Source organism: Verrucomicrobiota bacterium, assembly GCA_037139415.1.
Lineage (GTDB): Bacteria > Verrucomicrobiota > Verrucomicrobiia > Limisphaerales > Fontisphaeraceae > JBAXGN01.
The window spans coordinates 1-52,651 of sequence record JBAXGN010000024.1 but is presented as its reverse complement, the minus strand read 5'-3'; the positions used below and the strand labels follow the sequence as shown (position 1 = coordinate 52,651).

Genomic DNA, 52,651 nt, shown 5'->3' with positions numbered 1-52,651 from the left:
GCCAGCCGCCCAAAATCCTGCGCGCCTTAGTCTCAGCTTGAAAGCTCATTGGAATCAACGGAAGAGTTTCTTTGATCCTGCCCTGCGATAAGGGTGTAAAAATGCAGGGGCAGGGTACAAGAAATTGAGCGACCTGAATGATTCGGATTTCAACCCAAACCCTTTGAAAACCAATTCGCCTCACTGGAAACGCGCTTGACCAGAATTTGCGCAGGCGTATGTTTTTAGGCATGAATAACGCGCGACAAGCACTGATCCCTTACCGTAACACGATAAACGCGAGGATGACGCGTGCCAGAAAATCGTTGCTTATCAATCAGACCACGATTCACTTCTTCACACTCTGTCTCGGATTCGTCCTGTGCCTTCCACCGACAAGCCATGCCGCCGACACGATTGTGACGGCCGTCCCTCGCATCGCAGCGCCGCCTGCCGGCAAAGCGCTTATCAACATTCACCAGCACTACCGTACCGGCTTCTTCATGAGAACTCCGATCTTTGATACCAATGGGACGCTCTTGATTGATTTGCCCTCCGGCGGTGAGTTCCAGCTCGTTTGTGAGCCGGGCATGAGAACCTTTCTTACCGAGGTGCCGGGCGGCGGTGCGGTCCAAGTTATGACCGTGGATGCGGCAGCGGACAAAATCTACGACCTGGTCCTCTACAAGCCTAACGCGAGCGGCTTTCTCCCGGCATCTCAGATTCCCCCCGCGATCAAAGCGATGGAAAAAATTGACAAGAGCGAGAAGAACCAGGAGCTGATTCCAGCCCGGAAGGCCGAAGCCATGCGAAAGGTGCTGGATGATCTCGAAGAGCATGGCAAACGCAAGGTGTTCGCCCTGGAGCGAAACGATGCGGTCATTCACTTTGAAGCGGCCAAACAAAAGCACCTTGCCGAGGTTAAACTTGATTTTCTTGGCGGTAAGAAATCCGAGCGGGTGCATCATGTCAGCAAGGAAGATTGCCGCCCGCCTGCCTCCAAATAGCGCGGCCTGAAAACTCAGATGCAACCAGGAAAAACGAGTACGAGTTTGTAAATTTAGCCTCATACTATATGAAGACCAATATTTATGTGAAATGGGTTGGACTCGCGGGTTGTCTGTTGGCGACCGCAGTCATCGGCGAGGATTGGCCCCAGTTCATGGGGCCCCGGCGTGACAGCGTCTGGCACGAATCCGGCGTGGTGACTCAATTCCCCGCTACCGGGTTGCCCATTAAATGGCGCACGCCCATAGCCGGTGGCTATAGCGGTCCGGCGGTAGCCGGCGGCAAGGTTTATGTGATGGATTATGCGAAGCAATCCGGCGAGGCGAAAAATAATTCGTTCAATGTGGATGAGATGGCCGGTGTCGAGCGGGTCCTGTGTTTCGATGCGGCTACCGGCAAGCGGTTGTGGCTGCATGAATATCCGCGGCCGTACAAGATCGCCTATGGCAGCGGGCCGCGCTGTACTCCCACGGTGGAGGGTAATCGGGTGTATGCACTGGGTGCGGAAGGCAACTTTTGGTGTCTGGACGCAGGTTCCGGCCAGGTGGTATGGAGCAAAGATTTCACGAAGGATTACGACGCCAGGACCGCGGTGTGGGGTTACGCCTCGCATCCGCTGATGGTCGGGGACACGGTGATCTGCGCGGTGGGACAGAGCAACGGGGTGTTGGTGGCATTTGACAAAGCAACGGGGCGCGAGCGCTGGCGCGCGTTGCCGGCCTCGACGCCGGGCTATGGCGCGCCCACCTTGATTGAGCATCAGGGCAAGCCGCAGTTATTATTCTGGCATGGCGATTCATTGAACAGCCTGAATCCTGAGCGCGGCACGCTGAACTGGTCCTATCCCTTGAAACCCAGCTACGGCATGGCCATTGCCGCCCCGCGCCAGGACGGGGATTTGCTGTATGTCTCCAGCTACAGCCTCGTGGGCGCGCTGCTCAAGCTCAAGCCGGGCGCGGCCGGCGTGGAACTCGTATGGAAAGGCCAGGCGAAGAATGCCCTCTACAGCGGCACGGCCACGCCGTTCCTGGAAGGGGAGCATATCTACGGCTGCGACGTGGAAACCGGCACCCTGATGTGCATCCGCCGCGAAGATGGCGAACGCGTTTGGCAAACCACAGCCCCGACCACCGGCGAGGGGAAAAAGGGGCGTTACGGCACGGCGTTTTTGGTCAAGCATGAGGATCGCTTTTTCCTCTTCAATGAGTTGGGCGACCTGATGCTCGCCCGGCTTTCACCGAAAGGGTACGAGGAAATCAGCCGGTTCCATGTGCTGGACGCGAGCAACAAGGCCTTTGGCCGCGCGGTGGTGTGGAGTCACCCGGCCTTTGCGAAAAAATGCCTGTTTGCGCGCAACGACCGGGAGCTCGTCTGCGTGGATTTGGCGGCCACCGGGAAATGAGGCGCATGAAGCGCGTTGACAGTGAAATAACTGAAGTGAAATTGTGGAGCAAAGCTAAGGCTATGAAAATTTGTTCACGTGTGGTAATGAGTTTCATTGCCGTCGCTGCGGCCGGTACCCGTTGGGCGCAAAACCCTCAGAGCCTGAAAGGTATTTCCGCAAAGGGGTTCAAGATGAGCATCAGCGCTAACTAAGCTTACGAAAGAGAGAACTATGTCACAAGATACTTTTACTGAATTCAGCGAAGAATCATGGTTTAGCCGGATCAAGAACAGCCTGGTGGGCATTCTTTTCGGCCTCGTGTTAATCCCAATCTGCACCATCGCGCTTTTCTGGAATGAAGGTCGCGCGGTGCGGACGGCTTCCGCTTTGGGCGAGGCGCAGAAACTTGCCGTATCGGTCGCCGCCGACCCGGTGAACCCCGCCAATGAGGGCAAGGTGGTTCACCTAACCGGCCAGGTCGTGACCGACCAGACTTTGGCCGACCCGGAATTCGGTGTGATGGCCAAGGCGCTCAAATTAAAGCGCAATACGGAGATGTATCAATGGGTCGAATCGTCCTCGGAAACCTCATCAAAAAACCTGGGCGGTAGCACCACCAAGGAAAAGACCTACACTTACAAAAAAGAGTGGCGAAGCGAACTGGTGGATTCATCCAAATTTCGCCAGCAGCAAGATCATGTCAACCCCACCAGTATGCGTTATCCCGGACGTGAAACGGTTGCCAGTCCTGTTAACTTGGGCGCGTTTGCACTTTCCAGTTCGCTCTTGGGAAAGGTTCAAAGCTATGCGCCGTTGCCCCTTCCCGCAGCAGATTCCCTGCCGGGCGCGATCAAGGGCCAGGCCAAGCCAGCCGGAGGGTTCCTGTATTTTGGCGCCCGCCCTGATTCCCCCATCGTGGGCGACCAGCGCGTCGCGTTCCAAGTGGTCACGCCCTGTACCGTCAGCCTGGTGTCCAAGCAAGTGGGCAAATCCTTTGAGCCGTTCGTGAGCAAGAATGGCAATAAAGTCGAGATGCTGGTGCCTGGCGAACATGGAGCCGTGGAAATGTTTCAACAAGCCAAGAAAGATAATTCACTGCTCACTTGGATCCTGCGCGGCATCTGCATCGTATTCATGTGGATTGGATTCCTGCTGATTTTCAAGCCCATTCAGGTGCTGGCGGATATCATCCCGTTTCTGGGCAATCTCGTGGGCTTTGGCACCGCGCTGCTGGCCTTGGCATTCGCTTTGCCGTTGTCGTTCATTACCATCGCGGTGGCCTGGATTTGGTACCGGCCCTTGCTGGGCATTGCCTTGCTGGCCGTTGCCGGCGGCGTGGTGTATTGGGTTATAAAAAACCGCAAAGGTAACCTGGCGACCACTCCGCTTGCCTCCCCCTAGCCAGCATCTGCACCGGACAAAGCTCCTCCGCAGATTACGCCACCATAGTCCAAAATGAAAACGACCATCTCCCTCCTTGTCCTCCTGCTGGTGGCCGGGAGACCGCACGCTGCCGAGTATTATGTTGATGCCAAGAATGGTCTGGACAGTAATCAGGGAACTCTGGCGCTCCCGTTTCGGACCATTGCCCGGGCTTCGTCCCAATTGAAGCCCGGCGATACCTGCATCCTGCGGGCAGGAACCTACCGGGAAACCTTGGTGCCGACGGCTTCCGGAGAAGCGGGACGCCCCATCAGCTACAAACCCTACCAACAGGAAAAAGTGATTCTCTCCGCCTTGGACCCGGTAACTGGCTGGCAGCCTGACAAGGATGGCGTTTACAAGGCCACGGCTCCGAAGGGCACACGCGATAGCCTGCTTCTGGTGGATGGGCAACGGGCCATCGAGGCTCGCTGGCCGAAAGCGCAGGGTAGTTTTTTGGAGGCGCTACGAGCCGAGGTCGAAGCGGTGAGCAACAGCGGGGCGGTGGAGAAAGGCATGGATACTATCGCCGATTCTCGCCTGCCCGATCACAAGCCTGCAAACTGGTTGCAGGAAGGCAAGATCTGGTATCTCCAGTGGTACAACGGTTGGTGGGCGGAGAAGGGCAAGATTCGTTCCTTTGATCCGGTTAAGAAAACCATCACGCTCGAAAAAATGATTCTGAGTTCGGACCGCAAACCGAACCCGCACTATAAATTCACCTACGTTGTCTCCGGCACCCGCGCATTGCTGGATGCGGATAACGAGTGGGTCTATGAAGCCAAGACCAAACAGATCTTTTATCGCGCCTCCGGCGGCGTGAATCCGTCCAGCCTCCAGATCGAAGTTTCCTCCCGTCAGTCGGTGGTGGACTTGAGTGGCAAAAAATTCATCGTCATTCAAAATATCGAGGGGCAAGGCGGCAACGTGATGATGAATGAGACAACGACCGACTGCCGGCTCCAGGGGATGAAGTTGCTCTACCAGGAGGGCTCAAAAATGAACGGTAAGCGCAACGAAATTCGCGACAGCGAGCTGGCCTTTTCCAAGAGCAGAGCCATGTTGGTGATCGGGGGAGAACGAAACCGCGTGGTGAACAATTATTTCCACCACCTCTCGGAAGAGGGTTGTGCCATCGCCGTGCTGATGAGTGGTAATGAACAGCTCTTTGCTTATAACACAATGGAGAAGTCTGGCGATCGAATGCTCGGTATTAATACGGTGCATAGCCAGATCGTCCATAACTTCTTCCGGGATGCCTCATTTCTGGCTCGCGACTCCAACTGTCTCGGCGCGGGAATGTCGGACGGGGAAGGCACCGAGATCGCCTACAACCAATGCATGACCGATTACCGCCGGTTGCTTTATATCAATGGCATCTATCTGGATAATGCGGCCGCCGGTTTCATCGTCCATCACAATGTTATCCCTGTCCTCGCCATGAACGAGCCGAAGGTCAATGTGCTGGTGTACAACAACACCATCTACCGCTTCAGCGATTACAACCCCAACCCCGAGGCGGACTTCGACAGTGTCAATGAGAAGTACAAGCGTTCCATGCCCGTCGGGCACGGCGGTGATTATGCCGGGTGCCAGTGGGTGAATAACATCTTCGGTTTTAACGTGACTCCTTTCGCGGGGCAGACCTACGTCGCCAATCTTTCCTCCATTAATCCGGCAGAGGTCTTCAATGACAAGAGTGGCAAACCGATCGACAAGTTGGAAGAGCCATGGAATTACGACTTTACCCTCAAGCCCGGGTCCCCGGCGATTGGGGCCGGAGTGCCGCTGGAAGGAATCACCGAGGGGGCCAAGCCCGATATCGGTGCGTATCCATTCGGAAAACCCGCTTGGCAAGCCGGTTGCGACCTCAAATCGCCTCGGGATATCGCCTTTGTTCGCCCACAGGCTACCTTCTTGAACCTGCTGGTGAACCATGGCTTTGAAGAAAAAGACACTCTGGCCCCGTGGGTCAGTACGGGGACCAAATCGGCGCAGCCTTTCCGCACCAAGGGTGCATGTTGGCACAATCCGGCCAGCGATCCGGCCTTCCGCCTCTTCGGGGCCGCGCAGCTTGGCGCGGGTGCCAATGGGCTAGAACAGACCGTGGCCAACCTGAAGCCCGGATCCGATTATCAATACTGGGCGTGGGTAAAGCCCACCATCAATGCGCAGAAGGTCCAGATCGGCGTGCGCGACGCCGCTGGAAAGGAAACGACCGCCACTTTGGCCAAGGTCACCGGGTGGACCCGGCTTTACCTTCACTTCAAGAACCCCGCAGGCGGTCAAACCGCAACCGTCTTTGTCAAAAAGTTGAGTGATGATCCGGAACATCTCTTTTTCGATGAGGCCTTTTTTAGCCGCGAGTGGATCGTCGAATCAAAAAGCGATCTCCCTCCTGGCGTGATTCGTTTTCCCGCCGTAGAAGATACCTATGTGGATGCCGGCCGGCCGGAACAAGTTTTCGGTTACTCCAAGTATGCCCCCGTGCAGGAATTCGATAAGGACGTCGGGAAACGCGGGCGCCGACCCTTCTTAAAATTCGACCTGTCGTCCCTCAAGGGAAAGACGATCCAGAAAGCCACCTTGCGCTTCAATACAACGGCTGGATCAACCATGCAGTTCGACAAAGTCACTTTCGCGGTGTTGGAAGTGCCGGATGAAACCTGGAGCGCCCGGGGAGAGAAGCCCATCACTTGGAATACGCAGCCCAAGCTGGGCAATCTCATCACCAAGGCACCCTTCCCCAAAGCCGGTTGGGTCGAAATTGATCTGACCGATTACGTCAGGAAACGGCTGGCCGCCAGCGGCATCATCAGCCTTGCGCTTTCGGATGCCCAACGCTCCGGACAATATGTGGGCATCGGCACCAGCCAAATGATGATGAATCCACCGGTTCCGACCGATCCGCCAGTCATTGAGGTGGTCAAATGAAATGACTTGCACGATTGACCCTCACGACTGCTGCTCGTGTCACTGGCCGCGTTGCACGCGCCGAACGTCCCGACAACGATCCCGTTCCGCACGAGAAAACTCCAAGCCACTGCTTTCGGTTGGGAAGTCAGGTTCTTGCCTGCTCGTTGCTGTTCATGGAGGCACGCAAATGGCCTTCCCGCTCGAATATGAGCTCAATTCAAAAAGCAATGCTCCTTTACCGCAACGCGATAAGTGAAAGCATGAAGCGTGCCCAAAAGCAAATTCCGAAAGGGGGTTCGACCATAACAACGCCTCAAAAGAAACCCAATTGCAGCGTAAGCACGAGGCGAAAATGGAACTGTTTCCCAGTGGTTTGGCCATCCACTGCAAAAGGTCCAAACATTGGCAATGACGGAAGCATGAAAACACCCGGAATAATCATGAAACACACCTTTGCAATCTTCGCCACCCTGTTGCTGGTGGCGAATACGGAGAACATTCGGGCCGGGGACTCCCTGCCACCGTTGAAGGATGGCAGGGTGCCAACCAACGTTGCGGAACTGTGGTCGGGTTATGATCCGCGCCATGAACCGCTGGCGGCGGAGGTGCTCAAGGAGTGGGAACAGGACGGCGTCAGCTGTCGGTTGGTCCGCTATCAGGTGGGTGTGTTCAAGGGCGCGCCGGCAAAAGTGGCCGCGTTCTACGCGTTCCCGAAAGGCGGCACCAAGCTGCCCGCCGTCCTCGAGATGCATGGCGGCGGACAGTCGGCGAATCTCGACAGCATGATCGGTTTCGCGAAGCGCGGTTATGCCGGCATGTCGCTCAACTGGGGCGGCAATAAGTTGAACTTTGGACGGTCGAAGGAAACGTATAATGGCCCGCAAACCGACTGGGGCAAACTCGACGCCACGCATCCGCCGCAGCGGAACAAGGCGAATCATTTCGCCGGAGCGCTGACGCCCGATGAGTTCACGCTCGACGGCGTTGAGTCACCGCGGAACAGCAACTGGTACCTTGTGCTGATCGCGGCGCGGCGTGCGCTTACCTTTCTGGAGCAGCAGCCGGAAGTTGATCCCGCGCGGATTGGAGCGTGCGGTCATTCGATGGGCGGCAAACTCACGACTGATCTGGCCGGCATAGACCAACGCGTGAAAGCGGCGGTGCCGTCCTGCGGCGGTTCGGGCAATATTCTGGAAAGCCAGACCGATCTGCCCGGATGCCAAAAATCCAAGCCGCCGCCGCTTGAGTTCGCCTGCATTTCCGATAACGCGTACATTCCGCGCATCACATGTCCGGTGCTTTGGCTTTCCCCCGCGAACGATTTCCACGCGCACATTGATAACATGGCGTGGAACTGGCGCAACGTGACCGACGACATCCTGCGCTTCAGCATCGCGCCGCACCTGAACCATCGCCACACCGAAGCGCACGCGATCACGCAGCCGCTCTGGTTCGAGCAGCATTTGAAGGGCGCGTTCACGATGCCGCAGACACCGAAGATTGAATTGAACCTCAAGACCGCGGACGGCGTGCCGATCGTCACCGTTGCCCCGGACGAAACGATGCCGGTCAAACGCGTGGACATTTATTACTCAATTGATCCGCACGAATTGACACGCTTCTGGCGCGACGCAATGGCGAAGAAAGACGGCAGCCAATGGAAAGCCGCCTGCCCCATTCTAAGCGTTGCCCAACCGATCTTCACCTATGCGAATGTGATCTATGACACGCCCGCGCAGTACCGGAATATCGCCCAGTCGCCCGGCCACGAAAATAGCGACGCGTTCGCCATCAGCTCCCGCGTGCTCTCCTCATCGCCGGCGCAGTTGCAGGCTGCCGGCGTGAAGGCGACGGACAGGCCGGAGCGGATGATTGACGATGGTTCCCGCGGTTGGCACGACTGGTATCGTTTAAACTGGGGACATCCTCCGCTCTGGTCCGCTTATACGCGAAAGGTGAAGGATCCGAAATGGCGTGGGCCGGATGGCGCGAAACTGCTGTTCGAAATCAAAACCCAAACCGACAACGCGCTCGTCGTGAAATTCATCAGCAACGAGTGGGGCGTCTTTGCACCCGGCAAACCGGCCCTCGATTACACGGTGGTCAAGGAACTGAAAGGCTCGCCCGATTGGCAGACTGTTGCCGTCAGTCTGAACGAGCTGATGGCCACCGATCCGAAAATCACCGCGCCGCTGGCCAACTGGCAGACCGTTGCCGAATTCAACCTCAGCCCCAACGGCGAAACCGTCAAAGACGGAAAGAAAGTGAACGTGAACGCCAGACCATGGCAGGGACCGCGTGACATCCGCAATCTCCGCTGGGAAGGCGGCGAATATCCGGCCCAACTCGTCGCGCCCTCCGCACTGAGCGCCGATGAACATCAGAAGCACTTCAACGACGCGATCAAGAAATCCCTCGAACAGGAAAAGCAAGACGCCAAAGGCAGATGAGCGCGGCGCCAGCAAATAACGTTTCGGCGACAGCGCGAGCCTCTTCGCCAACGGCGGCGGCACGCGTTGTTTGCTTACAAATTTGCCAAACGGTAAGGGCTGCCAGTTTCCAAGTTAAACTGGTACGCTATCATGGTTCAGAAAATAATTGTCCAATTCCACAGAGTAAGCGACATTACCATTCATACAACAGTGAAATTGAAACTGGCCATACGAATCAATGAGTGAGGCAAACCACCAGGTTGATGGCGAGGAATTTACCCGCCTCCTGCTGCAAAACCAGAAACGCATCTGGGGGCTCATCCTGGCATTGTTCCTCGCGTGTCTCCCAGCCACCCCAGCGTCTAAGCGCCCGGTTAACCTGCTCTTCATCATGACGGACCAGCAACGCTGGGATGCCATGAGTTGCGCCGGGAACCCGATCATTAAAACCCCAAACATGGATCGGTTGGCTCGCGAGGGTGCACGGTTCACCAGCTTCTATTCGTCGTGTCCGGTTTGCACCCCGGCGCGGACGGTTATCCTCACCGGGCACAGCATTGAATCCAATCACGTCCTCAACAACACGGATGCGGGCCGTACGGATGCACCGCCGTTTCCGTCCTTTGACCAAGTCCTGTTGCGCAACGGCTACCGGGGCGAGTATCACGGCAAGTATCACAGCCCCTACCAACTCACGCTCGACTACACCCAGCCCGTTCGGTGGCTGAATGGCAAACAGCGACCGGCCAGCAGCAAGGCCGAGACTTCCGAAAGTGATGCGTTCTTCAAGTTTGTCGAACAGAACGCGCCGCGCCGCGCCGTGCAAGCCGGGCAGTTGGCCAGCCGACACGGCACCTATACGCCGATCCCGCTCGACGAGAATTTTGGAAAAACACCCGTTGGCAAACCCTCGCAAGCAGGAATGTATGGCCGGCTTGATGTGCCCGCCGCTGTCAGTCACACCGCGTTTACGGCTCAGGAAGGTCTGGCTGCTCTGGACCGGCTTAAGGACGGACCGTTCACGCTCACCGTATCGCTCGATCCGCCCCACCCGCCCATGCTGGTCTCCGAGCCCTACTACAGCATGTATCCACCCGCCAGCATCCCGGTGCCCGGCAGCCTTAACGATCCCCGCGACAACTCGCCCTACTTCGCGCAGAAGCAAGGCGAGTCGGATTCCTATCGCAATCCGGCCAACATCCGCCAAATGACCTCCATCTACTACGGGATGGTCACCGAGGTGGATGATTGGGTGGGTAAGCTTCTGAATCGGCTGGACGAACTGGGACTTGCCAAAGACACCCTGGTCATCTTTACCAGCGACCACGGTGAAATGCTCGGTGATCATGGCTTGCACAGCAAAATGGTTTTCTACGAAGGCTCAGCGCACGTGCCGTTGTTGCTGCGGTTGCCCGGCGTTATCCCCGCCAGCACCGTGGTCCCAGCCCCCGCCTCACAGCTCGATCTCTTCGCGACGATCCTCGATTACTGCGGCCAGCCGGGGCATGCGTCCGAAGGCCGCAGCTTGCGCCCGCTGGTGGAAGGCAAGGAAAGCGGCCAGGGACGGGTGGCGGTCTCGGAATGGCCCAGCCAGGCCGTTCCCGGCTTCATGCTTTTCGATGGCCGTTGGAAACTGATGTTCGGCCGTTCGACCGCCGCACCGTCTTTGGACGCCCTCTACGACCTGAAGACCGACCCGCACGAGTTGAACAACCTCATCGGCCGCAATCCTGACAAGGAGCAATACCGCGCCGAAGCAGGGCGGATGAAGGGGTTGCTCATCGAATGGCTGACCCGTGTGAAGTCCCCCCACCTCGACGCTGTGCGCAACCGCCCACTTCTCGCCGCTAGCCAGCTTCCGAAGAAGGTTCTTAAACAAAAGTAGCCTCGGCCCGATCATCAATGAAAAGCGACAACCCAATCCAAGAGAACCTGACCCGCCGGCAATTCCTTGCGCAAGCAGCCATCGTCAGCGGCGCGCTCGCGACGCCTGTAAACTTGTCCAGCCAGACGGAACCAGCGGCTTCCAATGAAGTGGTTGCAGCGACCGAACTGTTGCAGGGTTGGAGCCTCAAAGGCTTCGAGCCGCGCGCCGAGGCGACCGCCGCGCTCTTGAACGAGGCAGAACGGGCGGCGGTTGCCGATGGCTGGCTGCCGGTTGCGGCCCTGCCGGCCATGGTGCCGGACGTTCTCCTGGCCCACGCGAAAATCGAACCACCCTGGCTGCCGGGCGGAACGGAGAAATGTTTCTGGATGGGGCAAAGGGACTGGGTGTATGCGCTGAAGTTTTCGGCGCGACCGGGGCGCGCGAGCCGGCTTCGGTTTCTGGGACTCGATGGTCGGGCGGAGGTTTATCTCAACGGCAACCGCCTCGCGTCGCACTCGGAGGAGCACGCGCCGCTCACCGTCGAAGTCAGCCAGGCGCTGCGTCCGGAAAACTCGCTGGTGCTCCGTTTTCGTTCCAACGCGGGCAGGTCTGAAGAAGGTGTGCCTGAGATAGGTCGCCAGCGCCCCGGCGGCAGTTATCTGGGCCCGAATCCGCCGCTGGCTTCGGTCGGAATCTTCGACCATGTGTGGCTGGAAACTTCCGATGGCAATACGCTGGACGAGGCGGTGGCCGGTGTATCGCTGGACGAGTCGTTGAGCACGGGAACTTTGACCGTTGATGCGTCGGGCAACGCACGGTTGCCGTCGGTCAGCGTGCGCGTGCGGCTGTTCGATCCCGAAGGCAAACCGGTGGCGGAATCAATCACTTCGGCGGAGACAACCGCAGGGAGCTTTAACTGCCGCTGCGTCGTAAAGCTGGATCGCCCGCAGTTGTGGTGGCCGCGTGGCTATGGCCGTCAGCCGCTGTATCGGGCGCAGGTTACGCTGCTGGCTGGAGACCGCCCGCAGCAGACGCGGCATCGGACCATTGGCTTTCGCCGGTTGACCATGCCGGAGCCCTTGCACTTTGTGGTCAATGGTGTGCCGGTGCTGCTTCGCGGCGGCGACTGGGTGACGCCCAACCTGATGAGCCGTGTGTGGGATCAAGCCCGCACAGAGAAGCTCTTTGCCCTTGCGGAGAATGCCAACTTCAACGCGTTCCGCATCTGGGGCCAGGTCATGGCGCCGCACGACAACTTTTACGAAATGGCGGATGCCCGGGGATTTCTGCTGTGGCAGGACTTCGCCCAGTTGCCCTTGAAGCCGGATGAAGCGAGTCGGGCTCGTTCCCGCGAGAAGGCGACGCGTCAGCTCAAACGTCTCAAGCATCATGCTTCCATCCTCTGCTGGTGCGGGTGCAACGAAGCCGCGATGTGGGCGCACGAGGATTACAACAAGGACTTTACGGATCACGGTCCCTGGCCCGGTTTGGCGGCGGCGGAAGAGGTCGGGGCGATTTGCCGGCAGTTCGATCCCGAGCGTTACTACCAGCCCAGTTCGCCCTATGGCGGAGTGAACGCCAACGATCCGCGCGAGGGAAATACGCATGGTTACACCAACATGTGGTTTGTGCCCGGCTACGATTACCTGAATTTCGCCAGCGAAGACACCCGGATTGCCGCGCCCGTGCTGCACAGCTTAAAGCGGTTCATGAAGCCCGAGCATCTCTGGCCGGAGGGTTATTCCACGCTCTATCTTCACGGCAACCGCCATCCCTTCCCCAAGACCTGGCTGCCCTACACGTGTGCGGAAAGCTGGAAGAAGACCGGGCCGGTCGAGCAATTCTACGACGCCACCGATCTCGCCGGGTTGGTTTACCGGCTCGGCATGGCGGAGGGACTGTATTACCAGGACACCGTCGAGCGCCAGCGGCGAGGCCGTCCGGCGGAGGAAGCATCCGACCGCCGTTGTTGTGGCGGTTACATTGTATGGAAATACAACGACTCCTGGCCTCAGGTTTACAGTGCGAAGGTGGACTTCTTTCTCGAGCCCTACCACGCCTATTACGCGCTGCGTCGCGCCTACGCCGCAGTGCTGTTGTCTTTCGACATCGGCACGTTCATTCACTTGTGGGCGGTCAACGACAGCACCGAAACGGTCAGCGGCACAGTCAGAATTCAGCTTTACCATCTCGAGCAAAACAAATTTCGCAAAGAGATCGTGCGCGAAGTGACCGTGGCCCCGGGCAAGTCCGCCGTCGTCGTGCGGTTGGACCAGGCCGGCATCCGTGCCTTTCGCAAGGAGCACATCCTGTTCGCCACGCTATCGGACCAGTCAGGGAAGGTGCTGGCGCGTGCCAACGCCTTTGCCGACATCGAGCGCCGCCTGGTGTTTCCCGAGGCGAAGCTGAACGTGCAAGTGCAGAACGGAGTACTGGTGATCACCACCGACAAATTCGCCCGCGCGGTACACTTGGAAGGCGACGCGGGCGGCAATCCCTTCGGTTGGTTCTTTGAGGACAACTATTTCGACTTGCTACCTGGCGAAACCAAGACCGTGCGCATCCTGGGCCGGCATCCGCAGGGGCGGATTATTGCCCGGGCCTGGTATTCGCCGCAGGCGACGGCAGTTGACTGGAAAAAGACCTAATGCTTGACACGAGCAAGTGAACCGAACTCAATATTAATCACAGGAAAAAATTATGAATCGCCGAGAGTTTTCAAAACGAATTACCCTGCTGGGTGCGGGACTTCCAGCCGGGTTGGCTGCGGGCCAGCCGGCAGAACGGAAAAAACCACTGGAAGGCTGGTACGAGGAACCTGCCAGGCAACTGCCCATCCGCAAGTTCGATGTCGTCGTCGCGGGCGGCGGCACGGCCGGCGTGGTAACGGCCATCGCGGCGGCGCGGCAAGGCGCGAAAACGATGCTGATCGAGCGCAAAGGCTATCCGGGCGGAACCGTCGTGGAAGGCGGCACCGCGCTGCACAGCTATTTCAATTTATGGAAAGCCTTTCCCGGCGTGGCCAGGAAGCAGGTGGTCCAGGGTATTCCCCAGGAAATCGTGGATCGCCTGGCCAAAGTCGGCGGCACCTCGGGCCATGCCGAAATGGTTTCCGGCTACAATTACGATTCAGTCTGCACCGCCATTGATACGGAACTCTACAAACTGGTCACGTTTGAGATGCTGGTGGAAGCCGGCGTCTCCGTGGCCGTCAACACGCTGCTCGCAGGCGCCATCACGGAGGGTTCGCGGCTTAAGGGTGTGATCGCAGAAAGCCGGGCCGGTCGGGAGGCGATCATGGCGAAGTCCTTCGTGGATTGCACCGGCTACGGTGACCTCGCGGCCTTTGCCGGTGCCAAATACACCGAGCCGAACGACTATCCCGTGGTGAACAGCATGGGGGTGGGCGGCGTGAACGTTGCCCGGTTCCACGACTATCTTGAATCCCAGGGCGCGGTGACGCAGTTGGCCCGCGGATGGCGTGGCGGCAAGGAAGGCCAGATTGTCCGTGTGCAAAGCAATTCGAAGGGACTGCCCAAGGAGTTCCACGAGGAGGCGCGCAAGATCATGCTTGCCATGGTTACCACCACCGTCCACGACGACTATTTCATGTTCATCAAGATGGGGTTCAAAATGCCCGTCAGTCCAACGAACCGGGACGCCGTCTCGCAAGCCGAGTTGGAGTTGCGAAAACGCCAGGCCAAGGCGATTGAGCTGTTCAGAAAGTATGTCCCCGGCTGTGAGAAGGCCTTCATTGCACGCACCAGCCCGTCGCTGAACATCCGGCGGGCGCGGGTCATTGCCTGCGACTACGACCTCACGCGCGCCGACGTGCTGGAAGGGAAACACTTCGACGACGACATCATGGCCTACGGATTTCACGACAACGCGCCGCGTTTGCAGATCAAGAACGGCGGCACTTATGGCATCCCCTACAAAGCGTTGCGGGTGGCCGGCCTGGAAAACCTCCTGGCGGCGGGCATGTTAATCACGTCCAACCATGATGCCCACATGTCCACGCGCAACACGGTTTGTTGCATGGGCCAGGGCCAGGCCGCCGGCACCGCCGCCGCCCTGTGCGCGGCCAAATCCTGCGGCACGCGTGACCTGGCTTATCCCATCCTGCGGGATGCCCTGTTAAAGGCCGGTGTCCATTTGGAAAGCTAATTAACCTATGAACTCTATTCGCTCCCTGCCGGCTTTCTTCTCGCTGCTGTGCGTTGCTTCGGCCCACGCGGCGATCACCATCATGCCGACCGATTCGGCTCCGCTCCAGTTCGCCGCCGCCGAGGTTCAGCGCGCTGTGCAAGCCAGCGGTTCATCCGTGCCCAACGTGACCCTCCGGGTCGAGCCCGGGGTGCCGCAAGCGTATCGCATCGAGCGCGAAGGCGCGGCGGTGCGCGTCGTCGGTGGGGATGCGATTGGCGCGATGTATGGCGGACTGGACGTGGCCGAGGCGATCCGCACCGGTTCGTTGGATTTGTTGAAGGACTCTATCCACACGCCGCACATCGCCCAGCGCGGCATCAAGCTAAACATCCCGCTCGACCTGCGCACGCCGAGCTACACCGACCCCTCCGATGCCGCGCAGGCGAACATCCCCGAGATGTGGAGCATGGATTTTTGGCGCGAGCTGTTCGACGACATGGCGCGGCATCGCTACAACGTCATCTCGCTGTGGTCGCTCAATCCCTTCCCCAGCATCGTGAAGGTGCCGGAGTTTCCGCACGTCGCGCTGGATGATGTCTGGCGCACCACGGTGAAGCTGGACGAGAACTTCAGCGGCAATGGCAACAACTTCGTGCGCCCGGAGATGCTCGCCAACCATGAGGTCGTCAAGCAGATCACCATCGACGAGAAGATTCAGTTTTGGCGCGACGTCATGCAACTGGCGCAGGACCGCGGCGTGGACGTGTATTGGTTCACGTGGAACGTCTTTCTCAACGGTGCGGAAGGCCAAGACGGGATCACCAGCGCTAAAGCCGCGCCCCGCACGATCGAATATTTTCGCGCCAGCGTCCGGGAAACCATCAAGACCTATCCGCTGCTCGCCGGCTTCGGCATCACGGCCGGCGAAGGCATGCCGCTCAATGAATTCAAAGGCCTCTCCAAGGAGCAGTGGCTCTGGCAAACCTACGGCGAAGGCATTCGCGATGGACTGAAAGAAACCCCCAACCGGAAATTCCGGCTCATCCATCGCTTCCACATGACGGCCTTGGGCGAGATTCAGAAGGAGTTCGCCGCACTGCCCTGCAAGCTGGACCTCAGCTTCAAATACGCCATCGCCCACATGTATTCCGTGCCCAATCCGAGCATGATCCAACCGGTACTGCCGCTACTCAGTCCCGAACTTCGTTGCTGGCTCACGGTGCGCAACGACGACATCTACAGCTTCCGGTGGGCGGATGTGCATTACGCCCGCGCCTTCATCAAGGCGATCCCCGGCGAAGACAAGATCGCCGGCTTCTACATGGGCCCCGACGGCTACCTTTGGGGCCGGGACTTCCTCTCCAAGGACGCCGGCACGCCGCGCCAGACCGTCATGCAAAAACAGTGGCTCTCGTTCGCGCTCTGGGGGCGCCTCGCCTACGAACCCGACCTGCTGGCCGCCACCTTCGACCGCCTCACCGCCGCCCGTTTCCCCGGAGCCGACATTCTCCAACTCACCGCCGCGTGGGCCGCGGCCTCCAAGACGTTTCCCTACATCACGCGGTTCTTTTGGGGCGACATTGATTTGAAGTGGTTTCCCGAAGCCTGCCGGCGCAAGAGCGGTTTCTACACCGTGCGCGATTTTGTCGAAGGCGGTACGATGCCCGGCGCCGGTGTACTCAACATCATCGAGTGGCGCTCCGGCCTGCTCGCGAAGCAGAAGCCGGAGGGCGTGACCCCGCTCGAAATCGCCGCGACCCTGGACGCCAACGCCGCCCAGGCGCTCCACGCCCTGCCATCACTCCAGCGCGCCGCCGTCACTCCCGCCGACAGCGCCAAGGAATACGCCGCCACGCTCGGCGACATCGAAGCCATGGCGCATCTCGGACTATACTACGCCGCGAAGATTCGCGGCGCGTGCGACCTCGCGCTGTTCGATAAATCTGGCGACGCCCAGCAACAAGCTTCCGCCATCGAGCATCTCGAAGCCGCGCTGAACCATTGGAAAAACTACGCCGCCGCCTACACGCGCCAATATGTTCAACCCGTGCTCTACAACCGCGCCGGCGTGGTGGACATCCCCGGGCAAACCGCGGATGTCGCGGCCGATGTACAACTGGCGCGCACCTGGAAGCCCGGCACGATCGCCGAACACAAGATCAAGCGCTCCCGCACCGAGTCAGGATTCAAAAAATAGGGAATGATCCAGCAACCCCATCATTCAGACACCATGAAAACCCAACTCCTCCGCACGGTTCTCTTCGCCGGCACCACGTGCCTGCTGACGCCGCTGGCTCCGCTGCACGCCGTGGAACACGTTGCCGTTCCGCGTTGGCAGCCGCACGACTTCGCCTTCAAAGCCAACACCAAAACACCAAACCCGTTCCTGGTTGCGTTCAGTGCCGAGGCGAAAGGCCTGGATGGGAATTCATACACCCTCCCTGGTTTCTTTGATGGCGACGGTACGTGGAAAATCCGCGTGACGCCGACCGTCGAAGGCGCCTGGTCGCTCGTGACCAAATCCGACCTGAAGGAACTGGATGGTCAGACCACCGCGTTCACCTGCCTGGTGAATCCGAGTCCGCAAGCTCACGGCCGGCTGCGCGTGGACAAAGAGCACCCGCATCACTTCGTCTTCGAGGACGGCGCGCGCTTTTTCATGCAGGGTTACGAATACGACTGGCTCTGGGCACTGGACCTGGACAAACCCGGCGTGCCCACGGTGGAAAAGTCGCTCGATATCCTCGTTCGTCACGGGTTCAACTACGTGATCCTCAATTCCTATGCGCACGACACTAGGTGGCGCGCGGGAAAGACCGGCCCCGATGATTACGGCCCGGCGCTCCTTTATCCTTGGGAAGGCACGAACGAGCAGCCCGACCAAAACCGGATGAATCTGGCCTACTGGCAGCATTACGACCGCGTGATCGCGGCGATGAACGAGCGCGGCATCCAGGCGCACATGCTGATCAAGGTGTACAACAAGCAGGTGAAATGGCCGGCGCGCGGCAGCGCCGAGGAGAAGCTGTTCTTCCGTTGGCTCGTCGCACGTTATGGCGCGTATCCGAATATCATCTGGGATTTCTCCAAGGAGGCTCACAACGAGAAAGACCTCGCCTATAAGCAGGGCGTGTTGAAATTCTTCCGTGAAACCGATCCGTATCACCACCTCACAACCGTCCACGACGACGACCAGGCCAACGACAACGGCGCGTACGACGAACTGACGGATTTTCGCGCTGATCAGCAGCATGGAAAATTCCATGAAACCATTCTGCGCCAGCGGGAGCGTCGCGCCTGGCCGATTGCGAATGTGGAATCCGATTACGAATGTGGCCCGGGCGGTTTGAACGACAAAACCTACGGCAAGGTGATGACTCCGGAACAAACCGTGAGTACGCTGTGGGGAATCCAGATGGCCGGCGGCTACACCGCCTACTATTACACCTATACCGCGTGGGATGTGATCCGCCCGCTCGACGTGCCGCCGGGCTACGCCTTCATGAAACACTTTGGCGCCTTCTGGCGCGCGACCGAGTATTGGAAACTCGCGCCGTTGGACAACCTGGTAAATAGCGGTTATTGCCTGGCGCAACCGGGTCGCGAATACGTCGTGTTCCAAAAAACGGCGCAGCCGTTCACGCTGGTAATCACCAGCGTGAAATTGCCGCTCCAAGCCACGTGGTTCCATCCGCACACCGGCAACCGCACCACTGCCGGCTCCTTCACCAACGGCACCGCGACCTTTACGCCGCCCGCCGACTGGGGCAGCGCGCCGCTCGTGCTACATCTCCGAGCGCCATGAAACACCCATTCATCCTCACCCTCTCCGCCCTGCTGCTCGCGCCACTGGCCGCGCTGTCCGCCGACGACGAGTTGGTTGTCTATCCGCCCGTGCCAGGGCTCGCAGCCTCGGAGCATTACAAAGTGCGTGTGCGCTCTGCCAGCGATGGCAGCGAGTGGCGGAGCGCCTTCGCTTGGGAGACCGTCTGCAAGACCATCGAAAAGAAGACGGACGCCTACTTCGACACGTTGGCGGGCTGGACACACGCCTACGTGAACTTTGAAACCGCCGGTGCGGTGGAGATCGAAATTGCCCGCGTCAACGGCCAGCCGATTCACTCCGCAGCAGTGCATCCGCAACGCAAAGCGTCCGTGTGTTCCGTGAAAGACGGCAAGGTTCTCGTCAGACTTGATAAACCCTGCCTCGTCGCCGTGGATATTGATGGCCAGATGGACGGGCAGGACACGGGCAAGGGCTACAAAGGACCGCCTATCCATACCATCTCCCTCTTTGCCAACCCGCCTTTGGTCGGCAAACCCAAGCCGAATGATCCTGGCGTGTTGACCGTGAAACCCGGCGATACTCCGCCATCCGACGGGCCCTGGACCACGCTCTATTTCCTCCCCGGCGTTCACGATGTTGGGCTGGCTTTCCCGCTTCATGCCAATCGCCAATATTACATCCCCGGAGACGCGATAGTTTACGGCACACTCTCCAACCGAAAATGGGGCGACGGTCATCACATCCGCATCTTCGGCCTCGGCACCTTGTCGGGATCTCGGCTGAAGCATCCCAAGTATGTTGCGCCAGCCGTTTCAGACAAGGACCACGGGCGCTACCGTCCGATTGAGGTAATTGGCACCACCGACACCCGTGTGGAAGGCATCACTATCGCCGACTCGGCTACTCACTCGCTCATGCTGGTGAGCCCCTACCAAGCGGATCATCCCAACGCGGTCCAGTGGACCAAGATCTTCACCTGGCGCGCCAATGGCGACGGGATCAATCCCTTCGGGAATACGCTGATCGAGGACTGCTTCCTCCGCACCCAGGATGATTCGCTCTATGTAAACGGCCTGGGCATTCGCCGCACCGTGCTGTGGAATGACGCCAACGGTTCGTCGTTCGTCCTGAGCGCCCTGCCGCAGCTAGCTGACCGCCAGTTGGTGGTGGAAGATTGCGATGTGATCTATGCGCGGGCCAAATGGGAGAAATGGAGCGGCGGTCGGGTTTTTAACATGCGCGGGGAAGGCGGCCGCGCCGCTGGTGCCGGGGTGGTCTTTCGCAACATCAACATCGAGGATCCCAGACCGACGCTGCAGCAGTTCTTTATCTGCATGACCATGCCCGAACCCTATTCGAAACACGCGGCAAAGCGCGCCGCCGGAGACTTGTCGGGCATCCTCTTCCAGAACCTATCCATCGCCGCGCCCAGCGTTCTGGGTGAACCCCAAATCCTCTGGGGCCAGGCCGACGCGCGCATCCGCAACCTCACCTTCGAGAACCTCACGCTCGCTGGGAAACCAGTGCGCGACTCACAGTTTTTCAAAACGAACGAGTTCGTTGACGGGCTCATCTTTGCACCAAACACCGGTTCCAAGCCGTGAATGCGGCAATAAATTTAATCAGACAAAACAAACCATGAAACACATCCTCATCCTCGCCACCCTGCTGCTGGCACCGCTGGCCGCGCTGCCAGCCGCCGATTCAGCCAAGCCGGCAGCCAAGCCCAACATCGTTTACATGCTGGCCGATGACCTCGGCTGGAGCGACATCAGTGCGCATCCCGGCGGCAACATCCCAACGCCGCAAATTGACAAGCTTTTCAAACAGGGCGTCGAACTGCCCAACTTCATGGCTTGGTGTGTTTGCTCTCCGACACGTGCGATGTTGCTCACTGGCCGGCACCCGTTCCGCGTTGGCACCGGACCGGAAGTGGGCGGTGAACTTGCGAAAGAGGAAACCACCATCGCCGAGGGTTTCAAGGCGAACGGCTACCGAACCGGCATCTTTGGCAAATGGCACAACGGCGAAGACCCCGACACGCCCGAATATCGTCGGGCGTTTGAGGACGCTTGGAAGTCCATGCCGAACAAGAAACTCAAAGGCGGTCTCGGTGTCAACGCCCACGGCTTTGACGAAGCCTGGGTCTATTATGGCGGCGGCGCGGATTATTTCACGCGGCGCACCGTGCAAGGACGCGGCCCGGTGAGTTGGTGGCATAATTTGGAATACCGGCCCCAAGACGTCGGCTACACCGAGGACCTGATCACGGGGCACGTCTTGGAATTCATTCGCGAGAACAAGGCCCGCCCGTTCTTCTGCTACGTCCCGTTTCATATTGTCCACGCACCACTGCAAGCGAAAGACTCGGACTTGGCAGGCGTGGATGCGAAAGTGACGGACGAAACCAAACGAACCTATGCTGCAATGGTACAGGCGATGGACAAAAATCTCGCGAGCATTCTCGCCGAACTCGACAAGCTCGGCCTGCGTGACAACACCATCGTCGTCTTCACCAGCGACAATGGCGCGACCAAGGATGGCAGCAACCTTCCGTTCCGCGGCGGCAAGCACAGCGTCTTTGAGGGCGGGACACACCTGCCAACGGTTATCCACTGGCCGAACGGCAAGCTCGCCGGACGGAAGTGGGACGGCCTCTGCGGTGCGCTCGACATGTTTCCCACGTTGATGGCCATGGCGGGTTTGGAAATGCCCGCGACGCGTCCACTCGACGGCAAAAACATCTGGCCGGCGTTACGCGATAACACCACCAGCCCGGTGGCGAGCTATTACTGGGCGTGGCACAACGAAGACGCGATCCGCACCGCCGACTGGCGGTTACATCGGTTCTTCGATCATACCGACTTGTACGACATCCGCGCTGACATCGCAGAAACAAAGAACGTCGCCGACGCGCATCCCGACGTGGTGAAGTCGCTTACCGCCCAGATGAACGCGTGGGTCGAATCCCTCGGCGCGGCGCTCACGCATCAGCCCGTTCCCGCGAAGTTCGACGCGAAACCCGCGCCCGAGGGCGAGGTGCTAGAAATCAGTGTTACCGTTACGGGAAAGGCCAAACCGAAAGATACCCTCGTTGTTCCTTTCGCCGGGTTCGAGGGCCATCAATTCGCCACGGATTACGTGGAATATGACATCGCCATTGCCGCCGACAGCTTGCGGCAAGGATATTATTACTCGCCGTTCAAGGGTAACGACAACAAGTCCATCTCGCTCAATTTCAAGCGCGGTGAGGGGTTCGACCAATTTGGCCGTGAGCAGGCGGCCGGTCCTGAACCCAGAGGCGGTCCCGGCATATGGGAACATCGCGTCATCGGCCTTTGCAGCAGCGCACCGGGAATACTTCCGCGCCACGGCCTCGTCTTCAAAGGCGGCAAGCCCGGCACCTTCAAAGTCTATCTCGACAATCTGCGGATTCGTCACGCCGACGGCACCACCACGCCGATCTGGACAACCGGCAAGGACACTCGCTACCGTCCCATCGCCGACTCCGAGTTCTTTACCGGCATTCGCGTCCGTAGCGTGCCGACAGACCAAGTTAAATGAAAACAACAAACGCCTTCACCCTGCTCCTCACCACCAGCCTGCTCGCCGCCGAGCCGCTCTACACGCAAGAGGGCACCGACCCGTCCTTCGCGGCCGTTCAGGAGAGCAGTGGCGGCAAACCCGGCGAGAGATTCAACAAGGGCGGCGCCCTCGGCTCCAGCATCCATGTGAACCACGAGCTGCTGGAAAAACAGGCTGGCAAGGCCGGTCCCATTCCCAAGGACATTGGCCTCCACACCGAGTTCAGCGGCGGCATCCACCGCAAGGACTTCGGCCAATGGACGCGCTGGTATCAGGAAGACGGCAATGTTCAGGTGTTCCGCCTGTTCAAAGGCGAACAAAACATCCGCGGCGGCGACGCCGAGAAGGGTTCGCCGGGACGCGTCGAAATCTTCACGCACAACCTCACCGCCGCTCCCGACACTTGGCGCGAATGGGAAGGAACTTACACGATCATGAAGCCGGTCGGTGCGTGCATCTTCCAATTGTTTCACGAGGGCAAAGACGCTGCGGGCAATGCTTTCCTTTGGCCCTTCCACATTGATATGACCGCTGCAGGCGAGCTCCATTTCCTCCGCCGCCGGCCTGTGCCCGGCCTGGAGCGGGAAATCAGCATGGCTCAAAACCTGACGGGCAAATCCCTCAGCGTCAAAGTCCGGGCGAACGGAGCGGATTATGAGGTATATCAGAAAGCGCCGCTCGATGCCGGTCCCTGGAAGCTGGTGACCCAAGGGACCGGTCCCAAGGCCAAAGACAACAAGATCAGCTTCCGCTGGGGGATGTATTGTGGCTCGAAAAAAGGCCAAACCGTCCCCAATGATGCCATGATTTTTGTCACCGGGGTCACGATCCGGACAGGTGTCAAATGACGGCCGCCATGAAATGCACATGAACCCCCAATTCATCTCCGCCATGACAAGACTGCCATCACCAAAACTCACCCTGTTCCTGACCCTGGTCTGCCTTCTGGGCCTCGCGTCCCTCCGTGCCGAAAACAAGCCCGACGGCCAGAACGAGACGAGATACGAAACCAAAGTCCTCTGGGATTTTAGCGGTTGCATCGAAGACCGCTTTATGGTGCGCGTCACCACGCATGTTTATAACGGGCACGTTTACCTATGGGTCCTTTTGCCGGGGTATAAGACGATGATCGTCAAAGTGCCGCTCCAAGGCGGCGAGGCGCAGATGTTTCCGCTCATGCCCGGCCACGTCACGGGGGATGATCCGCACCGCTTCTACACCATCGCCACCGATGCGCTGGGCTACATCCATGTCGTGGGCGACATGCACTCATCGGCGTATGTGAAACATTGGGTTTCCAAAAATCCGGAGGACATCTCCGAATTCATTTACACCTCGAAAATGGGCACCAATAAGCGGCCCCAGGGATTTAACGTCACCTACCCGCACCTTTTCCGCAGTCCGGACGGCGTGCTTTACCATTCCATTCGCTGCGCGGAACCGGTCTGGGGAATCGGCATCAGCGTGCTGGATGCCAAAACTCAGACCTGGTCCATGCTCGGGGACGAGGTGCCCGCTGCCCAAATATCGAGCAATAAACGAGCTAGGCAGGCTCCCGGCAAACCCATGACCGCCTGGGAGGACAATGGCGAAGGCGGCAACTTCTCCTATACGCAACCGCATGCAGTCATCCGCTGGGACAAAAACAAACGCCTGCACCTGGCCTTTGGCCTCCTTAACGAGAACACACCCTCAGCCAAAGGCAGGCACACCGGCAGCGACGTGCTTTACGCCTATTCCGACGATGACGGCAAAACCTTCCACCGCGGCGATGGATCGCTGATTCAATTGCCCATGCGCGCCGAGCCCGGCCCGCACCAGGCCGACGTCGTTTACTCCAGGCACGACGGGCGGCCACCTTGGGTGGGACTCTTGCCAGGGCTGAGCATTGACGCGAAAAATCACCCGGTCGTCAAAGCCTTCGATCACAAGACTGGCGCTCATACTCTGGTTTTGGAAAACGGAAAATGGACTGAGCAGGCAAAGAGCCTCGGTTCCCCAGTCGGTAATCAGACCGCGAAGGTAAAAGACGAAGACGAAGAAGACGATTCCGAAAAGGTGGATGTATCAAAGCTCCATTTGCCCTACCAGCCGCATCATCCGAATCCGGACTATTTTCGCGAGACGGGAAACCTCGTCTATACCGTTTTCCCGGAGAAGGATCGCGCCCATGGCGACAAACCTAAACACCATAAAATCCTGCTCGTGCTCAGCACGCCGGTAAAGGCAAAGGCTGAGTGACTCTCCATGAAAATCATAGCAACTACCCTATTCTCAGCGTTCCTCACTGTCAGCTTGCCGTCCGCCGAGCCGCTCTACACGCAAGGGGGCACCGACCCGTCCTTCGCTGCCGTTCAGGAGAGCAGTGGCGGCAAGGCCGGCCCCATTCCCAAGGACATCGGTCTCCACACCGAGTTCAGCGGCGGCATCAGCCACAAGGATTTCGGCCCATGGACCCGCTGGTATCAGAAGCAGTCAACCAACATTGGCTGGTCGGGCAGAAGGCCCGCTTGTTTGACGAGCAGTTCCAGCCGCGCCCAACCTACCAGGCAGTTCTCAAGGCCCTTTATGATACACAAAAATGAAATTAGTTAAGAAACAGCTCATCGGACTATTCGCAGGGGGCTTATGCCTTGGTGTTTTGCACGTTATGGCGCAGGAAAACCCTGGGGGGAAATATCCCTGGGACTTGGGATATGCGGACCTCGATCAGCTCGTTGCAGCAACCCACAAGGCTTCGCTCAAGCTGCGTGAAGAGATCCTGCGCAAAACCATCGCCAAGGACTCGGCCTGGCCCCCGGGCATCTGGGGTGACAATCTCTGGACCCTCTCGGCCCTCTACCTGAATGAGAAGGTGGACGTGGCCAATGCGCGGCTGGTCAAACAGGCGAACGATTATATCGACCTGATCCGGAAACATGGGAACCAACCCATCGCCACCCCGGAGCAGCCTGGAAATGCGCCCTGGACCTTCTTTTCCGTCACCGACTACGTGCGGACCCTCTGCCTCTTCCACGCGAAAAGCCTGCATTTTCCCGGACGGTTGAAGCCGGAAACGGAAGCCGCCATGAAGGAGGCGCTTTGGCTCTGGGTCAGCGGAGAAAGCCGGATCACCGACACTGGGCTGGATAACCTGTTCCTGCTGCTCGGCACGGAGAACCACGACCTGAACCGGCGGCCGAACTACTACCTGGTCACCGTCCTGCTGAAGGAAGACCCGGCTTACTGCGACCGGAAGCTGGCGGATGGGCACACGGTTGCGGAACATGCCGATGCCCACGCGGCATTTCTCCGTGAATGGCCGCGCCGACGCGCCCAGAGCGGGCTTTGGGTCGAAGTCGGCTCGAACACTTACCAGAAGTATTCCTGGCCGGCCCTTTTCAATCTGCACGAACTCGCCCCCGATCCCGTTATCCGCAGGCGATTCGGCTTGTTGCTCGATCTGGCCTTTGTCGAAGAGGAACAGATTTCGGTGCGCGGACGTCGCGGAGGGGGAAGAAGCCGGGCTGAATACGCCCCTAATGCGTTCGAATCTTACAAGAACCTGCTCTACGCCTCGGAAGGCCAGTCAGCGGGATCGAGTCATTCCCGCGTGATCGAGACCAGTCGCTACCAACTGCCTCCCGAGGCGATTCTCCTGCGCAAGCGGGCCTATCCGGCAACAGCGCCTTTCGTCATCCGCAATCGTGTCCTCGGGGAACTTGAAACGGCCAAATCTGGAGAAGAGGTGGGCCAACGACTCGCCGCCGACTCGGCTTTGGTCAACTACGCTTACCGCACACCGCATTATCTGCTGGGCAGTACCCTTCAGAATCCGGCCCTCACCATGCCCGATCCGAAAACCGGCACTCCGTCTCTGAAGTATTCCGGCATCTCCAGGCAGAAACGTGCGTGCGGGATGTTCTTCGACGACCCTTCAAGCAACGATGTTTGCGCCGTGTATCCGGAGATCGGGCATGGGGGCGGTGGACGTCCCCAACACTCCTTCTGGAGCGTGCAGCACGAAAACGTCCTTATTCTTCAGCGCATCGCGCCGCTGGGCCGCAGTACCCTCGGATCCTACAACACGGATGCGGTCGGCATCGGCTTCGAGGGCAAGGCGCTGAAGAAGGTGGAGGAGGCTGGCTGGATTTTCGCCAGCAACGGGAAGGCTTTCGTCGGGGTGAAGTTTCTTGATGGCGGATACCAGTGGGTTAGGAAGCAGGCGCTGGCCACACCTGCGAACTTCAACAAGCCCACCGACAGGTCACGTCTTCTCCTCCACGCCGGCGACCTTGTGAGCCACGAATCATTCGACAAATTCAAGGCCACTGTGCTCGCCAACCGCCTGAACGTCACTCCGGACAAGGTGGATTACCAGTTCGGCCCGGTGGCCAACCACCTCGAAGTCACGCTCTACGATGCCAAAGCCCCCGACCACTTCTCCTTGCCCCGCATCAACGGCAAGCCGGTGGATCTGCGCCCGGCAAAGACCTATCAAAGCCCCTATCTCAACGGGGACTTTGGGAGCGACAAGATTTCGGTGAGCGTCGGCCCCCTGCATCGGCAGTTGGATTTTTCAAAATGAACCATTGGAACAGACAAACACCAGCAAACCCTAAAACTACAATGAAATTCACCATCTTTCTGAGCGCCCTGCTAGCGTCGCTGCTGGCCGGGCTGGCTACGGTCGCCGCAGAAAAAACGCCCATGCCGAAGGAGGATGTGGTCAGCGTCCCCGCCATCGGGCAGGGCCTGTGCGTCGCCAATGTTTTTCAGTCCAACATGGTTCTCCAGCGCAATAAATCGCTGAACGTCTGGGGCTGGGCTGAACCGGGCGAAGCGGTCGTCGTGACGTTCGCCGGCCAGGAGGTCCAGGCCCGGGCGGCGGCGGATCGGGCCTGGCAGGTGACGCTCAAGCCGAGTCCCGCGAACCGAGTCCCGCAGACCATGACGGTCAAGGGAAAGAGCACAACGCTGACGCTGGAGAACATCCTGGTCGGCGACGTCTGGATACTGGGCGGCCAAAGTAACATGGAATTTCCCATCAGCAACGTTGACGACGGGGAGTTGGAAATCGTCTCGGCCAACTTTCCGAAGATCCGGCTCCTGACCATGCCGGTGGGCAAGGGCTTTACATCGGTCCACAGCTTCGAACGCCTCCACGAATGGAGCGATTGGTCCAAGCGGCACTTTCGCAAGGGCGACTGGGACATCTGTTCGCCGGAAACCGTCACGGAGTTCTCGGCGATCGGGTACATCTTCGGGCGTCGGGTCCACATGGCCAGTGGCGTGCCGATCGGGCTGATTGATGCCTCGATTGGCGGGACCACCGTTGAGACGTGGACGCCCGCGGACGTGCTGCGGAAAATCGACGGCAAGGAAACGCGGGAAATGCTCAAGGAATGGGAGGAGAAGATCGCCGCGTTTGATCCGCAGGCCGACCTCAAGGCGCGAAGAGAAGGGTACGAGAACCGCATGAAGAACCTGCGGGCCAAGGGCCAATCCATTCCGGCCGAAAGCCAGCCGCCGAGCGACCTACGGCCAGGCCCTGCCGCCGACAATAACCGCCCGGGCTGTCGTTACGCCAGCGTGATCCAACCGCTCCGCGGCTTAGCCGTGGCTGGCGCCCTTTTCCATCAGGGGTTCAACAACTGCTTCAACGGCTCCGCCGGCGCGCGGATGTACTGCCAGGTGTTCGGCAAGATGATCGCCGCATGGCGGGAGACGTTTGGCGATCCGCAGATGCCGTTCTGCATCCTCTCGCTGTGCACGGCCGGTGAGCCGCAGACGCGGGACAACTTCCTCGCTCCGATGTTTGACGCGGGTGCGTATATCCGCGAGGCGCAATACTGGACATTCCGCGACCTGCGTGCTGCCGGTGATAAGAATATTGGGTTCGCCAGCAGTTTCGATCTGCGCAAGTCCTGGTATCACCCGCAGATCAAGATCCCCGTCGGCGAACGGGCCGCCAAGTGGGCGCTGGTGGCACGCTACGAACTCCTCAAAGGCCGGGACGCCGAAGCCTGGTGGCTGCCACCCACCATCGACAAGGTCGAGATGGTCGGCAGCACGATGCGCCTGACGATGAGCACCGACGTCAAGACCCACGACGACAGCGACGGCCGGCTGCTCGGCTTCGCCATTGCCGGCAAGGATCGGCGGTTCTATCCCGCCGACGTCAACTGGTTTGCCGACGGCACCAAAGGTAATCGCGAGAAGCCTAATTTAGACCACCGCATGCTCGTCCTCAGCAACCAGTTTGTCCCTGAGCCCATTCACTACCGGTATGCATGGGCGAGAAACCCGATGGGAAACATTGTCAACAGCCGCGGGGTGCCCTTGGCCGCGCAGCGCAGCGACGATTGGATCCTTGAGGAGACACCCGTGAAGATTGCCACTCCGGCGGACATGCCGGCCGACACGGCAAGACGGTATATCGCCAATCAGATTCGCAAGGAACTCGAACAGGCCGACCTCGAGCGCCGCTTCAAGGAAGCGGAAACGACCATTACTGAGCTGAGGCCCGCCCTCGAAAAGGCGCATGCCAGCGGGAAAACGAAGAGCGCAGCCGATGCCGGCAAAGGCCAGGCCGAGGCTGAACGATGAGCGCAATGCGCCCCAGAGAAAAACCTTCAGGATTCTAATGCTCGCAGGCACTGGAGGTGATGTGCTGGCAACTGCCGCGCCTAACTACACCAGTTGAACTCACCGCGTCCGGTAAATATCAATTAACCGTTTGGATGGTCAATACGCGTGTCGTGAACGATAAACTCGTCCTTTACTTCCAGGCGCCGAAGGTTTCGTATTTGGGACCACCTGAGTGTATCGCCGCTGATAATGGGCGGGCTTGCACAAAAGCATAAATTGAAGCTGCGCGGTGGGAGCGATCTACGCCTTGATTGGCGCAGCCAATGGCCAAAGCCATGATTGATTTGAAAGAAATCCAGAAAATGAAAACACTCGATAAAGCAGCAGAAAGAAACAGCGTGATGAACAGACCGTACGCTCGTGGATTTCAATTCAGGAGAAGCAGTGGGGGGGCAAACCAGCCGGCTGGGATGAATTGCGGCGGCAGCGCTTGGGGTGGCCGCCGGCGCCTGGGCGGCGGAGGGTGCCTCCAACCCGGTTCAGAAGGGGGAAATGGCCGGCTAGCTCCACGTCCCCAACGAGAAAGTTCCCGAAACCTACAATGCTGGGTACTCCATGTATGTCGCCGCCTGGCCGTTGTTGGACCAATATCCGGGGCAACGTTTTCAAACCGGTTTGTTCGGCACGTGGATGTTCGCCCGGAATGAACCTTCTCCGGCGATCAAACTCTATTCCGACGTCGAGGGTGGCCTGGGCTGGTGGCGGGACACAGAGTATGCCACGGAGACGCCGAAGTTCATCATGGGCGCTGACTGGCGGGCACCCCATGCCGGAATTCGCTGGGGGTCACCCCCATGGCGGCACGGAAGGCGCGGGTAAAAGCGCTGTGGTCATAGAAACCACACTCATGGGCGATGTCGGCCACAGGACAGTCAGATTCGCGCAGGAGACGCGAGGCCACCGCAAGGCGCGTCTGGGTGATGAACTGGCTGGGGGTGAGATCGAAGAAGCGGCGGATGAGACGGGCCAATTTGGCGGGAGTGATCTTGGCGCGTCTGGCCAAGGCTGCGGGTGAAACGGGTTCGGCAAGGTTTGTTTCGAAATAATCGAGCGCAGCGGTAAGTCCCGGTGGAATGTCGCGCAGGTTAACCGGCGCGCGCACATCGCGCGAGATGCCAATAAGGCCAATGATGTTTCCCGCCGGATCCCGAAGGGGCAGCTTGGTGGTGAGACACCAAACCGGTTTTTGAGGCACGTACCATTGTTGTTCGAGATGATCGAGCAGCGGCCGGCCGGAGCGCAACACTTCCGCGTCCTGCTCGGAGGGAATCCGTCCGAAATCTCCGGCACAAAACTCGCAAGGGCGTCGTCCGATGGCTTGGGCCTTGTGACGCAGGCCATGGCGTTTGATGAGCGATTCATTCACCGCCACATAACGACCGGCAGCATCCTTGACGAAGAAAGCAAGGTCGGGCGCATGGTCGAAAAGTTCGGCCAACAACCGGGCATCCACCGACACCAAACTGGTATGCGGATGGGCAGCGAAAGCAGTGATTGTGCTCAATTTCACGCTAAAGCGTAAATTTACGCCAAGACATGCCTGGGAACAATGGTAAAGTGGGCGCAAGATTATCGCGGTAATTCGAAAAAGGCACAGTATGTTAGTAAGTATTTTTAACGACGTGATCGGTCCAGTGATGCGGGGCAACTCCAGCTCACACTGCGCGGCCGCGCTGCGCATCGGGCGGCTGGCGCGCGACCTGATGGGCGTTGAGTTCAACGAGGTGCTGATTCAATTTGACCGCAACGGCTCGCTGCCAACGACTCACGAGTCGCAAGGTTCGGACATGGGGCTGTTCGGCGGGCTGCTGGGCTGGGACGCGGCCGATGAACGATTGCCTAACTCACCACAGGCGTTGCGCGACCTTGGGGTGCAGGTCCGGATTGAGACGGTGGACGCCGGGGATCCGCATCCAAACACCTACCGACTGACATTGCGCAACGGGCATGAACAGCACTTCGTTCGCGCCATCTCCACGGGAGGCGGCATGATCGAGGTACTCAACGTGGACGGCTTCAAGGTTTCCATGTTTGGCGATTGTTTTGAAACGCTGCTGTGGGTGCGCGGCGAGGGTCACAAACTGGCGCGGGAATTGGCGGCGTTAGTGCCCGCAGATGCCATCCTGGTACATGAAACCGAAGGCGAACAGATGGTGGAGGTGAAGGCGGGTGCGTTCGTCAGCGAGCAGACGATGAGCAGGCTGAACGGGGCTTACGTCATCCGCAAAATCAAACGTTTTTCCCCGGTGCTGCCGGTGCTTTCGCGCAAAACCACGAGCGTGCCCTTCACGACCTGCGAAGAAATGCTGCGCCATGACCAGGGGCGAAACACGCCGCTGTGGAAGCTGGCGGTGGAATATGAAATGGCGCGGGGCAATCTGACCGAGGCGGAGGTCATCGCCCAAATGGTGGACATCGTCCGCATCCTGCGCCGGTCCATTGCCCAAGGGATAGTAGGAACGCAGTACGAAGACCGTGTTCTGGGTCATCAAAGCGGCAAGTTTAGTGACCTGATGAAAGCGGGCCGCCTGCTGGATGGTGGCGCGCTCAATCGCATCATTCTTTATGTCACGGCGCTGATGGAAGTAAAGAGTTCCATGGGCGTGATCGTGGCGGCACCGACAGCGGGAGCGTGCGCCGCGCTGCCCGGAGCGGTGATTGCCATGGCGGAGCAAATGGGCTTGAAGGAAGAGGCGATGGCGATGGCGATGCTCGCGAGCGGACTCATCGGGGTGTTCATCGCCACGCGCTGGACGTTTGCGGCGGAAGTGGGTGGCTGCCAGGCGGAAGGCGGTTCGGCGGCGTGCATGGCGGCGGCGGCGCTGGTGACGCTAGCCAACGGAACCATGGCACAATCGGTGGCTGCCTCCTCGATGGCGTTTCAAAGCATGTTGGGACTGATTTGCGACCCGATTGCCAACCGCGTCGAGGCTCCATGCCTGGGCAAAAATGTCATGGCAGCGAGCAATGCGCTAGCCTGCGCGAACATGGCATTGGCGGGCTATGATCCCGTCATCCCGTTGGATGAAGTTATCCAGACCGCCGAGCGGGTGGGTAGGCAGATGCCACGAGAGCTGCGCTGTACCGCGCTGGGCGGGCTATCCATCACGCCGACATCGCTGGCCATTGAGCAGCGGCTAGCGGCAAAGAAAGCGGCTGCCTGCGGCAGCGGGTGTGCCTGCCATTGACGATGAATGCCAATTTATCCAACGCCGCCCCGTCTCCCAGGCATCCGCCCGGGCTCTACACGCTCTTCTTCACGGAGATGTGGGAGCGGTGCAGCTACTATGGGATGCGCGGGCTGCTGGTGCTTTTCATGAAGGCGACGCTGGAGAAGGGCGGTCTGGAGTTCTCCATCCCGATGGCCGGCGCGATTTACGGACTTTACACGGCGGCGGTTTACCTTGCGGCCATGCCCGGTGGCTGGGTGGCGGACCGCTTGATCGGCGCCCAGCGGGCCATCCTCTGCGGCGGCGCGCTGATCGCCTGCGGGCAGTTCACCCTGGCGATTTCCCGAAAGGACACGTTTTTTCTGGGTCTGCTGCTGGTGGTGATAGGCACAGGGCTGCTCAAGCCGAACATCAGCGCTATCGTTGGCAAACTTTATCCCGAAGGCGGTGCGCGGCGGGACGCGGGCTTCACGATTTTCTACATGGGCATCAATCTTGGTTCGTTCGTGGGCCCGCTGGTGTGCGGGCCGCTGGGCGAGAAGATTAACTGGCATCTTGGGTTCGCGGCGGCGGGCTTGGGCATGGTCGGCGGTTTGGTGCAGTTCGCGCTGATGCGGAAACATCTGCACGGTGCAGGTGCGGGGCCTGAAGTTGCTTCCGTGTCCATGAACGACTGGCGTTTGTTAACCGGTGCGTTGGCAGCCTTGGGGCTCGCGGTCGTGCTGATTTGGAGTGGGGTCATCCCCGTCAACCCGTTACAAGTGGCCAACGCCGCCAAGTGGGTCATCGTGGCGCTGGCCGTCTTCACCTTCCTCCGACTTTTCTTCTTCAGCGATCTGACGGGCTTGGAGAAGCAGCGGATTGGGGTGGTGGCGGGGCTGTTCGTGGCGGCGGTGACGTTTTTTGCGGGGCTGGAGCAAGCGGGGTCATCGCTCAATCTTTTTGCGGATCAATACACGAACCGGATGCTGGGGTCGTATGAAATGCCTGCCAGTTGGTTTCAATCCATAAATCCGCTCTGTGTCGTCCTGCTTGGCCCGGTGGCGGCGGGCGTGTGGATCGCGCTGTCGAAACGGGGCCGGGATTTGTCGCTGGGCATGAAGTTCGCAGCGGGCCTGCTGCTGCTGGCGGTAGGTTATGTCGTCATCGCCGTGGGTGCGCAACGGGCGGTGGCCGGACCGGTCTCACCGGTGTGGCTGTTACTCATGTATCTCCTGCACACGATGGGGGAACTGTGCGTCAGTCCCGTCGGGTTGAGTTCGATCACGAAGCTTGCGCCGGCGCGGATTGTCGGGCAGATCATGGGACTGTGGTTCATGGCCACGGCGCTGGGCAATCTAACAGCGGGATTGATTGCCGGAAACAGCACCAGCCCCGGCCAGATGGCATCCCAATTCTGGTGGGTTGCGCTGGCCGCTGCGGTCGTCGGCATTTTGCTCATGTTCCTGGCTAAACCGATGCGCCGTTGGATGGCAGGCATCAAGTAATTGCTTGAAAATTAACCGAAACAAAAAATAAAAAGGTTTATGAAACTCGAATACTCAGCCGTTAAAAGCGCGGCGCGCAAACTCAAGTTCCGCACGCAAGCATTCATGGACGGCAAGTTTGTCAGCGCCCAAAGTGGAAAGACTTTTACCACCGAAAACCCCGCCACAGGCAAACCACTGGCGCAGATTGCCGCGTGTGACGTCCCAGACGTGGACCGCGCCGTAAAGGCCGCGCGCCGCGTCTTTGAAGCTGGCACATGGTCGCGGATGAAACCGTCCGAGCGGAAGAAGGTGCTGCTGAACTATGCCGATCGGCTGGAGGCCAAAGCCAGCGAACTCGCACTCCTCGATACGCTCGAAGCCGGCAAACCCATTGGCGATTGCGCCACGATGGACATTCCCGACACCATCCTGTGCCTCCGCTGGCACGCCGAGGCGATTGACAAGCTTTACAACCACGTTTCGCCGACCGGGCCAGAGCATCTGGCGTTGATCCTGCGCGAACCCGTGGGAGTGGTGGGATGCGTCATTCCATGGAATTTCCCGGCCCAGATGGCAGCGTGGAAGATTGGCCCGGCGCTGGCCGCCGGGAACAGCGTGGTGCTCAAGCCCGCCGAATTGACTTCCCTGAGCGCGATTCGCATGGCGGAACTGGCCGCCGAGGCGGGCGTGCCGGCGGGCGTATTTAACGTCGTGCCCGGCCTGGGCGAGACTGCCGGGCAAGCGATCGGACGTCATCCGGACGTGGACATGGTCGCCTTCACCGGCTCGACTGAAGTGGGCAGGTATTTTCTCAAATATGCCGCCGAGTCGAATCTCAAGCGCATCATCCTCGAGTGCGGAGGCAAAAGCCCGCAGGTCGTGTTTGCGGACGCGCCGGATTTAGACGTCGTGGCGAACAACGCGGTGGGTGCGGCCTTTTGGAACATGGGTGAGAATTGCAGTTGCGGGTCACGGCTGATCGTTCACCAGAGTATCAAGGACGAGCTAGTGGAGAAAATCGCCAAGCTGGCGAAGACCTGGAAAGTGGGTGATCCGCTTGATCCTCGAAACCGACTCGGCGCCATGATCGAAAAGTCGCATCTGGACAAGGTCCTGAGCTACATTGAATCCGGCAAGGCGGAAGGCGCCAAGCTGGTCCTGGGCGGCAAGCGCATTCTGGAAAAAAGCGGCGGCTACTTTGTGGAGGCGACCATCTTTGACGGAGTCAGCAACCGGATGAAGATTGCGCGCGAAGAAATATTTGGCCCGGTGTTGTCGGTAACCGCTTTCTCGACCGAAGAAGAAGCCGTCGCGATCGCCAATGACACAATCTACGGGCTGGCCGCTTCGATCTACACGCGCGACCTCAACCGGGCCCATCGCGTGGCCCGCGCCATTCGTGCCGGCACGGTGTCGGTAAATTGTTTCTCCGAGGGGGATATCACCACCCCGTTCGGTGGATTTAAGCAATCGGGGTTCGCCGGACGCGACAAATCCATTTGGGCGCACGAACAATATACCGAGTTAAAAACGATATGGATGCAACTGGCGTGATCCGATGGTTGGCGGAAATCAACTGAATCGCCAACCAAGGCTGTGAACCTTGAATATTTAAAGAAAACCATGAAATCCATAAACGACAACCCTATCCTGAACCGCCGCCAATTCCTGCGGACCACTGGCCAAACGGCCACAACGCTGGTGGCCGCCTCGTCTTTCGCACCGGCGATTCTCTCCGCCCCATCCCCCGGCAAGACGATTGGTGTGGGCTGCATCGGCATCGGGACGCGCGGGGGGGACCTGCTGAACGCCGTGGCGGCCGCGCCGAACGTCAAAGTGGTGGCAATCAGCGACGTTTATGGGCCGCATCGGCAGAAGGGCATCGAGCGCAGTCTCAACCCGGACACGAAAGCGTATGTGGATTACCAGGAATTGCTGGCCGATCCCCAGGTGGACGCGGTGGTCATTGCCACACCGGACCACTGGCACTGCCAGATGGTGCTCGATGCGTTGAAGGCGGGCAAAGACATTTACTGCGAGAAGGGTTTCTCCCGCACGCTGGCGGAGGCGAAGCGGATGCGCGACGCGCTGAAGGCCAGCAAGGTGGTCTTCCAACTCGGGCACCAGGCGCGCCAGGCCACCTGCGCCCTCCAGGCGAAGGAACTGATCGCCCAGGGGATACTCGGCCCCATCACCCTGGTCCGGACCGGCCGGTTCAAATCGCTGGAGCCCGGGCACGCGAATTGGCGCTGGTACGGCTACTATGGCCAATGGGAACGGCCTGACCCGGCACAGGTGGTGAAGGAGGTGGACTGGAACCGGTGGCTGGGCACCGCGCCGAAGATTCCATGGAACGAACGGCACTTCTGGCACTGGCGCTGCTATTATGCGTACGGCACCGGCTATGCGGGAGACCTGCTATCGCACGAAATGGATTTTGTCCAATATTTGCTGGGGCACGGCATCCCGGACACCTGCGTGTGCGCGGGCCAGGTTGCCCTCCTCAACGACGACCGCGAGGTGCCCGACACCTGGGTGGCGACCTACCAGTTTGAGAAGTTGAGCCGCATGGTGACCTTTGAGGGAAGCATGAACACCACGGACAGCCAGCCGGTGACGATTTGCGGTCGCGACGCCACCCTGCGGTTCGATGACATTGCCCACAACGTCAACACGTTTGAAATCACACCGGCGGCGCACAACCAAAGAGTTGATATACCCAAGGGCTACGCGCGGGGCAAGACGCCGTCCCAGCCCAATCACATGGTGGATTGGGTCAACTGCATCCGCACTCGCGGCACGCCGAAGTGTTCGGCAGACGAGGCCTTCATCGAGACGGCCACTTTTCTCATGTCGCTAAAGGCGCAGCAGGAACGGCGCATGGTGCGGTGGGACGCCGCCAAAGAAGAAATCGTGTGAGCTGGAAAACATGGTGAACTAAAAACCTATGAGAATGTTTATGCTGAATTCCGAAGTCCGAATCCCCGAATACCGAAAGAAGACCGAAATCCGAAGCCCGAAACCAAGGTTGGGTCAGCCATGGGGCGCGAGTCAGGTTCGGACTTCGGGCTTCGGATTTCTTTCGGATTTCGGATTTCGGATTTCGGACTTCCGGCTAGTCATCCTCACTCTCCTCTCCTGGACCTGGGCTGGGCAAGCCGCAAATGACACGCCAAAGGCCGCAGTCGGCAAGGTCACGTCCTATTCCCAAGGTCTGCATGGGTATATTGGCTACAGTGCCACCCGCCCGCCCGCCAAATCTGAATACAGCGCGGGCATGGGGTTTTACTCCGCAGTCTGGCCGCTGATTGACCAGCCGCTGGCCAATTTTCAAATTGGCCTGGCCGGTTGCTGGATCTCTCCGGACAATTCCGATAACAAGGATAAGCCGCTGGCGCCGGAAGGCACACTGGCCCGAAAGTGGCCGGAGCGCGGCCCCACATGGGGCAGTGTGTTCCAAACTGTGGAAGGCGGCCTGGGTTATTGGGCAGGAAACCATTTCCGCTACGGCCCGCCGAAATTCAGCCTGAACGCCACACCCCAATGCTATGACTACGAAGTCGGTTCGCCTGGATGGTCGTTCTTTTACAGCAACGAAGCGTTGCCGGATAATCGCTTGGGTATCGCCCAACTGAGCAACCGGCTGCTGATTCCTCCCGATGCGCTCCCTTTCGAGCCTGCCAGCCTGCGGTCGCCAACCTCCAGCCTGTTCCTCGGCTATACCTGGATGGCCTTGCCATTTACCGATCCCACCACCGGCGATCCGCCCACGGGGGACCAGAGTTGGACCTGTTTCTTGAGCGCAGCCAATTTCAAGGGGCCCATCGCCTATTACATTCCGGAGACCTGGAGCAAGATCGGCAAACTCTTCAACTATCCCTTCCTATACGGACGCGGACTCGATGCGCGCCCGGGCAACATGGGGGGCGGTGCCATGGAGATCAATACCGTGCCACGTTTCGACGGCCAGGATGCGAAGGGAGTGGTTTATTCTAAAATTCCCAAGCTGCAATTCCCGGTGGACAGCCAGGGGCGAACCCTCCTGGTGCAAGATGTGACCTATTACTCGAAGGCGGCTCTCAGCGATGCCTTCAAGACCTGGCGCAACGGCGGCCCGGTCTGCGCCGGACATTTCGACGGGAAGGGTTCCTGGAAATCCAAGTTAACACCGCGGACCACGCGCTACGACCAGGACAAAAAGAAATTAACCGGTGTTGAGAGCGTCTTTGCCAACAAAGTGTTCGAAGGCGACGTGTGGGGTCTGGAATGGCTCAACAGCGAGATCAGTCCTAAAGGTTTGTTCCCGCAGTATTTCAAACAGGTCGGGGAGGAACGCGTCGCCGTGGCAGCTAAGGAAGTCCCGGCGGAGACACAGTTGCCGGCAAAGGAATTCAAACTGGCGAAACCCGGAGTGCCCTACACCTCGCCGACCATCGGTGCATGGAGTCGGCCTGGCCCGAAACAAGGGCCGTTTACAGTCAAGCTCACCGACGGTTCCGTGGTTACCTACTCGTGGTACCGTTTTGTGGATCAGCCGTCTTTCCAGCAGTATAGCTGGTCCGAAGAGAAGAAGGCGAAGTTGCAAGCCTTCGTCGAAAAGATCCATGCGAACTGGCCGATTGACCGGGACTACATGGCCGCGCCGTCGCAGGGGAAGCTGGTGGCGCTGGATCCCGCTCTGCTGGTGACACCACCCAAGGGCTTGGAGGTGGGTTACGTTCCCATCGTAACGCGGCAATCAAGCCAATGACCCATGTCTTTGTTCGTTCTTACGAGGGAAACCATAGGGCAGTTTATTGAAGAAACACGGGAAATGAAACTGGAGTGGTAAAACACGATTAAACAGCAAACAGAATATGAAAACGAAATTGCACGGTGTCCTCGTCGCCCTAGTCACGCCGATGAAGGCGAACGAGGAGATTGACTTCAAAACCCTGGCGAAGCAGGTCGAAACACTGATCGCTGCAGGTGTCCACGGACTGATTCCTCTGGGCAGCACGGGCGAGTTTTATGCCCTCACCGCCGAAGAGCGCAGGAACGTGCTCAAGGCCACGCTGGAGGCCGCCAGTGCCCGTGTTCCGGTGGTAGCGGGCACTAACGCCGGCTCAACGCGCGACGTGATTGCCTTCAGCCGGGAAGCCGAGCAACTCGGCTGTGACGGGGTGATGCTGGCACCGCCTTATTATTCGCTGCCGCAGCCCGAGGAACTCCACGCCCACATTAAGGCGGTCAACGACGCCATCGGTATTCCGATCATGCTCTACAACTATCCGGGAAGAACCGGAGTGGATATGACGCCGGAATTCATCGAACAGTTAGCCGAACTGCCGCGCGTGCGTTATGTCAAGGAAAGCACTGGTGAGATTGGACGCATCAGCACACTTTTGCGGCGGTGCGGCGATCGGCTGGGCATTTTCTGCGGTGGCGACACCGTGGCTTTCGAGAGTCTCGCCTTGGGCGTGGTCGGGTGGGTCGGCGGTGTGGCCAATGTTGTGCCGCGCTCGCATGTCGAGTTGTACCGGCTGATGATTGAAAAACACGATTTCGCGGCGGCTCGCAAGCTCTATTTCCAGATGCTGCCGCTGCTGAACTTGATGGAAGGCGGCGGCAAATACACCCAATGGGTCAAGGCGGCGTGCGGCCTGATGGGGCGACCGGTCGGCGCACCGCGCGCCCCGTTGCGCGCGGCCACGCCCCCCGAACTTCGTCAACTTAAAGCCGCTCTCGCGGAGATACCCGAAGGTCAGCGCGTGCAAAAAGGAAAGTTATGAACTTGGATGCCATTCAGCGGGAACTGCGGAAAACCGGCCTCGACGGCTGGTTGTTTTTTGACCATCACGAGCGCGATCCGCTCGCTTACCGCGTGCTGGGCCTGAAGCCGCCCGGTCACGTCAGCCGCCGTTGGTACTACTTCATCCCGACGCACGGCGAACCGCGCGGACTGACGCATCAGGTAGAGCCGCATGTGCTTGATGCCTTGCCGGGAGCAAAGATTCCCTACGCGCGCTGGCAGGAGCAGGAGGCCGGATTGCGGCAGCTTCTGGAAGGAGCAAAAATAGTCGCCATGCAATACTCGCCGCGGTGTGCGGTGCCGTATGTGGCCAACGTGGACGCGGGTACGGTGGAATTGATCCGCAGCCTTGGTGTGGAGGTGGCAAGTTCCGCCGAACTGATCCAGATCTTTGAGGCGAAGTGGACATCCGCCCAATTCGAAATGCACCTGGAAGCGGGCCGCCGGGTGGACCAGATCCGGCACGAGGCCTTCGAGTATATCAAGCAGGCTACGCGCGCCGGGCAATCGTTAAACGAATACGGTGTCCAACAATTCGTTATGCGGCGGTTTAAGGAGCGCGGACTGCTGACCAATTGGCCTCCCATCGTGGGCGCCAACGTCAACGCCGCGGATTCGCACTATTCGCCGCCCGAGTCGGGCAGCGCTTCCATTCGCCGCGGCGACCTGGTGCTGCTGGATCTGTGGGCGAAGCTCAACGATGAACCCGACGCCGTCTATTACGACATCACCTGGATGGCCTTTTGCGGGGACGAAGTGCCCGCGCGAATGTGGAATGCGTTTGGCGTGGTGTTGGGCGCGCGGGATGCCGGCATTCGCCTCGTCCAAGAGGCGGTCGCCGCTGGTCGTACTTTGCGCGGGTTTGAAGTGGACGATGCGGTACGCGGCCATATCGAGTCGTGCGGGATGGGCGCGCACATCCGGCACCGGACCGGACATTCCATCGGGCGCGAAGTCCACGGCGTGGGCGCCAACATGGACAACACGGAGACACACGATGAGCGGCCAGTCATCCCCTGGACTTGCTTCTCGGTCGAGCCGGCCCTCTACCTGCCGGACTTTGGGGTGCGCACGGAGGTCAATGTTTTTGTGGAAGAACACAGCGCCCGGGTGACCGGGGAAATGCAGACGGAATTTGTGCGGCTGTGCTGATGCATGACCTGTATGAATGAAACAGACCAAGCAAATCTGAACACGGAGGGACAGTCCACTCCGAAATGAAATCAATTATGACCAACAAAGCCGCCACACCAGAGAATGCCATGTCGCGGCGTCACTTCCTGCTTGCCGCCTCCCTGGCGACGACGGAGCTGGGCTTTGAACCGCTGACGGGCAGGGGTGCGTTGGCGCAGGAAGACCCTGATCGGGTGGTCGCCCCGGGCAAATTGTGCCTGTGGTATGATTGTCCGGCAAAAGTATGGATGACGGAAGCCTTGCCGATCGGCAATGGCCCCATGGGCGCAATGCTCTTTGGCGGCACCGAAGTCGAGCGAATACAGTTCAATGAGATCCGTCTCTGGTCCGGAACCCGCATGGCTGTCGAGGGACTTGGTGACGAGGGCCAGGATCTGGGGGCCTATCAAGCGTTCGGCGACATCCTCATCCATCTCGGGCACGACTTTTCCAAGGTGACCCATTACCGGCAGGCGCTCGACCTTGATCGCGCCGTTCATCAGGTGACTTATGAATACAATGAGGTGCGCTATCAACGCACCGCCTTCGCCAGCCATCCCGACGGAGTCATAGTGATCCACCTGACGGCCAACAAACCCGCCGCCTGCGCCGGCCGCATTCAGCTCACGGATATGCACCAGGCGCGGATTGCCGCCGATGGCAACAAGCTCAGCTCGGTGGGCAAGTTGCGCAATGGTTTTGAATATGAAGCCCAGTTGCTCGTGCTGCACAAAAAAGGCACGGTCGCGATGAAGCAGGACGAGGGCGGCGCGAAAAACCCGTGGAACATTGTCGTGCCTGGAACGAGCCTGGCCTTTGACCAGTGCGACAGCGTGGCCTTGATTCTCAGCGCGGGCACGAACTTTCTCCAGGATGACACCAAGCAGTGGCTGGGCGTGCATCCCCACGCTGCCGTCACGAAGCGGGTGGATTCCGCCGCCAGGCAGAGCGTGTCGGAGCTATTGGCGCGGCATGTGAAAGATTATCAATCCCTCTTCCGCCGATTTAGTCTCGATGTGGGAACCACCGCGCCGGATCTGCTGACCAAGACCACCTTGGCGCGGCTGGAGGACTATGTAAAAAACAAGACGTCCGATCCGAATCTCGAAGCCTTGTTCTGCCAGTTTGGCCGCTATCTGCTGATCAGTTGCTCGCGACCGGGATCCTTGCCCGCCAATCTCCAGGGAATCTGGAACGACAGCAACGAGCCCGCCTGGGCTGGCGACTACCACTCGAACATCAACGTCGAGATGAACTACTGGCCGGCCGAGCCGACCAACCTCGCCGAATGCCACCGGCCATTCATCGACTACGTCACCAGCATCCGCGAGGTCAGCGCGAAGAACACGCGGAGAAAATACGGCAAGGTCCGGGGCTGGACCGTTCAGACGATGAACAACGCGTGCGGCGTTTCGTATTGGAAGTGGAACCCGCCCGGCAGCGCGTGGTATGCGCAGCATCTGTGGGAATATTTCGCCTTTAGCCGTGACCAGGCCTATCTCCGCCAGACCGCCTATCCCGTGCTCAAGGAAGTCTGCCAGTTCTGGGACGATCACCTGAAACAGCGACCGGACGGCACGCTCGTCACCCCCGACGGTTGGTCACCCGAGCATGGCCCTGCCGAGGAAGGCGTGACTTACGATCAGGAGATTATTTACGACCTGTTCACCAACACGATCGAGGCTGCCGATGTGCTGGGCGATGACAAGGAATTCCGGGATCACATCGCCGGCCTTCGGGACAAGTTGCTCAAGCCGAAGATCGGGCGCTGGGGGCAATTGCAGGAATGGGAAGCCGACAAGGACGATCCCAAGGACGATCATCGGCACGTCTCCCATCTGTTCGCCTTGTATCCCGGCCGCCAGATCACTCGCGCCACCACCCCCGAACTTGCCGCGGCCGCCCGGGTCTCCTTGCAAGCCCGCGGCGACCAAAGCACTGGCTGGAGTCGCGCTTGGAAGATCAATTTCTGGGCCAGGCTCTGGGACGGCGATCACGCCTACACCATGCTGCGAAGCCTGTTGAACGTGGTCCGCGAAACGAAAACCATCTACGGCAAGAGCGGCGGCGGCGTTTACCCGAACCTGTTCGACTCCCATCCACCATTCCAGATTGATGGCAATTTCGGCGCGGCCGCCGGATTCTGCGAAATGCTGGTGCAAAGCCACACCGGACGGATTCATCTTCTGCCCGCGCTGCCCAAGGCTTGGCCGACCGGGAAGGTCACCGGTCTTTGTGCGCGCGGCGGATTTGAGGTGGACATGCGCTGGGAGGACGGCCGCTTGACCCGAGCCATGATCCATTCCAAGGCAGGACTGCCTTGCCGGGTCGTGTGCGGTGACAAGGGCTGGGAATTCAACACCAAGGCCGGGAAGTCCTATCCCCTCACACTCGCATCTGGGGTTGACCCGCGCAGCGTCAGCTAATGCGATTAACTATCAAAGCAATCATCAAGATGCCCCATAGAACCGAAATTCTCGCCACAGTGTTGCCGGGCCGCTTCGGCAGTTGTTCCGCCCTTGAATGGCGCCTTTGCTGCGCTGTCATCATGCGGTGCATATTGGCGTTCCTGGTGGCAGCATCATTAGCCCGCCCGGCACCGGCAGCCAGCACCTCGGCGGAAGCAGGCGCCCGTTTGCTGGCACAAGCCGAGCCGCGGATCAAGGCGATTTACGAAACGAACGAGTTTGCCATGCGCTCCTTTCGCGCTACCTGGCTGCCGGACGGCTCGGGTTATCTAAGGTTGGAGACGCCCGCCGGCGCGTCCGGAGCAGAGATCGCCAGCTACGATGCCGCCAGCGGCCAACGTACGGTCGTAGTGACGGGTGAAAAGCTCCTCGTTCCCGCGACCTCCCAGCGCCTGAAGATCCGGGGATTTCTCCGTTCGCCGTCGGGCAACTGTTTTCTGTTGCATATAGACCTCACCAGCGCCGAATCCAAGACCGAGCATTGGCTGTATGAGCCGGCATCGGCCGCGTTGCGCCCGGTGGAAGCCGGTGCCGGAGCGCGGTTTGATCCGAATGCCTTTTCACCGGATGGCCAGCGCCTTCTGGGTTCGCGCGGTGCGGACATGATTGTGTTCGACCTGGCCAGCGGCAAGACGACTCTGCTGACCCAAGACGGCGATCCCGGCACCATCGAAAACGGCCGCGCCAGTTGGAGTCCTGACGGCAAATGGATCGCCTATGTCCAGACCGATGCCTCAGCCGTCCCCAAACGGGCGGTCCTTGTGCCGGGCGACCCGACGTATCGCACTTTTCGGGAGACGAGATATGAACGGCTCGGCGGGCCGATTTCCACGCTCCGCGTCGGCGTCGTGGGGGCGGAAGGTGGTCCCACGCGCTGGATCGAGTTGCCCGACCAGCCGGGTACCTTTTACCTCAACCAGGTCAGTTGGGCAGGAAATTCCGACGAATTGCTCCTTGAGAAATTGAGCCGTTCGCGGGACGCGCGGGAATTCCTGCTCGCCAACCATCGCTCGGGCATGATCGCCAAGGCTTACGCAGAAACTGATCCTGCCTGGGTGGATATGGAGCCGTCAGCGAACCACGGGGCGGAGTGGATTCGTGGCGGTCAGGCCTTGGTCATCATCAGTGAAAGGGACGGATGGCGGCGCGCCTATGTGGTCTCGCGGGACGGTTCCAGCATCACGCCGATCACTGCGGCGGGCAGCGACCTGATCGGGCGCGGCCAGGCGGATGACCGGAGCGGATGGTTTTACTATTTCTCCTCGCCGACTAACGCGACGCAGCGCTACCTCTACCGTGCGCGCCTGGATGGAACCGGCACGCCCGAACGGTTGACGCCGCCTGACCAACCCGGCACGCATCGCTACGTGTTTTCTGCCGACAGCCGTTGGGCGTTCCATACCTATTCCACCTTCGACAAGCCGCCGGTAACCGATCTGGTGCAACTGCCGGAACACCGAAGCGTGCGCGTGCTGGAGAACAACGCCGTTCCGGCCGCCCGGGTCAAGCGGCTGATCGCGCGTCCCACCGAGTTTCTCCAACTTGATATTGGCGGCGGTGTGGTGATGGACGCCTGGATGATGAAACCGCGTGATTTTGATCCCAGGAAAAAGTACCCCGTGCTGGTGTACGTCTATGGCGAGCCCGCGGGGCAAACGGTGCTGGACGACTGGGGTGCCGGGCAAGCCCTCTTTCACCGGGCGGTGGCCGACTTGGGCTACATCGTGGTTACAATGGACAATCGGGGCACGCCTGCGCCCAAGGGGGCGGCGTGGCGCAGGGCGGTGTTTGGCAGCCTCGGACCGCTCTCGACCGAGGAGCAGGCTGCCGGTCTCGAAGCGCTGGCCCGTCGCTGCCCGTTCGTGGATCTCTCTCGCGTGGCGATCTGGGGCTGGAGCGGCGGCGGTTCGAACACGCTGAACGCGATGTTCCGCAAGCCGGACCTTTATCACGTAGGCATCGCCGTCGTGCCGAAGCCTCAGCCGCAGTATTACAATGCCGGGTATCAGGAGATTTACATGCGCACGCCGAAGGACAATCCTGAGGGCTACCGCACCTGCGCGCCGATCAACTATGCCGAGGGCCTGCGCGGCGACCTACTGATCATCACCGGCTCGGGCGAGAGCAACACGCACATCGAGATCACCGAAGGGCTGGTGAATCGGCTTATTGCGCTGGGTAAACGCTTTGACTACTTCGTGTATCCCAATCGCGATCACGGGCTCGCAGAGGGCAAAGGGTCGCTCGTTCACGTGCGGATGTTGATTGCCCGCTACCTCATTGAACACCTGCCTCCGGGGCCACGCTGAAGGAGCCTTTGAACCTGATTTGCCATAAAACAATGAGCGAGAAAAAATGAGCATCCTCAAACTTCTGTTTCCCTCGATCCTGCTTTCCATCGCCTTACACGGCGCAGATGCTTTCGGGAAGCTCTCGCCGCATCAGCGCGGGATTCTCGAAGCGAAATCACCGCCAGCCATGGACACGACGTTCAGCTTCAATGCGCCAGCCGGGCCGCAGTTTACCGAAGTGGAAAAGGAAGTGCAGCGCGAGCGCGGCAAAGCGGTCATGCCGATGGTGAAGAAGGCTTTCGACGCTGGCGCGGGTGAGGTGCGGATCCCGCCGGGCGATTATCGTTTTGGCCAGGAACGCTATGAAGGAGCGAAGGTCATCTTTCCGGTGCAATTTGAGAATCTGCAGCGCGACGCGGATCACCCTTTCGTAATTGATGTCACGGGCGCGACGTTTTGGTTCGACCTTGATGATCAGCAGATGCCGCCGGGCCATCGTTGTGTGGGTTTTCGAAACTGCCGGAACATCGTCCTCCGTGGTGCGATTATTGATCGCGGCACACGTGGCTGTATCGAAGGCCGCATCACGCGCATTGACCGTGCGGGAAATCGTTTTGAAATCCAGCCATCGCCCGGCATCGTGGTGCCCACGACGTACAAGGGCGGGGAAGAACAGCGTCTCTTTCCATTCAAGAGCGATGGTCGCTTCTGTGCGCCGCTCTATGATCTGCAGCCGGGCATCCGCAAGCTACGCTATAAGGACATCACCCCCTCCACCGATGGCCGCTACTGGATCAGCATGCACGAGCCCGACCTGATGGAGCGCATTCACGACGCGAACTGGGAGCGCGCTTATGGCGAACTCGGCGTGTTGCGCGCGGGCGATGGCCTCGCCGGCCTCTACACCACCGCTGGAGCCATCGCGCTGGAAGACTCGGCGAACCTGACCATGCACGGCGTGAGCGTCTATGTCGCCAAAGGTGGCCCAAGCGAGAGCGGCGGCGATGGCGGGCATTTGTGGAAAGATTGCTACTTCGGCCCACGCCCCGGAACCAGTCAGTGGAAAGGCGCGGACGGCTATCTGTGCCGCTCCACGCGCTATGGCTCTACGCTTGATAACGTCACCATTCGCCACACTGCAGATGATCTTCAGAATTTTCACGGCATTTGGGGCAAGGTGAAAACCGTGTCTGGCAGGCAAGTCACGCTAGAGTCGAATCCTTCACTGCGGCCCACGCTCAACAATGCCCGGCCAGGCGACCACCTGCGCTTCATCCATCGCAAGACGGGCGTCCTCCTCGGTGAGGCAAAACTAACCGCACTCAAGGATTTCCAACTCACCCTCGATCAAGACGCCACGCCCTTCGCCGAAGCGCAGGCCGAGTGGCTCGACCACGAATGCGCAGGCTGGGTGGTGCAAAACTGCCGTTGGGACGATAACTTCCAGCGCCTGCTCATCATGTCCGGCCCCGGCACCGTGCGCGGTTGCAATTTTGCCCGCATGGGCAGCAACATTTCCCTGAACACCGGCATGGGCCTGGTCGGCGGTATCCCCAACGATATTACCATCACCGACAACATTTTTACCGACGTGAACCCACGCCCGCATGGCCCGGTGATCGGGGCGCGTGCTCACAACGCACTTGGTCAGAACGGGGTCCCACCCATTGAACGTCTCGTCATTACTGGCAACACCTTCATCCGATCCGGTGGTCCCGCTCTTGAACTTATCGGCATCAAAGACAGTCGTATCGAAAGCAATCGCTTTGAATCGCCCGTCCGCGCCACGGTTATTGCGAGACCAGCGGACGAGATCGTTCGCCAGGCCGTCCTCCTGCGCCAGAGCAGTGCCGTGGTAGTGAATGCCAACACGCTCAACGATCCGGAGCACCACACCAAATCAGATGCGAACAGCCCGTCCCCGATGCTCAGCCTGGATGGGACAAAAGGAATCACGCTCGATGGCAATCCCCTGCAAAACGTACCGAAGCAAAACTCCAACTCCAGCACCAAGTGAAATACACCTTTGCACTCCTCACTGCCCTGCTATTCGCACCACTGACCGCGCTGCAGGGGGCAGTCAACGCAACCGGTTCTGACGAGCCAGATGCAGTTCGTGATGTCGTCGTTTACGGCGACTCGTCCGGAGCTGTCGTTGCCGCCATCGGAGCCAAGCGCCAGGGCCACTCGGTTATCCTGGTCAACCCCACTGGCTTCCCCGGCGGCATGAGCGCGAGCGGACTCGGTGCTACCGATTTTCTCGGCAAGCGCGGTACCTTCGGCGGGATCGCCTCGGAGTTCTACGACGCGCTTGCCGCAGCTTATGGGACGAATTACATCCGCAGCTTCGAGCCGCACGTGGGCCGGCAGGTGTTCGAGAAAATGATCGCAGATTCAGGCGTCACAGTCGTGTACAATGAGAAGCTCGACCGTGCTCCCGGAAAAGGCGTGAAGATGAATGGTCGTCGCATTGAGTCCATCACCACGCTTAGCGGCAAGACGTATTGTGGCAAGATATTCATTGACGCGACGTACGTGGGCGACCTGATGGCGGCGGCAGGGGTGAGCTACACCGTTGGCCGCGAACCCGAGCGGCAGTACGGCGAAAGCCTAGCCGGGGTGAGGCGCGGCGACACCAAGCCACGCGTCCATTACACGCAGGGCGACAAGGATCATTTCATCAAGGACGTCGATCCCTACGTCAAGCCGGGTAACCCCAGCAGCGGACTGCTGCCTTATGTGTTTCGCAACGAAGGCCTCACTAACGGGCAGGGCGATAAAAAGATTCAGGCCTACAATTATCGCGTCTGTCTCACGACTGATCCCAGGCTGCGCATCCCGATCGAGAAGCCGGCGGGCTATCGCGAAATCGATCACGAGCTGCTGTTGCGGAACTTCGACGCGGCCGACCACCGGCTACCGGCGCTGGTCGAGCCGCTGGCCGGACCGCAATCGAAGGTGGATTGGAACAACATGCATGCCGTCGGCTCGGATTTGCCTGGCGCCAATTGGGACTACCCGGAAGCCAGCTACGAGCATCGCCGCGAAATCGAAAAAGAACATGAGACCTATATTCGCGGCTTCCTGTGGACCATGGCGAACAATCCCCGGGTGCCCGAGGCGATCCGGAAAAGGACGTCCGCCTACGGTCTGCCCAAGGATGAATTCACCGACAACAGCGGCTGGCCTTACATGATTTACATTCGCGAAGCCCGCCGGATGGTTTCGGATTATGTAATGACGCAGCACGATTGCGAAGGCAAGCGTGTTGCGCCCGATCCGGTGGGTTTGGGATCGTTCGGAATGGACTCTCACGTCGTGCAGCACTTCGTGACCGAGCGCGGTTATTGCGTCAGCGACGGTGTGATCTGGCACGTTCCGCCGAGGCCTTATGGCATCTCCTACCGTTCGCTCATCCCGCGCAAGGGCGAGTGTGAGAATCTGCTCGTTACCATTTGCATTTCAGCCTCGCACGCGTCTTATGGCTCGGTCCGCATGGAGCCGGTTTATATGGCGATTTCCCAGAGTGCGGTGATCGCGGCGGGCATGGCGATTGATGGAAAGGTCAGCGTGCAGGAGGTCGCATATCCGGCCTTGCACGAAAAGCTGCTGGCCGCCAAACAGATCGTTGACGTCTCGCAAGCGCCTGCATCGAAACCAAGAGCGGCGAAGAAGAAATCCACTCCATGAGAATCCTCCGGTCCATTTTGCTAGGCGGCGCGGCGCTGATCGCGCCGATCGTACTTGCCGCCGGAGAAGCCTCCGCCTCGCGCATTAAGGCCTATTACACGCGGTTGCCGTATGACGACCACGGGTTCACCGGAAAATTCGCGGACATCGTCGTCGAGTTGCCGCGGCGCGGGCAGTTCATCTTTAGCCGCGAGTTCGGTTATCAACCCCGCTGGCAGCCGGCCGGCGGTAAGGGGCAGTCTGTCGCCCGGATGATTCCCCGCAAGGGCGACGGACCGGATGAACGCCCGGATAATCACAACATTGCGTGTAATGCTACCATCGTCACGCACACGGATGCGAGCGTCACCGTCCACTGGCGTTACGCCCCGGACATTACGAAGCGGTCGTTCACCGACTTCCGCGCGGCTTACAACGCGGCTGGCAATCCTGCGCCGTTCTACGCCGACTACGCGGATGAATACTTCACCATCCACGCCGATGGCAAAGTGGTCCGCACGGTGAAGAACGGTTGCTACCGGCTTGCGGACTGGAACGATCCGCGAAATCAAATCGAACAGACGCTGCAACTCACGCCCGACGGCATCCGCGAAACCGCGTTTTGCCCGGCTCAAATCTCCAAGACTTCGGAGCGTCCAGTCACCGGCTCACCAGTAAAATCCGGGCGCACGCAAGACCTTGTCCGCCACTGGCGCTTCGACGAAGGCGCGGGCTTCGCGACCACCGAAGGGCAAACCGGCAAGGCCTGCGATATCGGCGGCGCGGCGGCCTACTGGCGGGCGGGTGTGTCTGGCGCCTGTCTTTCGTTCGATTCGTACAGTAGCGCGATCACGTTGCCTGCGGCGCAATGTCCGCAACTCAAAGGTGAGTTCACCGTCTCCGCGTGGATCGCAATCCAGGAATATCCTTTCAACCTCGCCGCGATCGTGGACCACATGGAGGGAAAAAGCGGTTATTTGCTGGGCGTCAATGCCAAGGGGCAGGTCGAATTCAAACTTGGCAACGGCGACGCGGTTCAGTCGGTAATTACCGAGCGGGTTCCGCTTTATGAATGGGTGCATGTCGCCGCCGTGGCGAAGAGCGGCGCGGGTGCGGTCGTTTACCTGAATGGCAAACCGGTCGCCACCTCGACCAACACGTCCGCTTTCGTGGACGCGACGAACGCCGACCTCTCCATCGGCATGATCCGGTCGGTGCGCCAGTTTCCGCTGTTCGCGGAGCGTGCAGTGACCAAGCAATTCCAGACGACCATGGCGTTCAGCGGCTTGATTGACGAGGTGCAGTTGTTCGGCAAAGCGCTCGGTGAATCTGAACTGAGCGCGCTGCACGCCGCGCTAAAGCCTGCCAACGCGCGCCCGTTGAAACCGTGGGTGCTGCCCGCAGGGCCGGAAGTGTCGCCGGGGTTTCGCGCCGATTACACAAAGCTGAGTTACAGCCCGGAATGGGACGGGCTCTGGCGCATGGGCGACTTCGCGGACATCGTGGTGACCTTTGCCGACAAACCGTGGCGCTACGTGTTCTGGCGCGGCACGCGTTACCTCCCATCGCTGGTCACCGGCAATGGCCGCGGGGGCATCTGGAGCAACGACCAAGGCCCGGAGCGTTACGAGAAGCAATGCTACGAACACATGTCCGATATGCTCTGCCGGTTTTCCAACGCGCGGATCATTCATCGCAGCGACGCGCGCGTCATGGTGCATTGGCGCAATGCCTCAGCCTCCATTGCTTATGAATGGCCCGCGAAGGACACCAACGGTTGGGGCATTTGGACGGACGAATACTGGACGATTTACCCCGATGGCGTTTCCATCCGCCACCAATTGGTACATAACAACACCGACAAGCCGATCACGGCGGAGCTGAACCAGAACGAAATCCTCTGCCACCCAGGTCAGGCCACCGAGGACGTGATGAACGATGCTGGAGTGATCATCGCCAACACGGACGGTGAAACTGTCACCATCAATCGTTCGGACGCGCCGCCGAAGAAGCGCGTGGGCAACTGGAATCTCCAATATGTGAACCTCAAGGGCCAAACCAAGCAGTTTGAAATCGGGGAAATCGGCGCATGGAGTCAGACCTTTCTCCACAACGAAATCTATTGGCGGGGATGGGACCATTATCCAGTGCAACTGATTCCCAGCGATGGAACCCGCGTCCACACCTATGACCGCCCGGCGTCCACCTGCCCAGCCACCATGCATGAACTTCGACACAAAGATGGCAACAACATCGAAGCGATGGTCATGTATGGGTTGACGGACAAGCAGCCCGGCGAATTGACGGCCTTGAATCGTTCATGGAATTTTGCGCCCGCCGTGACCGGCACCAACGGCTGTGTGTTCCTCGGTTTCGAGAAGCGGGAACGCGCCTTCAGATTCCTGAAGACTGCCGGGCGCGTCACCTTCACACTGGGCGCCAGCCAGAATCAGCCGCTGGAGAATCCCGCATTCGTAATCGCCAACTGGGGCAACCCGGACAACCATGTGTCCTTGAAGATCAATGGCCAGACCAAAACGCGCGGCACGGATTACCGCGCAGGCATCGAAGTCGACACTGACGGAACTTACACGCTCGTGCTCTGGCTGGCGTTGTCGGCGACCGAGCCGGTTTCGTTTGAGTTCGGTAAGGGGAAATGAGTTTACCATGAGGAAATATGTCTGCAACCTCACTCAGCCAAAGTGCCAGTGAAAAGATGTCTGAAAGAAAACCGCCAAGCATGAAATTGCCCATTAGCCTCCTCACAGCACTGTTTCTCGCGTCGTTGGCTACGCTGCACTTGAACGGTGCGCCCAATAGCGACTTCGATCGGAAGGCAGCCATGCTCTTTACCAAGAAATACTCATTCCACGCTTGGGACGAGACCGAACACACCGTAAATGGCGAAGACTGGTCGTTGCCGTTGTGGGTCAAGCCGGCGCGTTACAGCGGCATCCAGATCAGCCCGAAACTGGTTCCTGCGGAGTTTCCCGGCCGTATCCAACGCGCTATTCATACCTCGTGGCGGGAATGAAACCATAGCCATACTTAGAAATACTTTATGACAAACAGCATCAATAACTGCTTGCGGACCATCGTCTTGACGTTGGTCTGCCTGTCACCAGCGCAAGCCCAGCAAACCAAGAAACCGACCAATGCCGACGAGGCGAAAGCCATCGCCGCCGGCATCAACACCCCCGTTGAAAAGGATCCGCGAGTTCAATCCGATGGCAAGCCTTGGGGGATCAACAAAGCGACGATCAGCGATCCAACGCGGCCCCGCGTACTACTCATCGGCGATTCCATTCTCAACGGCTACGCCAACACGGGCATCAAGCGGCTGGCCGGCAAAGCCTATGTGGATTACTGGGTGACCCCCGCCTGCCAGAGCGAGGGCTTCAACAAGATGTTATTCTAATTTGCTTTCAAGTTGAGACTAACAATCCATGGCCATGCTGTCA

34 protein-coding genes are annotated in these 52,651 nt (G+C 59.5%); 32 read left to right on the top strand and 2 right to left on the bottom strand.

What is annotated here, in order from left to right; all coding sequences use genetic code 11:
• Positions 1-232, bottom strand: a 232-nt coding sequence (locus tag WCO56_06350; protein ID MEI7729171.1) for a hypothetical protein, incomplete at its 3' end; no start/stop codon positions are given.
• Here WCO56_06350 and WCO56_06345 point away from each other — a divergent pair.
• The 18 genes from WCO56_06345 (at position 219) to WCO56_06260 (ending at position 29,117) form a co-directional block, all read left to right on the top strand.
• The gene (locus WCO56_06345; GenBank protein ID MEI7729170.1) at positions 219-986 is read left to right on the top strand and encodes a hypothetical protein; all 768 of its coding nucleotides are present in this window, start codon (positions 219-221) and stop codon (positions 984-986) included. The genes WCO56_06350 and WCO56_06345 overlap by 14 nt on opposite strands.
• 68 nt (positions 987-1,054) lie before the next feature.
• Positions 1,055-2,389 carry a PQQ-binding-like beta-propeller repeat protein gene (locus tag WCO56_06340; GenBank protein MEI7729169.1) on the top strand — a complete coding sequence of 445 codons (1,335 nt, stop codon included), beginning with the start codon at positions 1,055-1,057 and terminating at the stop codon, positions 2,387-2,389.
• A gap of 5 nt (positions 2,390-2,394) precedes the next feature.
• On the top strand, positions 2,395-2,583 hold the full coding sequence (locus tag WCO56_06335) for a hypothetical protein (protein ID MEI7729168.1): 189 nt from the start codon (positions 2,395-2,397) through the stop codon (positions 2,581-2,583).
• Between the two features lie 19 nt (positions 2,584-2,602).
• Complete coding sequence (locus WCO56_06330) at positions 2,603-3,772, top strand: TMEM43 family protein (GenBank protein ID MEI7729167.1); 1,170 nt, start codon at positions 2,603-2,605, stop codon at positions 3,770-3,772.
• Positions 3,773-3,826: 54 nt separating this feature from the next.
• Complete coding sequence (locus WCO56_06325; protein MEI7729166.1) at positions 3,827-6,727, top strand: DNRLRE domain-containing protein; 2,901 nt, start codon at positions 3,827-3,829, stop codon at positions 6,725-6,727.
• A 422-nt stretch (positions 6,728-7,149) separates the two neighbouring features.
• Positions 7,150-9,159 (top strand): acetylxylan esterase, encoded by a 2,010-nt coding sequence (locus WCO56_06320; protein ID MEI7729165.1) that lies wholly within the window; start codon positions 7,150-7,152, stop codon positions 9,157-9,159.
• A 220-nt stretch (positions 9,160-9,379) separates the two neighbouring features.
• Positions 9,380-11,026 (top strand): sulfatase-like hydrolase/transferase, encoded by a 1,647-nt coding sequence (locus WCO56_06315; protein ID MEI7729164.1) that lies wholly within the window; start codon positions 9,380-9,382, stop codon positions 11,024-11,026.
• Positions 11,027-11,043: 17 nt separating this feature from the next.
• A complete protein-coding gene (locus tag WCO56_06310; protein ID MEI7729163.1) occupies positions 11,044-13,656 on the top strand; it encodes a glycoside hydrolase family 2 protein in 2,613 nt (870 codons plus the stop codon).
• 52 nt (positions 13,657-13,708) lie between these two features.
• Complete coding sequence (locus WCO56_06305) at positions 13,709-15,175, top strand: FAD-dependent oxidoreductase (protein ID MEI7729162.1); 1,467 nt, start codon at positions 13,709-13,711, stop codon at positions 15,173-15,175.
• Positions 15,176-15,182: 7 nt separating this feature from the next.
• On the top strand, positions 15,183-17,354 hold the full coding sequence (locus WCO56_06300) for a carbohydrate-binding family 6 protein (GenBank protein MEI7729161.1): 2,172 nt from the start codon (positions 15,183-15,185) through the stop codon (positions 17,352-17,354).
• Positions 17,355-17,387: 33 nt separating this feature from the next.
• Positions 17,388-18,962: a DUF5060 domain-containing protein gene (locus tag WCO56_06295; GenBank protein ID MEI7729160.1), complete on the top strand. Its 1,575-nt coding sequence runs from the start codon at positions 17,388-17,390 to the stop codon at positions 18,960-18,962.
• Positions 18,959-20,548 carry an endo-polygalacturonase gene (locus WCO56_06290; GenBank protein ID MEI7729159.1) on the top strand — a complete coding sequence of 530 codons (1,590 nt, stop codon included), beginning with the start codon at positions 18,959-18,961 and terminating at the stop codon, positions 20,546-20,548. The genes WCO56_06295 and WCO56_06290 overlap by 4 nt, the downstream gene beginning before the upstream one ends.
• Before the next feature lie 34 nt (positions 20,549-20,582).
• Complete coding sequence (locus WCO56_06285) at positions 20,583-22,508, top strand: sulfatase-like hydrolase/transferase (GenBank protein ID MEI7729158.1); 1,926 nt, start codon at positions 20,583-20,585, stop codon at positions 22,506-22,508.
• Positions 22,505-23,377, top strand: a complete 873-nt coding sequence (locus WCO56_06280; protein MEI7729157.1) for a hypothetical protein — start codon at positions 22,505-22,507, stop codon at positions 23,375-23,377. Before WCO56_06285 ends, WCO56_06280 begins: the two co-directional genes overlap by 4 nt.
• 19 nt (positions 23,378-23,396) lie before the next feature.
• Positions 23,397-24,770 carry a BNR-4 repeat-containing protein gene (locus tag WCO56_06275; GenBank protein MEI7729156.1) on the top strand — a complete coding sequence of 458 codons (1,374 nt, stop codon included), beginning with the start codon at positions 23,397-23,399 and terminating at the stop codon, positions 24,768-24,770.
• A gap of 6 nt (positions 24,771-24,776) precedes the next feature.
• Positions 24,777-25,124, top strand: a complete 348-nt coding sequence (locus tag WCO56_06270; GenBank protein MEI7729155.1) for a hypothetical protein — start codon at positions 24,777-24,779, stop codon at positions 25,122-25,124.
• Complete coding sequence (locus WCO56_06265; protein ID MEI7729154.1) at positions 25,111-27,096, top strand: hypothetical protein; 1,986 nt, start codon at positions 25,111-25,113, stop codon at positions 27,094-27,096. The genes WCO56_06270 and WCO56_06265 overlap by 14 nt, the downstream gene beginning before the upstream one ends.
• A gap of 41 nt (positions 27,097-27,137) precedes the next feature.
• A complete protein-coding gene (locus tag WCO56_06260) occupies positions 27,138-29,117 on the top strand; it encodes a sialate O-acetylesterase (protein MEI7729153.1) in 1,980 nt (659 codons plus the stop codon).
• A gap of 781 nt (positions 29,118-29,898) precedes the next feature.
• Here WCO56_06260 and WCO56_06255 read toward each other — a convergent pair.
• A complete protein-coding gene (locus WCO56_06255; protein MEI7729152.1) occupies positions 29,899-30,669 on the bottom strand; it encodes an AraC family transcriptional regulator in 771 nt (256 codons plus the stop codon).
• 88 nt (positions 30,670-30,757) lie between these two features.
• Here WCO56_06255 and WCO56_06250 point away from each other — a divergent pair, with 88 nt between their 5' ends.
• From WCO56_06250 to WCO56_06185, 14 genes are all read left to right on the top strand, one after another.
• Positions 30,758-32,347, top strand: a complete 1,590-nt coding sequence (locus WCO56_06250) for an L-serine ammonia-lyase, iron-sulfur-dependent, subunit alpha (GenBank protein ID MEI7729151.1) — start codon at positions 30,758-30,760, stop codon at positions 32,345-32,347.
• 2 nt (positions 32,348-32,349) lie between these two features.
• The gene (locus WCO56_06245) at positions 32,350-33,816 is read left to right on the top strand and encodes a peptide MFS transporter (protein MEI7729150.1); all 1,467 of its coding nucleotides are present in this window, start codon (positions 32,350-32,352) and stop codon (positions 33,814-33,816) included.
• A gap of 39 nt (positions 33,817-33,855) precedes the next feature.
• Positions 33,856-35,352 carry an aldehyde dehydrogenase gene (locus tag WCO56_06240; protein ID MEI7729149.1) on the top strand — a complete coding sequence of 499 codons (1,497 nt, stop codon included), beginning with the start codon at positions 33,856-33,858 and terminating at the stop codon, positions 35,350-35,352.
• A gap of 69 nt (positions 35,353-35,421) precedes the next feature.
• Positions 35,422-36,717 carry a Gfo/Idh/MocA family oxidoreductase gene (locus WCO56_06235; GenBank protein MEI7729148.1) on the top strand — a complete coding sequence of 432 codons (1,296 nt, stop codon included), beginning with the start codon at positions 35,422-35,424 and terminating at the stop codon, positions 36,715-36,717.
• Positions 36,718-36,745: 28 nt separating this feature from the next.
• On the top strand, positions 36,746-38,548 hold the full coding sequence (locus WCO56_06230; GenBank protein ID MEI7729147.1) for a hypothetical protein: 1,803 nt from the start codon (positions 36,746-36,748) through the stop codon (positions 38,546-38,548).
• A 106-nt stretch (positions 38,549-38,654) separates the two neighbouring features.
• Complete coding sequence (dapA, locus tag WCO56_06225; GenBank protein ID MEI7729146.1) at positions 38,655-39,569, top strand: 4-hydroxy-tetrahydrodipicolinate synthase; 915 nt, start codon at positions 38,655-38,657, stop codon at positions 39,567-39,569.
• The gene (locus tag WCO56_06220; GenBank protein ID MEI7729145.1) at positions 39,566-40,741 is read left to right on the top strand and encodes a M24 family metallopeptidase; all 1,176 of its coding nucleotides are present in this window, start codon (positions 39,566-39,568) and stop codon (positions 40,739-40,741) included. The genes dapA and WCO56_06220 overlap by 4 nt, the downstream gene beginning before the upstream one ends.
• Before the next feature lie 77 nt (positions 40,742-40,818).
• Entirely contained in the window at positions 40,819-43,188 is a 2,370-nt protein-coding gene (locus WCO56_06215; protein MEI7729144.1) for a glycoside hydrolase family 95 protein, read from the top strand.
• A 146-nt stretch (positions 43,189-43,334) separates the two neighbouring features.
• On the top strand, positions 43,335-45,539 hold the full coding sequence (locus tag WCO56_06210) for a DPP IV N-terminal domain-containing protein (protein ID MEI7729143.1): 2,205 nt from the start codon (positions 43,335-43,337) through the stop codon (positions 45,537-45,539).
• Between the two features lie 46 nt (positions 45,540-45,585).
• A complete protein-coding gene (locus tag WCO56_06205) occupies positions 45,586-47,538 on the top strand; it encodes a hypothetical protein (GenBank protein ID MEI7729142.1) in 1,953 nt (650 codons plus the stop codon).
• Positions 47,535-49,211: an FAD-dependent oxidoreductase gene (locus tag WCO56_06200; GenBank protein ID MEI7729141.1), complete on the top strand. Its 1,677-nt coding sequence runs from the start codon at positions 47,535-47,537 to the stop codon at positions 49,209-49,211. Before WCO56_06205 ends, WCO56_06200 begins: the two co-directional genes overlap by 4 nt.
• Positions 49,208-51,850, top strand: a complete 2,643-nt coding sequence (locus tag WCO56_06195; GenBank protein MEI7729140.1) for a LamG domain-containing protein — start codon at positions 49,208-49,210, stop codon at positions 51,848-51,850. The genes WCO56_06200 and WCO56_06195 overlap by 4 nt, the downstream gene beginning before the upstream one ends.
• An 80-nt stretch (positions 51,851-51,930) precedes the next feature.
• On the top strand, positions 51,931-52,224 hold the full coding sequence (locus WCO56_06190) for a hypothetical protein (protein ID MEI7729139.1): 294 nt from the start codon (positions 51,931-51,933) through the stop codon (positions 52,222-52,224).
• Positions 52,225-52,251: 27 nt separating this feature from the next.
• A complete protein-coding gene (locus tag WCO56_06185; GenBank protein MEI7729138.1) occupies positions 52,252-52,608 on the top strand; it encodes a hypothetical protein in 357 nt (118 codons plus the stop codon).
• The last annotated feature ends 43 nt before the right edge of the window (positions 52,609-52,651 follow it).

Bases quoted from the DNA above. Each gene is read 5' to 3' on its own strand.
- WCO56_06230 (MEI7729147.1), top strand. From the start codon at position 36,746: ATGAGAATGTTTATGCTGAATTCCGAAGTCCGAATCCCCGAATACCGA.
- WCO56_06285 (MEI7729158.1), top strand. From the start codon at position 20,583: ATGAAACACATCCTCATCCTCGCCACCCTGCTGCTGGCACCGCTGGCC.
- WCO56_06300 (MEI7729161.1), top strand. From the start codon at position 15,183: ATGAACTCTATTCGCTCCCTGCCGGCTTTCTTCTCGCTGCTGTGCGTT.
- WCO56_06220 (MEI7729145.1), top strand. From the start codon at position 39,566: ATGAACTTGGATGCCATTCAGCGGGAACTGCGGAAAACCGGCCTCGAC.
- WCO56_06260 (MEI7729153.1), top strand. From the start codon at position 27,138: ATGAAATTCACCATCTTTCTGAGCGCCCTGCTAGCGTCGCTGCTGGCC.
- WCO56_06320 (MEI7729165.1), top strand. From the start codon at position 7,150: ATGAAACACACCTTTGCAATCTTCGCCACCCTGTTGCTGGTGGCGAAT.
- WCO56_06280 (MEI7729157.1), top strand. From the start codon at position 22,505: ATGAAAACAACAAACGCCTTCACCCTGCTCCTCACCACCAGCCTGCTC.
- WCO56_06290 (MEI7729159.1), top strand. From the start codon at position 18,959: ATGAAACACCCATTCATCCTCACCCTCTCCGCCCTGCTGCTCGCGCCA.
- WCO56_06315 (MEI7729164.1), top strand. From the start codon at position 9,380: ATGAGTGAGGCAAACCACCAGGTTGATGGCGAGGAATTTACCCGCCTC.
- WCO56_06215 (MEI7729144.1), top strand. From the start codon at position 40,819: ATGACCAACAAAGCCGCCACACCAGAGAATGCCATGTCGCGGCGTCAC.
- WCO56_06275 (MEI7729156.1), top strand. From the start codon at position 23,397: ATGAACCCCCAATTCATCTCCGCCATGACAAGACTGCCATCACCAAAA.
- WCO56_06335 (MEI7729168.1), top strand. From the start codon at position 2,395: ATGAAGCGCGTTGACAGTGAAATAACTGAAGTGAAATTGTGGAGCAAA.
- WCO56_06270 (MEI7729155.1), top strand. From the start codon at position 24,777: ATGAAAATCATAGCAACTACCCTATTCTCAGCGTTCCTCACTGTCAGC.
- WCO56_06250 (MEI7729151.1), top strand. From the start codon at position 30,758: ATGTTAGTAAGTATTTTTAACGACGTGATCGGTCCAGTGATGCGGGGC.
- WCO56_06310 (MEI7729163.1), top strand. From the start codon at position 11,044: ATGAAAAGCGACAACCCAATCCAAGAGAACCTGACCCGCCGGCAATTC.
- WCO56_06245 (MEI7729150.1), top strand. From the start codon at position 32,350: ATGAATGCCAATTTATCCAACGCCGCCCCGTCTCCCAGGCATCCGCCC.
- WCO56_06205 (MEI7729142.1), top strand. From the start codon at position 45,586: ATGAGCATCCTCAAACTTCTGTTTCCCTCGATCCTGCTTTCCATCGCC.
- WCO56_06265 (MEI7729154.1), top strand. From the start codon at position 25,111: ATGAAATTAGTTAAGAAACAGCTCATCGGACTATTCGCAGGGGGCTTA.
- WCO56_06340 (MEI7729169.1), top strand. From the start codon at position 1,055: ATGAAGACCAATATTTATGTGAAATGGGTTGGACTCGCGGGTTGTCTG.
- WCO56_06195 (MEI7729140.1), top strand. From the start codon at position 49,208: ATGAGAATCCTCCGGTCCATTTTGCTAGGCGGCGCGGCGCTGATCGCG.
- WCO56_06305 (MEI7729162.1), top strand. From the start codon at position 13,709: ATGAATCGCCGAGAGTTTTCAAAACGAATTACCCTGCTGGGTGCGGGA.
- WCO56_06185 (MEI7729138.1), top strand. From the start codon at position 52,252: ATGACAAACAGCATCAATAACTGCTTGCGGACCATCGTCTTGACGTTG.
- dapA (MEI7729146.1), top strand. From the start codon at position 38,655: ATGAAAACGAAATTGCACGGTGTCCTCGTCGCCCTAGTCACGCCGATG.
- WCO56_06325 (MEI7729166.1), top strand. From the start codon at position 3,827: ATGAAAACGACCATCTCCCTCCTTGTCCTCCTGCTGGTGGCCGGGAGA.
- WCO56_06235 (MEI7729148.1), top strand. From the start codon at position 35,422: ATGAAATCCATAAACGACAACCCTATCCTGAACCGCCGCCAATTCCTG.
- WCO56_06190 (MEI7729139.1), top strand. From the start codon at position 51,931: ATGAAATTGCCCATTAGCCTCCTCACAGCACTGTTTCTCGCGTCGTTG.
- WCO56_06330 (MEI7729167.1), top strand. From the start codon at position 2,603: ATGTCACAAGATACTTTTACTGAATTCAGCGAAGAATCATGGTTTAGC.
- WCO56_06240 (MEI7729149.1), top strand. From the start codon at position 33,856: ATGAAACTCGAATACTCAGCCGTTAAAAGCGCGGCGCGCAAACTCAAG.
- WCO56_06345 (MEI7729170.1), top strand. From the start codon at position 219: ATGTTTTTAGGCATGAATAACGCGCGACAAGCACTGATCCCTTACCGT.
- WCO56_06295 (MEI7729160.1), top strand. From the start codon at position 17,388: ATGAAAACCCAACTCCTCCGCACGGTTCTCTTCGCCGGCACCACGTGC.